This window comes from Gemmatimonadaceae bacterium (assembly GCA_036496605.1).
Lineage (GTDB): Bacteria > Gemmatimonadota > Gemmatimonadetes > Gemmatimonadales > Gemmatimonadaceae > AG2.
On sequence record DASXKV010000004.1, the window covers coordinates 1 to 57,671 of the forward strand.

51 protein-coding genes and 1 pseudogene (1 of these 52 running past the window's edge) are annotated in these 57,671 nt (G+C 64.2%); 27 read left to right on the top strand and 25 right to left on the bottom strand.

The window, feature by feature from the left end; translation table 11 throughout:
- Positions 1-301 precede the first annotated feature (301 nt).
- The 11 genes from VGH98_01795 to VGH98_01845 all read left to right on the top strand — a co-directional run bounded on the left by VGH98_01795 (position 302) and on the right by VGH98_01845 (position 9,032).
- Positions 302-976, top strand: a complete 675-nt coding sequence (locus tag VGH98_01795; protein ID HEY2374683.1) for a hypothetical protein — start codon at positions 302-304, stop codon at positions 974-976.
- 889 nt (positions 977-1,865) lie between these two features.
- Positions 1,866-2,099, top strand: coding sequence for a hypothetical protein (locus VGH98_01800; GenBank protein ID HEY2374684.1), 234 nt, complete (start codon positions 1,866-1,868; stop codon positions 2,097-2,099).
- A 634-nt stretch (positions 2,100-2,733) separates the two neighbouring features.
- Positions 2,734-3,480, top strand: coding sequence for a hypothetical protein (locus VGH98_01805; protein HEY2374685.1), 747 nt, complete (start codon positions 2,734-2,736; stop codon positions 3,478-3,480).
- A 90-nt stretch (positions 3,481-3,570) separates the two neighbouring features.
- Positions 3,571-3,972, top strand: coding sequence for a hypothetical protein (locus VGH98_01810; GenBank protein HEY2374686.1), 402 nt, complete (start codon positions 3,571-3,573; stop codon positions 3,970-3,972).
- A gap of 81 nt (positions 3,973-4,053) precedes the next feature.
- Positions 4,054-4,680, top strand: coding sequence for an N-acetylmuramoyl-L-alanine amidase (locus VGH98_01815; protein ID HEY2374687.1), 627 nt, complete (start codon positions 4,054-4,056; stop codon positions 4,678-4,680).
- Positions 4,667-5,269, top strand: coding sequence for a hypothetical protein (locus tag VGH98_01820; protein HEY2374688.1), 603 nt, complete (start codon positions 4,667-4,669; stop codon positions 5,267-5,269). Before VGH98_01815 ends, VGH98_01820 begins: the two co-directional genes overlap by 14 nt.
- Before the next feature lie 179 nt (positions 5,270-5,448).
- Positions 5,449-6,069, top strand: a complete 621-nt coding sequence (locus tag VGH98_01825; protein ID HEY2374689.1) for a hypothetical protein — start codon at positions 5,449-5,451, stop codon at positions 6,067-6,069.
- Positions 6,066-6,389: a hypothetical protein gene (locus VGH98_01830; GenBank protein HEY2374690.1), complete on the top strand. Its 324-nt coding sequence runs from the start codon at positions 6,066-6,068 to the stop codon at positions 6,387-6,389. The genes VGH98_01825 and VGH98_01830 overlap by 4 nt, the downstream gene beginning before the upstream one ends.
- Positions 6,390-6,443: 54 nt before the next feature.
- The gene (locus VGH98_01835) at positions 6,444-7,127 is read left to right on the top strand and encodes a sigma-70 family RNA polymerase sigma factor (protein HEY2374691.1); all 684 of its coding nucleotides are present in this window, start codon (positions 6,444-6,446) and stop codon (positions 7,125-7,127) included.
- Entirely contained in the window at positions 7,124-8,023 is a 900-nt protein-coding gene (locus VGH98_01840; protein HEY2374692.1) for a FecR domain-containing protein, read from the top strand. Before VGH98_01835 ends, VGH98_01840 begins: the two co-directional genes overlap by 4 nt.
- Positions 8,024-8,030: 7 nt before the next feature.
- On the top strand, positions 8,031-9,032 hold the full coding sequence (locus tag VGH98_01845; GenBank protein HEY2374693.1) for a hypothetical protein: 1,002 nt from the start codon (positions 8,031-8,033) through the stop codon (positions 9,030-9,032).
- Positions 9,033-9,178: 146 nt separating this feature from the next.
- On the opposite strand, the gene VGH98_01850 is transcribed toward VGH98_01845, so the two are convergent.
- A complete protein-coding gene (locus tag VGH98_01850; GenBank protein HEY2374694.1) occupies positions 9,179-9,487 on the bottom strand; it encodes a histidine phosphatase family protein in 309 nt (102 codons plus the stop codon).
- Between the two features lie 283 nt (positions 9,488-9,770).
- On the opposite strand from VGH98_01850, the gene VGH98_01855 reads away from it, so the two are divergent.
- On the top strand, positions 9,771-10,976 hold the full coding sequence (locus VGH98_01855) for a hypothetical protein (GenBank protein HEY2374695.1): 1,206 nt from the start codon (positions 9,771-9,773) through the stop codon (positions 10,974-10,976).
- Positions 10,977-11,125: 149 nt separating this feature from the next.
- On the opposite strand, the gene VGH98_01860 is transcribed toward VGH98_01855, so the two are convergent.
- Entirely contained in the window at positions 11,126-11,407 is a 282-nt protein-coding gene (locus tag VGH98_01860) for a hypothetical protein (GenBank protein ID HEY2374696.1), read from the bottom strand.
- A gap of 422 nt (positions 11,408-11,829) precedes the next feature.
- On the opposite strand from VGH98_01860, the gene VGH98_01865 reads away from it, so the two are divergent.
- Positions 11,830-11,997 (top strand): hypothetical protein, encoded by a 168-nt coding sequence (locus VGH98_01865; protein ID HEY2374697.1) that lies wholly within the window; start codon positions 11,830-11,832, stop codon positions 11,995-11,997.
- Here the strand turns inward: VGH98_01865 and VGH98_01870 are convergent.
- Positions 11,973-12,293, bottom strand: a pseudogene (locus VGH98_01870) (antibiotic biosynthesis monooxygenase). The gene VGH98_01865 and the pseudogene VGH98_01870 sit on opposite strands and share 25 nt — an antisense overlap.
- A 243-nt stretch (positions 12,294-12,536) precedes the next feature.
- Here VGH98_01870 and VGH98_01875 point away from each other — a divergent pair.
- Positions 12,537-13,616, top strand: coding sequence for an alkaline phosphatase family protein (locus VGH98_01875; protein ID HEY2374698.1), 1,080 nt, complete (start codon positions 12,537-12,539; stop codon positions 13,614-13,616).
- A gap of 368 nt (positions 13,617-13,984) precedes the next feature.
- Here the strand turns inward: VGH98_01875 and VGH98_01880 are convergent, their stop codons facing one another.
- The 3 genes from VGH98_01880 to VGH98_01890 all read right to left on the bottom strand — a co-directional run bounded on the left by VGH98_01880 (position 13,985) and on the right by VGH98_01890 (position 17,845).
- Positions 13,985-14,605 (bottom strand): phosphatase PAP2 family protein, encoded by a 621-nt coding sequence (locus VGH98_01880; GenBank protein HEY2374699.1) that lies wholly within the window; start codon positions 14,603-14,605, stop codon positions 13,985-13,987.
- Complete coding sequence (locus VGH98_01885; protein HEY2374700.1) at positions 14,602-14,724, bottom strand: hypothetical protein; 123 nt, start codon at positions 14,722-14,724, stop codon at positions 14,602-14,604. Before VGH98_01885 ends, VGH98_01880 begins: the two co-directional genes overlap by 4 nt.
- A 703-nt stretch (positions 14,725-15,427) precedes the next feature.
- Positions 15,428-17,845 (bottom strand): TonB-dependent receptor, encoded by a 2,418-nt coding sequence (locus VGH98_01890; GenBank protein ID HEY2374701.1) that lies wholly within the window; start codon positions 17,843-17,845, stop codon positions 15,428-15,430.
- Positions 17,846-18,038: 193 nt separating this feature from the next.
- Here VGH98_01890 and lgt point away from each other — a divergent pair, with 193 nt between their 5' ends.
- A complete protein-coding gene (gene lgt, locus VGH98_01895; GenBank protein HEY2374702.1) occupies positions 18,039-18,848 on the top strand; it encodes a prolipoprotein diacylglyceryl transferase in 810 nt (269 codons plus the stop codon).
- Between the two features lie 14 nt (positions 18,849-18,862).
- On the opposite strand, the gene VGH98_01900 is transcribed toward lgt, so the two are convergent.
- A complete protein-coding gene (locus VGH98_01900; GenBank protein ID HEY2374703.1) occupies positions 18,863-19,642 on the bottom strand; it encodes a LytTR family DNA-binding domain-containing protein in 780 nt (259 codons plus the stop codon).
- Positions 19,639-21,543, bottom strand: a complete 1,905-nt coding sequence (locus VGH98_01905) for a histidine kinase (protein HEY2374704.1) — start codon at positions 21,541-21,543, stop codon at positions 19,639-19,641. The genes VGH98_01900 and VGH98_01905 overlap by 4 nt, the downstream gene beginning before the upstream one ends.
- Positions 21,544-21,802: 259 nt before the next feature.
- Here VGH98_01905 and VGH98_01910 point away from each other — a divergent pair, with 259 nt between their 5' ends.
- Both VGH98_01910 and VGH98_01915 read left to right on the top strand, forming a co-directional pair.
- Positions 21,803-22,684 carry a hypothetical protein gene (locus tag VGH98_01910; protein HEY2374705.1) on the top strand — a complete coding sequence of 294 codons (882 nt, stop codon included), beginning with the start codon at positions 21,803-21,805 and terminating at the stop codon, positions 22,682-22,684.
- 2 nt (positions 22,685-22,686) lie between these two features.
- Positions 22,687-23,712 carry a hypothetical protein gene (locus VGH98_01915; GenBank protein ID HEY2374706.1) on the top strand — a complete coding sequence of 342 codons (1,026 nt, stop codon included), beginning with the start codon at positions 22,687-22,689 and terminating at the stop codon, positions 23,710-23,712.
- Between the two features lie 71 nt (positions 23,713-23,783).
- Here VGH98_01915 and VGH98_01920 read toward each other — a convergent pair whose 3' ends face one another.
- The 7 genes from VGH98_01920 to VGH98_01950 form a co-directional block, all read right to left on the bottom strand.
- Entirely contained in the window at positions 23,784-24,152 is a 369-nt protein-coding gene (locus VGH98_01920; protein ID HEY2374707.1) for a hypothetical protein, read from the bottom strand.
- A gap of 52 nt (positions 24,153-24,204) precedes the next feature.
- Positions 24,205-25,512: an aminotransferase class V-fold PLP-dependent enzyme gene (locus VGH98_01925; protein ID HEY2374708.1), complete on the bottom strand. Its 1,308-nt coding sequence runs from the start codon at positions 25,510-25,512 to the stop codon at positions 24,205-24,207.
- A gap of 87 nt (positions 25,513-25,599) precedes the next feature.
- Complete coding sequence (locus VGH98_01930; GenBank protein HEY2374709.1) at positions 25,600-25,920, bottom strand: metal-sensitive transcriptional regulator; 321 nt, start codon at positions 25,918-25,920, stop codon at positions 25,600-25,602.
- Positions 25,913-28,147, bottom strand: coding sequence for a heavy metal translocating P-type ATPase (locus tag VGH98_01935; GenBank protein ID HEY2374710.1), 2,235 nt, complete (start codon positions 28,145-28,147; stop codon positions 25,913-25,915). The genes VGH98_01930 and VGH98_01935 overlap by 8 nt, the downstream gene beginning before the upstream one ends.
- A gap of 361 nt (positions 28,148-28,508) precedes the next feature.
- The gene (locus VGH98_01940; GenBank protein HEY2374711.1) at positions 28,509-29,561 is read right to left on the bottom strand and encodes a serine/threonine-protein kinase; all 1,053 of its coding nucleotides are present in this window, start codon (positions 29,559-29,561) and stop codon (positions 28,509-28,511) included.
- A gap of 240 nt (positions 29,562-29,801) precedes the next feature.
- Positions 29,802-31,019 (bottom strand): NAD(P)/FAD-dependent oxidoreductase, encoded by a 1,218-nt coding sequence (locus tag VGH98_01945; GenBank protein HEY2374712.1) that lies wholly within the window; start codon positions 31,017-31,019, stop codon positions 29,802-29,804.
- Between the two features lie 84 nt (positions 31,020-31,103).
- Positions 31,104-32,717 carry an L-lactate permease gene (locus VGH98_01950; GenBank protein ID HEY2374713.1) on the bottom strand — a complete coding sequence of 538 codons (1,614 nt, stop codon included), beginning with the start codon at positions 32,715-32,717 and terminating at the stop codon, positions 31,104-31,106.
- Positions 32,718-33,104: 387 nt separating this feature from the next.
- Between VGH98_01950 and VGH98_01955 the strand changes: the two genes are divergently transcribed.
- The 3 genes from VGH98_01955 to VGH98_01965 all read left to right on the top strand — a co-directional run bounded on the left by VGH98_01955 (position 33,105) and on the right by VGH98_01965 (position 35,416).
- Positions 33,105-34,043, top strand: a complete 939-nt coding sequence (locus VGH98_01955) for a hypothetical protein (GenBank protein HEY2374714.1) — start codon at positions 33,105-33,107, stop codon at positions 34,041-34,043.
- A 4-nt stretch (positions 34,044-34,047) separates the two neighbouring features.
- A complete protein-coding gene (locus tag VGH98_01960; GenBank protein HEY2374715.1) occupies positions 34,048-34,260 on the top strand; it encodes a rhodanese-like domain-containing protein in 213 nt (70 codons plus the stop codon).
- Positions 34,261-34,507: 247 nt separating this feature from the next.
- Positions 34,508-35,416 carry a hypothetical protein gene (locus VGH98_01965; protein ID HEY2374716.1) on the top strand — a complete coding sequence of 303 codons (909 nt, stop codon included), beginning with the start codon at positions 34,508-34,510 and terminating at the stop codon, positions 35,414-35,416.
- Here the strand turns inward: VGH98_01965 and VGH98_01970 are convergent.
- Positions 35,405-36,298 carry a helix-turn-helix domain-containing protein gene (locus VGH98_01970; protein HEY2374717.1) on the bottom strand — a complete coding sequence of 298 codons (894 nt, stop codon included), beginning with the start codon at positions 36,296-36,298 and terminating at the stop codon, positions 35,405-35,407. The two genes, VGH98_01965 and VGH98_01970, sit on opposite strands and share 12 nt — an antisense overlap.
- Positions 36,299-36,661: 363 nt before the next feature.
- A complete protein-coding gene (locus tag VGH98_01975; protein HEY2374718.1) occupies positions 36,662-37,846 on the bottom strand; it encodes a hypothetical protein in 1,185 nt (394 codons plus the stop codon).
- A 312-nt stretch (positions 37,847-38,158) separates the two neighbouring features.
- Between VGH98_01975 and VGH98_01980 the strand changes: the two genes are divergently transcribed.
- Positions 38,159-38,596 (top strand): response regulator, encoded by a 438-nt coding sequence (locus tag VGH98_01980; protein HEY2374719.1) that lies wholly within the window; start codon positions 38,159-38,161, stop codon positions 38,594-38,596.
- A gap of 80 nt (positions 38,597-38,676) precedes the next feature.
- Positions 38,677-39,129 (top strand): response regulator, encoded by a 453-nt coding sequence (locus tag VGH98_01985; protein HEY2374720.1) that lies wholly within the window; start codon positions 38,677-38,679, stop codon positions 39,127-39,129.
- 54 nt (positions 39,130-39,183) lie between these two features.
- Here the strand turns inward: VGH98_01985 and VGH98_01990 are convergent, their stop codons facing one another.
- On the bottom strand, positions 39,184-39,954 hold the full coding sequence (locus VGH98_01990; protein HEY2374721.1) for a gamma-glutamyl-gamma-aminobutyrate hydrolase family protein: 771 nt from the start codon (positions 39,952-39,954) through the stop codon (positions 39,184-39,186).
- A 206-nt stretch (positions 39,955-40,160) separates the two neighbouring features.
- Positions 40,161-41,363: a carboxylate-amine ligase gene (locus VGH98_01995; GenBank protein ID HEY2374722.1), complete on the bottom strand. Its 1,203-nt coding sequence runs from the start codon at positions 41,361-41,363 to the stop codon at positions 40,161-40,163.
- Positions 41,364-41,479: 116 nt separating this feature from the next.
- On the opposite strand from VGH98_01995, the gene VGH98_02000 reads away from it, so the two are divergent.
- Positions 41,480-41,875: a four helix bundle protein gene (locus VGH98_02000; GenBank protein HEY2374723.1), complete on the top strand. Its 396-nt coding sequence runs from the start codon at positions 41,480-41,482 to the stop codon at positions 41,873-41,875.
- Between the two features lie 73 nt (positions 41,876-41,948).
- On the opposite strand, the gene VGH98_02005 is transcribed toward VGH98_02000, so the two are convergent.
- From VGH98_02005 to VGH98_02020, 4 genes are all read right to left on the bottom strand, one after another.
- Complete coding sequence (locus VGH98_02005) at positions 41,949-43,307, bottom strand: hypothetical protein (GenBank protein HEY2374724.1); 1,359 nt, start codon at positions 43,305-43,307, stop codon at positions 41,949-41,951.
- A gap of 14 nt (positions 43,308-43,321) precedes the next feature.
- Positions 43,322-44,359: a hypothetical protein gene (locus VGH98_02010; GenBank protein ID HEY2374725.1), complete on the bottom strand. Its 1,038-nt coding sequence runs from the start codon at positions 44,357-44,359 to the stop codon at positions 43,322-43,324.
- Between the two features lie 123 nt (positions 44,360-44,482).
- Entirely contained in the window at positions 44,483-45,202 is a 720-nt protein-coding gene (locus VGH98_02015) for an alpha/beta hydrolase-fold protein (GenBank protein ID HEY2374726.1), read from the bottom strand.
- A gap of 304 nt (positions 45,203-45,506) precedes the next feature.
- The gene (locus VGH98_02020) at positions 45,507-46,298 is read right to left on the bottom strand and encodes an alpha/beta hydrolase-fold protein (protein ID HEY2374727.1); all 792 of its coding nucleotides are present in this window, start codon (positions 46,296-46,298) and stop codon (positions 45,507-45,509) included.
- Between the two features lie 271 nt (positions 46,299-46,569).
- Between VGH98_02020 and VGH98_02025 the strand changes: the two genes are divergently transcribed.
- Genes VGH98_02025 through VGH98_02035 form a run of 3 tightly spaced genes read left to right on the top strand, consistent with a single transcriptional unit; the run spans position 46,570 to position 52,873 of the window.
- Entirely contained in the window at positions 46,570-48,150 is a 1,581-nt protein-coding gene (locus tag VGH98_02025) for a TolC family protein (GenBank protein ID HEY2374728.1), read from the top strand.
- A complete protein-coding gene (locus tag VGH98_02030) occupies positions 48,147-49,742 on the top strand; it encodes an efflux RND transporter periplasmic adaptor subunit (protein ID HEY2374729.1) in 1,596 nt (531 codons plus the stop codon). Before VGH98_02025 ends, VGH98_02030 begins: the two co-directional genes overlap by 4 nt.
- A complete protein-coding gene (locus tag VGH98_02035) occupies positions 49,739-52,873 on the top strand; it encodes an efflux RND transporter permease subunit (protein HEY2374730.1) in 3,135 nt (1,044 codons plus the stop codon). The genes VGH98_02030 and VGH98_02035 overlap by 4 nt, the downstream gene beginning before the upstream one ends.
- Positions 52,874-52,995: 122 nt before the next feature.
- Here VGH98_02035 and VGH98_02040 read toward each other — a convergent pair whose 3' ends face one another.
- On the bottom strand, positions 52,996-53,799 hold the full coding sequence (locus tag VGH98_02040; GenBank protein HEY2374731.1) for a hypothetical protein: 804 nt from the start codon (positions 53,797-53,799) through the stop codon (positions 52,996-52,998).
- Between the two features lie 85 nt (positions 53,800-53,884).
- Between VGH98_02040 and VGH98_02045 the strand changes: the two genes are divergently transcribed.
- Positions 53,885-57,112 carry a hypothetical protein gene (locus VGH98_02045; GenBank protein ID HEY2374732.1) on the top strand — a complete coding sequence of 1,076 codons (3,228 nt, stop codon included), beginning with the start codon at positions 53,885-53,887 and terminating at the stop codon, positions 57,110-57,112.
- Positions 57,113-57,289: 177 nt separating this feature from the next.
- Here the strand turns inward: VGH98_02045 and VGH98_02050 are convergent, their stop codons facing one another.
- Positions 57,290-57,671 carry the 3' portion of a DUF393 domain-containing protein gene (locus tag VGH98_02050; protein HEY2374733.1) on the bottom strand. The gene runs 89 nt beyond the window's last position, so the window shows 382 of its 471 coding nt (coding positions 90-471); its start codon lies beyond the right edge, outside the window — the gene reads right to left on this strand; the stop codon is at positions 57,290-57,292.

The following is a 57,671-nucleotide window of genomic DNA, read 5'->3' on the forward strand; positions in this document are numbered from 1 at the left end:
CCCGAGGCGGTCCGCGGAGTGTGCGCGGCGAAGGCCGGACGACACGCCGAAGCCCTCGCCCTCCGCGACTCCGTGCTCACCCATCCGCTCGCCGACCCGTTGTCCTGGCCCATGATCGTCGCCCGCGGCATCGCGCTAAGAATCCATTAACCGAGTCTGCGCCGAGTGATCTCGCGCACCGCCGGTTCGTCCAGAACCGGCGGATTTTATTTGCTGCCCGCCCGGCGCCGTCCGCGCCGTCGGGCAGAACGCCCTACCTTGGCGCACCCTCTTCGCGCCCCTTCCGACAACCCCACTCGTTATGCGATTCCGACAGAGCTCGCTTCTCATCGCGATCGCGCCGGTCCTCCTCGTCGCCGCCGGCGCTGGCGCGCAAGTCAAATCCTCCGACACCACGACCAAGACCTCGGAGCTCGAGCGACACGTCCAGGCCGAGCGGCGCGGCGGCGGCCTTCGCGTCGGTCAGTGGCACGTCAACGGACAGCAGTTCCCCACCGGAGCGACGGTTTCGACGATCCCGAATTTCGAGGGATACTACCGCACCGGACTCGATCTGCACCTCGTCCTCGAGAATTCCGTCGGCGTCTGGCGCCAGCACCAGGTCAACGCCTCCGGCGGCGGACTCCTCGGCGGCGGCTCGGCGTCCGCGGCCGACGACTACGTCATTCCGCAGTACACGTCGCTGGTCTTCTATCCCTTCACCACGCCTAACGACCGTCTCGAGCCGTTCCTCCGCGGCGGACTCGGCTTCGCGCTCGGCGTCGACGATCCGCAGAGTGGCGGCGGGATCTCCATGCCGCCGGGGTTCGGTGCGACGGGTGGTCTTGGACTGGAGTGGCGCGCCACCGAGGCGCTGGGGCTCTCGATCTCGGGCCGCTTCCAGTGGATCCGCTTCTTCCAGGACTTCGCTGGACTCCAGACCTATCAGGGTCCGACGCTCGAAGCGGGTATCACCTATCGCTTCCAGTATCGCTGATTGGTCGACGCGACTGCTGCGCGTCATGCTCCTTGCCCGGCTTCGCGGTCGGCCTAGATGAACGGGCGCCGTCCGGCCTTATTCTCGCGCTGAACGAGTGCAATTTGCGCGTCGCCCTGGCGTTCGCTGCCCTTTGGATACAGCATCGCGCCCATTCGGCCCGTCGCGTATTCACCGCATGACGGGCAGTCGCAGTCAAATTCTCGCCAGTTCGCGGGGTACTCGTGCACTCTCCGCGCGATTTGGGCGGTTTCGAAGACCAGCGAGCGGCTGGTCCGGTCCTCCCAGACGGCCCACGCTTCGCCGGCAATCGCAAAGCGGCGCTCCGCCCTACGCCTTCGAGGCTTTCCGTCATCGTCGCGGCGCCGCTCCGGCATCGGCTCTCCCTGGACTGCGGTTGGTGGTTGGTGTTGCTGTTTGGTACTTGGAGAGACATTCCGCCCACATATAGACACCTATCTATTTGGGACTTGACAAGACCTCGTTATGCAAAGAGCACGAATTTGGTGCGTCAAGATCACAAATCATGCTAATCTTTTCGGTGAACCTCCGGCACGGTCAACGGGCGGCACGTCCCGCCTGACATAGTTGGCACCAGCGCCGCAAGATCAAGCGTGATGAGCAGTTGCGCATTGCCGGCGAACGCCTGCCGATGGTCGCTAAGTCGCCTGCGATCGCACGTGTTCTTGCTGCATCATGAGGCCGCGCGTGTCGACAGGCTCGCACCGCGCGACTGAATACCCCTTGACAGAAAACCCTATATAGGTAGAAGCGCGAAGAATTTTTCTTGTGAGTCGCGGCGGTCTCACTCTAATGCTCCTTCGATCGCCCGCCTCCCGCTCGAACGCGGCGCGACATCCGTTAACATTCCCGACGTACGCCAGGCGCGATGCGCGGACAACCGATGGTGGCGGTCATTCCGCTCGCACTCATGCGTCGTCCGCCTGCCGGTATGCGGCTTCTCCTCGCCGGAACACACATTTCGCTCGCCGTTCCGCAGAATCACTTCGACGTGAACGTCGTTCCGCGCAATTCCCGGTCGGTCCCCAAGCACGGAACTACGATCGGCCGATCTGAAAGTCTGTTCGGCATGAACGAAAACCTGTTCCGCGCGAACGGATAGCTGCGCTGGATCTGGCTCAAACCTGTTCCGCTGACACGCAGAGTCGATCGTCTCGAACGCAGGCGTTGTCCGCTGCAAGGCGTGGTCGTGCCGCTCACAGGCGACGCCGTGCCCCTTCCGCGCTCACGGCGATCTCAGACCATCGAACGCGGGCTGGTCATCGCGGACTGCCGTCCGATCACACGATCTTCGCGACCGACTACCGCTTCGCACCTTCCGGCGGCCGTGCGCGCTTGACGCTTCCTCGCGCCGCACGCGCTGACGATTCAAACGAGCCGTTCGCGCGCCGGCAACTCGGCTTCAGTGACTTCTCACGGCCCACCGACCGCCGAGCAACACGCGCCACGGACGTAGCGACCACATCCGTTAACACGGTATGCATCCACCGATGACTGCTCCGCACGTGCCGCTGACCACGACGTTCGTACCGATCACTTCTCACCCGGAGACGGTAATGATTCGAACTCTTTCACAAAGCGCGCGACCACCTCCGCTCGTTGTACGGAACCCACCACGAGCAGGTCAATCACGTTCTGCAGCAGATCGATTGCCATCGGCCACCGCAACGGACGCGCGCGGTGGCCCCCTTCGTTATGCGTCGCTCAACGCAGTACCTCGCAACGGGAGAAATGTTATGCGATCAAAACAAAATGCTGTCCAGGCAGCGCTGCTCCGCGCTCAACGCTTTGCCACGGAGAACGCGGCGCAGCTCATGAGCAGCGTCGATCTGACCGTCGCACGCCAGCGGCTCGACGATGTCATCGCGAGCTTCGCGACGCACGCGGTCGATCAGGATGCCAACAGCCGGAGCGCCAAAGGTGAGACCGAGAAGCAGCATCAACTGCGCATCAAGCTCCGCACCGAGCAGATGCAGCCGATCGCGGATGTCGCTCGCCGCAATCTCCGCACGGCGCCGGAATTCAAGGAGCTCCAGATGCCCCCGCGTACGGCCAAGGGCGGTGCGTTCTTCGCAAGCGCCCAGGCAATGCTCAATGCCGCCTCGATTCACAAGGATGCACTCCTCGAGCGTGGTTTGCCGTCCGACTTCCTCGAGCAGTTTCAGAGCTCGCTCACGAAGCTCCAAACGTCGATGAGCGACCGGGATAAGAGCCGGACGGTGCGCAAGGGTGCGACGAAGGGGCTCGCGTTTCAGGAGCAGGAAGGCCGGAACGTGCTGAGGGTGCTCGATGCGTCGGTGCGTCGCGCGCTCAGCGGAAACGCCGCGCTCCTCGAGACGTGGCAGAGCGCTCGCACGATTCAGGGCGGTAAGGTCGCACCGGCGACCACGTCGGCGGCGGAGCAACCGACGCAACCCACAGCCACCGCGGCGCCGGCGAGCACCGCGACGGCCACGGTAACGCCGCCGCCCGCGGCAGCCTAACGAAGTGGTAGTGGGCAGAGGGTGGAGGGCAGAGCGTGGCCGCCACACTCTGCCCTCTGCTCTCTACGACACCCTTCACCTGAGGAGCACATGGACACCTATATATGGAAGGGAGCCGTGCGCAGAGTCGCCGATGGCGCGCTCGCGGTGCTGATCGCCATCATCACACCACTCCTCGAGAAGAATCCGGCCAAGGCGCTGGCCGCGCCCGGCAGTGCCTTCGTGTTCTCGATGTCGCGACTCATCGTCCTCGCCTTCGCCGCCGCCATGCTGCGGCAGTTGTGGCACACAGGAGTCAGCGGCTGGCCCGACGCGACGCTGGCCATCGCCATCGTGCTCGCCCTCCCGCTCCTCGGCGCGCTCGACCGCGCCAGCCCGGAACAGGTACTCGCGTTAGGCAGCGCACTCATTGGCCGCTTCGGTATCGGCGAAGCACGACTCGCCGGCTGGAGCGACAACGGTGAGCCGAACCGCTTTGACAATCACCGCTAGCGCTACGGGCTAGGGAATAGGGGCTAGGGGCTAGGCCCTTCCCTAGCCCCTAAACCCTAGCCCCTCACCAGGAGACATCCCATGTCCCTCATCATTCGAGGCCTGCACGTGGACCGGCGTGTCCACTCGCACGTCCTCCAGGAACCGCTCGCGGCACCCCGCGGCGGCGTGATGTTGCATTACGATGACTCGTCCGACGACGAGTCGTCGCTCGCCTGGTTCCGCGATCCGCGCTGCAGCAACGGCTACACCTGGCTCGTGCTCGATGATGCGCGAGTGATCGAGCTCGCCGACCCCGCGTTCCGCACGCCGCACGCGGGGCCCTGCCTCACGCCGCGCGCGAACAGCATCTACTACGGTGTCGCGGCGGCAACGAATGGCATCGTGCCGGCGACGAGCGTACAAGTGAATGGAATCGTCGAGTTGTGTATCGCTCTTTTTCGGTACCACCACTGGTCGGAGAGCGACGTGCGACGGCGGATTGTCGGTCACGATGCGCAGGCGATCTGGACGCTGGAGCAGACGCGTCATGCCGGCATTCCCGACGGCAAGGGTCGTCTGCTGTGGGGCAAGCTGGGCCGAAAGGTCGACCCGACGGGCCAGCGGCACGACGGTCGCAAGATCCTCGACGTCGACGAGGTGCGTACCGCCGTGCGGTTGCAGCTCCTCCGCGACGCCAGGCTGGAGGTGTGCCATGCTGCTGCCTAACGGCATACCGATGCGCGTCACGCGCTTGCTGTTCGTCATGGTGGCACTCGCCGCCGGGGTGGTCCTGGCGCTTCGCTCGTCAGGCGCGAAGCCAGGCGCAGTGCAAGCCGCCGATGGACGCCTCGAGGCAGCGCAGCTCGAGCGACAGGCCGTAGCAGCGCGCGCCGAAGTGGTCACGGCGCGCGCTGCCGAGGCACGGTCGGCAACGAGGCCCGCGATCGCGCACATGGAATCGCTTCACGCGCGTGTGAAAGTCGAACACTCCGGACTGCTCAGTGTGAACGACGGAGGCGCAGCGGAAGCGACGCTCGTGCCAGTGCCGCCGCTCGTCACCGAGCGCATGCAAGCCGATTCCGTCGCGATCAATGCGCTGTCCGTGGCTATGACGGAGGACGTTCGTGCGGCCGCCGCCCAGGAGGAGCGGCTCGTCGCCGAAGCGAAGGTCCGCGACGCGGCGGGCCTGACGATCGCAGCGCTCGAGCATGAGCGGCGACCGAGGTGTGGCCGGCGCTGCGGCATGGTGCTCGGCGCGGCAAGCGTTATCGCGTTAGGCATCGCCGTCGATCAGACCCGGCGGTTGTTCCGTTAGGGGGCCGGGGTTCGACAACCCTTATTTGCCGCAAAGGCGGCGGGAGGCACCTATGGTAGGCGCCGTCTCACGAATTCGTGAGGCGGCGCCGGCCCAAATATCAGATTTTGCAATTCCGGTGTCTTTATATGCGTTACGCAACGAGACGGACGCTCACCCTTGCCCGGAGCTCGCGTCATATGCTGCGCCAAATGCCACATCTCCTGCTGTCGACGGCAACGGCTCTCGCCTCGTGGGAGCTTCACCGGAACGCGCAGGACCCCGACGTCGACCGCTCGATCAGCGAGCCCGCGCGAAGCGAGGCCAGTCTCGCCTTCGTGCACTTCGCCGGCTTCTGGTCGCACTACGCTCCAGACTTCGGCTGTTCTTCATGGACCCTGCCCGAGTGCAAACGCGTCGAGAACATAGCCGACTTCGCCGAGGAACAGGGCGGAATCGTCGCGAGCCCTTTGGCCGGCGACGTCTTCCTCCTTGCCTCGGCCCGTGGCGATCGCCACGTCCTCGCCGGGATCATCTCGGTCGTTGAGCAGGTGTCATCGATGTTGAATGGAAGTCTCACCTTTATTTGCACCACCATCGAAGGGGAGCTCGGCGCAACCGGTGATGATGGCGCTGCGCCTTGCGTCCCAACCGCACGTGTCGTAAGGCGGCGACTGTCCGCCGCGTTCGGCGATTGCTTCATCCGGTGGTGCGACCTCGCCGCGCGGACGTCGCGGCCCGCGGTGGAGTACATGGAGCCGAAGAACCTGGTCACCATCGATCGAGCCTCCACGGCGAATTCTGGCCGGAGAGCCGCATGACATGCGGCGCGATTTCGCGTATGCCGCTTTGCTCGTTGGCGCGGCTCGCCATCGAGGATCGCTGCGCGCCACGGATACTCGATCGGGTCATGCGAGAGGTCGAGCCGTATCTCGAGCTATCCGCTGCGCGCATCGCCGCCGATTTCCCGGCCGCGGCCCCCGACATGGTACAGGAGGCTCGCATCACTCTCTGGGAGGTGGACCTCGGTCGCTTTGCTCGGGACGATGGGCTCTATCTCATGGGCGTCCTTCGCGCCCGGATGATCCACGTCTACTACACCGAATTGTCCGGCGGCCTGACGCATGACGCCTCTTGCTAGGCGAATGAGCTCACCACACCGTAGTTATGCATTGTCCGGTTCATGGTCCAGCCAATGACCGACACCCGCTCGCGCACCAAGTCGCTGCTTGGGCTTCCAGTGTCCCCCCCGCCGCTGAATGGCGGGGGCGTGTCCGAGCCTCTCGTCACGGCGCAGGAGGGTTACGCCCGCAGGGCGGCACGAGAAAAGGAGTTCGTCGAACGCGTTGTGATCCACTCGGAGCGGCTTCTCGCATACGCCCGGTGGGAGTTGCAATCAGAAGCAGACGCCGAGGAAACAGTACAGGATGTGATGGACCAGGCATGGAAGATCGACGTCGTCGCGAAGTGCGGCGGTGACGATCGCCGTATAAAAGCGTACATGCTGACGGCTATTAGAAACCGCGTGAAGAACGAATTCCGTCGTCGCGATCGCGCGCGCGCGCTCGAGATCAAGGTTACCGCTTTTCAGCGTTCGAGAACGAACGACACGGTGCCGCCGTTGGAAGACGCTGCGGAGCGCGAACTCAACGAGGCGAGGGACCACGCACTCGAGGAGCTCTCCTGGCGTCACCAGGAAGCGTACACGCTCGTGTGCATAGACGACGTAGAGCTTGAGGTGGCGGCGCTATCGCTCGGGATGAGTGTCCCTGCGCTTCGCGTGTACCTCATGGAAGCCACTCGACACGTCCGGAATAGGCTCGCGCCCAACTACGCGCCTAACGCCGCTGGCCGTCGGGTGAAGGAGGACACGCCATGAAACGGCCCGAGGATTCGACACGCGACGTCTCGATCGGGGCACCATATGACCCCGAGCTCGAGGCCGAGGCGCTCGCCAAATTGAATGACCCCGACTTCGCCGAGGACCTGCTCATCATCGACTATCTCGTTGGCGAGCTGTCTCCGGAAGATCGGGCACGCTTCGAGGATCGAATGCGCTCGGACTCGGAGTTCCGCGCCCGCGCCGAGTCGCTCATGATGGTATGGAATATTCCACGCCGCGGAGCGATCTCTCGGAAGCCGAGCCTCGTCACGCACGCGGTCGCGAAGCGCACCTGGGAGAAGCTCAAAGAGCGGATCGAGCTCGAAGAGCAAGGCATCCGCACCCCGACACTAAAGGAGAGGCGCGCGAGGTGGCGGCGCCGTCGCCAGATATTCATCGCCACGATCGGCGGTTTGCTCACTATGGCGGTCGGCGTGTGGCTTCGCCCGCAGTGGGTCCCCTCGCCGAGCGCATACGTGCACGCCGATGCGCCACGAGATGCGGAGAGTTCCGCGCGGCTGCCTGACGAGACCCAGGTGACGCTCGCCCCCGGTTCACACCTCAGCTACCTAGATTGGTTCACGCCTCACGATGAGCGCGAGGTCACTCTCAACGGCGAAGGCACATTCATCGTCGCTCGCGGCGCTCGTGAGGCGATGACGATTCGAGGTGCCGGTGTCGAAGTCAGCGCGTCCAACGCACGGTTCACGATCCACGCGTACGACACCGAGCCCATCGCCTATGTGATCGTGCACGAGGGACGCGCCGAGGTGCGGGCGCGCACCGTCTACGGTACGAGCGAGTCGCTGACGCTCAGCGCCGGCGAAGGCGCGCGCGTCGGTCCGCAGCTGGCGATCATACGCGGGGATGCTCCGATCCCAATTCACCGGTGAGGATCACATGAGCTCAGTGCCCTACTTGTCGATCCTCGCGGCGGTCGTCGTGAGCGGCACATTAGTACCGGCGCGCGCCATCGCGCAGGATACCGGCATCGTTGCCTGGCCACGCGAGCTCGCGTCGCGGGCACCTGCGCTTGCCGATGGCATCGCGCGCGAGTTCGGCCAGCGGCCCCGCATGATCAGGTTCGGTGGACGGGATACGATCGAGATCCTCTTCTGGAATCCCAGGATCTGGCAGGACGACATGGAGTCGAAGGTCCTTCCAGAGAAGTCGATACCGTTCGTTCGTGAGGCAACGAAGAGAATCGCCGCGTACGCGTGGACCACGTTCGGACGCGATGCGGGTATCACGTCCATCCGCGTCACATTCGTACGTGTCGTACACGACAGCAAGTACCTGAACCCCAACCGCGAGGTGCCCGCGCAAGAGGCGTCTGGACTCTTCTCTCGCCAGATGCTGGAGACAGGACAGCTGCCGGTGTTGGCGACCGTTCTGCGTGAGGGCGGTGCGTGGTCCCCAGCCTACCAGAAGTGGCTCGACTCACTCAGGAAGGCGAGGGACACGACAGCGCAGCGTTCCATCGCGCAGGATGCCTTCGTCCGCGGCCCACGCCCACTCGTGCCACGAGGGTTTGCGCTCGTCGACAGTATCGAACGCGACTTCGGCGAGCGTCCACGCGAGCTCGCGTTCACCGGAAAAGATACGATCGACGTCACCTTCTGGAATCCGGCGTTCTGGCGCAACGACATGAAGTCGAAGGAATTCCCCCAGGCGTCGCTCCCGCTCGTTCGTAAGACAGCAGAGCACGTCGGTGGATTCGTCTGGACCAGCTATGGTAGGGACGCGGGCATCGACGTCATCCGCGTCACGTTCGTTCGTATGCGCAGAGTGGGCACTCCGCGGTTCACGGGCGACGTACCCGCTCAGGAAGTGACTGGACAACTCACTCGCAGGCAGCTCGAGACCGGGCCGCCGCAGCTGGTGACGATGATTGAGCGTTGACGTGCCGATCCGTGCGCCGCACGACATCCAGCTACGGCTACTTCACCATCGATCCGCACGCGGCCGGCGCCGCCGACGGCTCGCCGTATCGGGCGTGAATCTCGCGCGACGGACCGCTCGCCGGCACGGTGACGATAAACAAATCGTCATACGAGCTGTCGCAGATCGGCGTCGGCAGCGGCGCGCCTAACGCGGCGACGATCGCGGGGACGGTGTTGCTGTGCCCGACGACGAGCGCCCGCGGCCGCGCGAATGACCTCGGGCGTGATCTTGAGCGCCTCCGCTGCCGGCAGAGCAGTCTCGCGCGTCCGCGCGAACTGCGTCGTGATGATCGCGGTCACGCCCGCGTCACGCGCGATCGCCATCAACGCCTGCGCCCGCGCCTCACCTGCCTCCGTGAGCGGCGGATCCTCCGCCGGCGCCGCAAGCACGAGCAACACCAGGGCTTTCAGCACTCTCCCTCCGTCCTGTTCGTCCGCACGCGAGTGAACGAGGCTCGCCGAGACCAAGGCGAAAATTCCGCCTTAATTTGCCTTGGCAATTATCCCAAATTAAGAGCACCAGGATTTTTTGCCGTGCCGCTCCATTCATGTGTCACACCAAGCCATTTCTCCCTCGCCACACGCCCTTCTCGACGCGCCCTTTTCGACGCGCCCTATTCGACGCGCCCTTCTCGACGCGCCCCTCTCGACGCGCCCTTCTCGACGCGCCCCTCTCGACCGCTCACAAACTTCTCGAATGCGACCACGACTTCTCATCCTTCCACTCGCCTTGGCGGTCGCCGCCTGCAACAGCGATAAAGCCACCAGCCCGAATGGACTCACAATCGCCCCTCGTAACGCCATCGCGGCCGGAGACAACTTCACCTGCGTCCTCAACCCCCAAGGCGCCGCCCAGTGCTGGGGCGCGAATCAGGTCGGTCAGCTTGGAGGCGGCGCGATTGCCTCGAGCGGAGGGCTCACCCTCGTCTCGGGTGGCCATCGCTTCACGCAGATCGCCGCCACGATATCGACGGCGTGCGCCGTGGCCGACGATGGTTCGGCCTGGTGCTGGGGCGCCAATCACGGCGCGTTAGGCAACGGCTCTGTCGACTCCAGCGCCGTCCCCGTTCCCGTCTTCGGCGGACTTCATTTCCAGCTCCTGGCCGGCGCCGGCACCGCGTTCTGTGGACTGACCACCGCCGGCAGTGTCTACTGCTGGGGTTTGAACGATTTCGGGCAGCTCGGCAATGGTACCAGGTCGTCCACCGTTGCTCCGGTCGCGGTGAGCGGCGGTCAGACGTTCACGGGGTTGACCGCGGCTCTCTGGGCGGCGTGTGGGATCACCTCGTCCGGGTCGGCGTTCTGCTGGGGCGCCAACTCGCTGGGCCAGCTCGGAATCGGGAGCCAAGGTCCGTCGGTCACAACGCCGACTGCCGTCCTTGGTGGTCTCTCCTTCAGTGACATGAAGCTTGGCAGCGCGACGTCGTGCGGCATCGCCGCCGGTGCGACCTACTGCTGGGGGACGAACTTTTCCGGCTCACTTGGAATCACTGACACGAGCACGCGAGCATTACAGCCGACGCCGATCTCGGGCGGTCAGACATTCACGAGCGTCTTCCCGGGCGGCGGTAACAACATCTTCACTCCCGTCTGCGCCCTTACGAGTGCCGGTGCCGCGTACTGCTGGGGTGCGAACCACAACGCGCAACTCGGCACCACCGCGACGACGGCTACCTGTCCTTATGGCACCGGCCAGACCGTCGCCTGCAGCAGCACCCCGCTCGCCGTCACCGGCGGCCTCGCGTTCCAGGCGTTGGCGGTCGGTGCGGAGCACGTCTGCGGCATCACGACCACTGGCCAGGTCGCGTGCTGGGGCCTGAACGATCGCGGCCAGCTCGGTGGCGGCACCGCGGCGGCGACTTCAAGCAGCCCGGTGATCGTGCCTGGCGTGAATGTGCCGTGATGGCGAGATCCAGATGCGAGACGTGAGTCATGAGCTCCGGCCTTTTCGAAGTCGCACTCACGCAACGCCTCACGGAGTAGGCCGGATCTCACCACTCACCTCTCGAGCCTCGAGCTCGCGCGTTTCCCGCGAAATTCCCCTGCCGCGTTCTATCGCGCGTCGCCCTCTGCCTCGCGAGCCGTCTGTCGCGACGTCGTCACCAACTTCGCCTCCACGAATTGACGCTCCAGCAATGCCTCATCGATCGCGTGATGCTGGTCCCGGTTGAAGGAGTAGATGCGTCGTTCACGCGGGATGGTCAGATCGAAGACGCGGAAGTCGGCGAGCGGTGTGCCTAACGGCAAGAGCTGAAACTCGCCGTGATGGACGTTGCCGTCCTGCACGAGCCACTCCCGTCCGTCGTCGTCGAAGAAGAGCAGCCGTATGCGCACCCAGCACCTACCCGTCGCCGTAGCGAATCTCCGAGTGAGTCGATTGGTCTCCGCGTGGCTCGCCTGATCACTCGTGTTACCCGTCGTCGTCGACCGGATTTGCCTCGAGTGTCATGGCGTGAGCTGTCTTCAATACCCAACGATGCGCGACGCATTGCAAGTAAAAAAAGAGTCTGGACGCGTGTGGCTGAACGCAGGCCGCCGTGCCGGGCGGTCGAGGCGGACAAGGCGTCCGAAATATTCACCAATCGTGACTGCTCGGTCGTGCTGCAGCGGTTTACACAACCACAGACACACCGCGAGCCAGACGCACGTTGCCTAACGTTGGGTTACGCGCGGGAGACTCGACGAATCTTCTCCAGGGCATTGCTGGAGGATGCATCCAATTCCAGATCACGCGCGAGGGATAACGAGCAATGAAGATGAGCGCCGTTCTCGGCCGACTCCGTTATTCTGTCGCGAACGTCCTCGCGATCATCGGCGCCGGCGCACTTATCGGCGCTCTCGCGACGCTGATCGTTTCGAATGAATCCCTCCTCAATCGGCTGCTACTTTCGGCGTCACGTTATTCCTCCTGCGCCAATTCCTGATCCTGCAACGCCATCCATGGCGTGAACAGCTTCGGTTCGCCCTTTCCGATCATCTCTTTCATCTTCGCGTTCGGCGTTCCCAGCACTTCGCCCGTAACGGAGGCGGTGGCAATGAGCGGCGTCATCAAATGGCTGATGTTGGAAAAGTGCTCGATGGCAGCGTCGGCGTCGCGGTAGCGCTCGAACACAATTGCCTCGCTTTCATCCTCGTTGAAGAAGATTTCGTACTGGAGTGTGCCACTGTCCTTGGTCCGCACGATCTCCATGGCCTCTTCCGTCAGGCGCTTCCATTCCTCGACCTTGCCGGGTCAACGCTGCAATGTCTTGATGCGAGCGATCGATGCGCATTGCGAGCCGGCGAAATTGACCGGCGCTCGCATCGTCGAAGGGCCTCGCTTGGCGTTTGGCGCACAGCGCAGTAGATAAATGGGCATGGGTCTGTTCTCACCGTACGCGGCACGCTATCGATCAACTTTCCCTTCTCGCGTTCCAACTCATGCGACTGCACCTTGCCGCCCGGCGCCGCGAGCGGCATCGGCATGAGGTTTGTCGTTTTGACGGTCCTCGGGCTGGCGCTCCTGGCCACGCCGGACCTTCCGCGCGCCGAGGCAATGCGGCCGAAGATCGGGCACGTGTTCGTCATCGTTCTCGAGAACACGGGGTACGCGCGAACCTTCGGTGACAGCACGGAGGCGCCGTACCTGGCCGATACGCTTGCCCGGCGCGGCCTGCTTCTACGGCGGTATTACGGGACGGCGCACAACAGCCTGCCGAATTACATCGCGATGATCAGCGGGATCACGCCGACGCCGGAGACGCAGGCCGACTGCCCGGTGTTCAGCGAATTCGTGGCGACGGGGCGCGGGCGGGATGGGCAGCCAATCGGCCGCGGGTGCGTGTACCCGGCATCCGTGCGCACGGTGGGCGATCAGCTGGATGCGAAGGGGCTGCGCTGGCGGGCCTATATGGAAGACATGGGAAACGACCCGCGTCGCGAGCCGGCGCGGTGTGCGCACCCGATCATCGGACAGGTCGATTCCACGTCGCGCGCAACGCCCGCGGACCAGTACGCGACGAAGCACAACCCGTTCATGTATTTTCACTCGATCATCGACGATCGCGCGCGGTGTGCGCGAGCCGTGGTTCCGCTGTCGCTGCTCGAGGCGGACCTGGTCTCGGGGATCGATGCGCCGAGATTCTCGTTCATCGTGCCGAATCTCTGCAACGACGGGCATGACTGGACGTGTGCGAGCGGAGAGGTGGGCGGTCTCGCCGCGGCGGACGCGTTTCTGCAACGCCTCGTGCCGAGCATTCTGGCTTCGCCGGCGTTCAGCGATGATGGTTTGCTCATCATTACCTTCGACGAGGCGATGCCGCCGGATGCCGCGGCATGTTGCGGGCCGCGATCCGGTCCCAACACGACGTCAGCCGGCGGGGATGGTCCCGGTGGCGGTCGCGTTGGAGCAGTGGTGCTTTCTCCGGCGATCTCCGGGGGACGCACGAGCGATGTCCCCTACGATCACTACTCGCTGCTGCGGACGGTGGAGGACATTTTTGGGCTTGCGCATTTAGGGTATGCGGGTCGCGCGGACGTAAAAGCCATCGACCTGAGGCGGTGACGACGTGAGCCGATCACCGGCGCAAAGTGATACCAAACGACGCGAAGTCCCAGACGACGCGAAGTCCCAGACGGCGCTGAGTTCCGAACGGCGCTGAGTTCCGAACGGCGCTGAGTTCCGCACGGCGGTGAGTGCCGCGAGGAGCGCGAGTCAGCAGTTGCGGCGCACGCCACTGGCCGCCTCATGAATCGCACGTATGCGTGAGCATTTTCGCATTCCGTCGCCCTTTGGGACTTCGCGTCGTTTGGGACTTCGCGCCGTCTGGGACTTCGCGCCGTCTGGTATCACTTTGCGAGACCGTAAATGCCCAGCGCCGCCCCAGCTTTGAGAGCCGATCGCCCCCATACCCAGGCCGGCAAAGATCGCGATCAGGATGATCGCATCATTCCTTCCCACCGATCCCACAGCGCTGTCGCGACGAGCGAACCAACAATCCCCGCCAGTACGACATCACTGAGGAAGTGCGCGCGCGCGAGAACGCGCGTGATGGCGCAACCCGCTGCCACCGCGAACCAGAGCCACCGCGCTCGCGGGTACAGGTGCGAGAGCATCGCGAGCGCGCCGAAGGCGACGATGGCGTGGCTGCTGGGAAACGCCAATCCTCCACTCGACAGTGGATGCTGCGACCAGCTACGGAAGACGTACGCGCCCGCCTGCGTCTCCGGCCGCTCACGGCGAAGCAGCACCTTCAGTATTTCGCCCACCAGACCCGCGAGCGTCGCGGAGGTGAGTGGCAAGAGACCGCGCCACCGTCGCCATCGATTATCGGTCGCGTCGCGCTGATGAAGGTCACAAAGAATGAGCGCCAACGAAACAATCGCCCATGTCGGCAGAAAGCCGGCAATGCGCAACATGCGACCGAGATCGCCGTCGTAGATTGTCTTTCGCACGAGATGACGATACGCCCAGCCGTCCAGCACGAGCGACGCGGCGAAGACCACGATCATCAGGGTGACGCGGATCAGCGATCTCCGCGTCAGTATCCTCATCGGCTGCTGACGTGCGTGCTCGCCGGCGAATGCGCGCGCTGGCTGCGTGGGTGGACCTCGTCGCACATCTCCAGCGCCGCCGCGGCAAGGCAGGCGACGACGATGAGCAAGGTCGTCATGGTCGCACGAGATGAATTACTTCGCACGCTCCATCTTCGCCCCCGCCGCACCGGCCCGCCAGCCCCGCTCGTTCCGAGCCCTGACTCGGGCTCCAGAGTCTCATTTGCACTCAGGCGTCTGAAGCAGTCGCATCGTGACCATCGTCATGCTGTCGCGGCGATGGTTCGTCGTGCCTAACGCCTCCGGAGTGAAGCCTCGCCTCCGCTTGATCAGCAAGTGCGCTGTCCGTCTTTTCAGAGTCGAGGCTCATATTGCTTCCGCACCAACCCACCCAGGCGGCATTTGCGAGCTTTACGTCATACTAAGTAGGTGGACAAAAGTCTTGCTACAAATTGCTTCGCTGCATTGGGAGGCCGTCGGCCGCTGAAACCGCTGACATTGCCCTGATACCGCTGACGGGCTCCGTGTCGACAGACAGCTCCACTCCTCAGTGATGTTTTGAATGTGTGAATGTATCGGGAGTTTCCATGACCGTTGGAAGCTTCCCGAGGCATCTGAACAAGAAACCAGCTACTGCTTGGTGCATGGAGCCGTCGTTGCTGAGGAGCAAGTCAGTGGTCTCAGCGCCCTGTCAGTGGTCTCAGCGGCTTCTCTCTCTTTCAGCCGTGCCCGGATGATTGCGGATCTCGACTGAGCGCGTGCTCACAGCGCTTTTGATCATCGAAACTCAGTCAGTTTGTAGCAGAACCTTTGTCTATCTACTTAGAGGCCGACGTTCACCCGAAGCTGGATGTTGCGTGGCCGGCCAACCGAAGCACCGCTGAAAAACGCGCCTTTCAGCAGGTACTTCTTGTCGAAGACATTCTCGATGTAGAGCTCGGGCCTGACGACCGAGCTCCCCGCTACGAGCGAGTATCCCGCGCTGAAATTGAAGATCGTGCTCGCCGGCACGTGGATGCCACGGTTGAAGTCGAACAGGCCCGTGCCGTAGCTACAGTCGCAGGAGGCCGGATCGACGCCATTCGTCAGGCCGCTGCCGTAAATGCCCGTTCCGCTGAAGTACAGTTGACTGAACGAGTATGTCCCGCTGGCAACAAGCGATAGTCGCTGATCGTGATCGAGGTCGAAGGTCCCTGACGGCGGTGTCACGGGAAAGAAGCCGCCTGTGATCGCCCCTGAACCGTATGCGTGGTTCAGTGCGGCATTCACATACGCTGAAAACGGTCCCTGCGGTCGGTATTCGATGACGCTCTCGATGCCCGTGATCTTCACCCGCTCAATGTTCACGGACGTCACGATTGCCGACCCGGGCACGGTGTTGTCGTCAATGCCCGGCTTCGAGTCTTTGTAATAGGCGGACAGCTTGAAATTCATTCCCGCCGGCAGCCGCTGAACGAGCCCGAGCTCGTAGAAGTTGTCACGCTCGGGGAGGGTCGGTGATGTCGCGGTGTCTCCCTGCGCTACGCTCGTAATGGCACGCAGATCTTCGACGTTCGTCGGCATGAACAGTCGGCCGTAATACGCATACAGTGTCGTCGACGGCGAGGGGAAGAAGTTGAGACGAATGCGTGGACTCACCTGGCTCTGTGTGCCGGCAAAGGGAGCATTGTGCGCGTCGTAGCGCACACCCGTGCGGAGCTCGAACTGCTCGATGGGTGAATACGCCGTTTGTGCGTAGACGCCCGCGTCCCAACCTTTGAGCCCAGATCTCGAAGAGGGCCCGTTGTTTCCATTCGCGTCGGTCGTGACGAAATCCTCGTGACCATTCGTCGTCGACGTTTGTGTTCCGACCTTGAACTCGAGGTCGTGACCTGGATGCGTCGTGTAATCGAGCTTGAGGCCGAACGTGTTGAATTGCCGATTCTCGGCCACGTTGTATTGGTTGGGATCGGGATAGAAGACAAACTGCGGCGTATCGTGCGCACCCGGCACGTAGTCGAGCGTTCCATGACGATAGAAGAGCCCGGCGAAGAGATCAGCGTTATTTGATTGGCTTTGCGACGTCGATCCGAACTGATGTCGCCAGCCCAGGTTCGCAAAGCTGTTGACGTCGGTCTGGTGGTCATCGAGCAACGTGTTCCCGCTCGTGTCGTATGGCACCTGGAAGCGCGTGCGGGACGAGCTCAGGTCCAGGCTCAACGCGTCGTGTGTGCTTGGCGTGAACTGGATCTTGCCGAAGCCGAAATAATCGGTGCCCTGGTTGTGAAAATTCTCAATCTTGTCACTGGATGGATCGAGTATCACCGGCTCGACGCGCATGTCGCTGAACTGCCGAGCGCCCGAGACATAGAACCCCCAGGGCCCGGTGTTCGTGCTCATGCTCAACGATTGGCCGTTGAACCCACGATCGCCCGCCGTGCTCGAGCCGTAAGTTCCCAAGTACGTGCCCAGATCGCTATGAAAGCCGCCGGCGGGAATCTTCGTCGTGACGTTCACGATCGCCGCGTTCTTGTTGCCGTACTCGGCGTCCCAGCCGCCCGTCTGAAAGTTGATCTGGTTGACGATCTCCGGGTCGAAGAGCTCGTTGAGACTTCCTGAAATTCCGGAGGGGACCGGAACGCCGTCCACGTAGTACGTGTACTCGGCGTGTTGGCCGCGGATGTGGACTTCCCCCGTCGGCGCGCGCGCCGCGCCCGCGATACTCAGCTGCAGGATCTGCGACGTCGTGTTCGTGGGAGCGCCGTGATATTCGTTCTGTTGAAATACCTGGTTACCCGTACGCGTATCGACCGCGATCGGAACCGAGGCCGTGACCCTGACCGTGGACAGGTTCACCGCCGCGGGCACGAGATGGAAGTCGACGTTCGTGACGTCGCCGCCGCTTGCCGGCACGGTCACGGTGCGAGCGAGCGGTCGAAAACCAATCATGCGCGCCGACACGACGTAGCTGCCGGCGCCCAGGTTGTGCACGGTGTAGCGGCCGAACCCGTCAGTTTGAGTGTTGACGATGAGGTTTCCGCTCTGGCTGACGCTCACTTCCGCCGATTGCAATGGCTGTCCGCTGGTGCTGTCGCTAATCGTACCGGTGATGTCACCGGCGGCCAGCGGTCGTTCGTGAGGAAGTGCAGATGCAGATGCTCTGAGCGCGGCGCCGAACACGAATGCGAGGACCAACACGATCGTCGAGTAACGCGTTGAATGCGTGGCGTGGTTGCGGCCCACTTCGGATTCAGTAAACATGATTGCGTGTTTGTGCGGGTTCCGTGGAACGACTATGAGACCGTCGTCACCGACGCGTCACGGAGAGGTGGGGCGCGCCACGTCGGCTCCCGTGCAGGTTACGCGGCCTGTGGACACCGTGCATCGACTTTCCTATGAATGGTTTTGCCAACGACACGAGTGGGCCATGCGACTGCATGAACGCGATTGACCGATGGTGACGACTCCTTTCCCACACATCTCACCCGTCGTCATTCAGATCGGGCCGCTCGCGGTGCGTTGGTATGGACTGATGTACGCGGCGGGCTATACGGTCGGCTTCTTTCTCGCGCGTCGTCGCATCCGCACGGGACGCACGTCGCTAACAACGAGCGCGCTCGATTCGCTGATCGGCTATCTGGTTATCGGCATGCTCATCGGCGCGCGACTGACCTACGTGCTGATCTACGACTTCAGCGAGTACGCCGCTCACCCGCTGGAGATCTTCGCGCTCTGGCGCGGTGGGCTTTCATTTCACGGCGCCATTGCTGGGATGGTCGTGGCCTGCGCGTTGTTCGCGCATCGGCGCAAGATCGCGTTGCTCGAAATCACCGATCTGGTCGCCGTGTGCGGCGCGCCGGGGCTCTTCTTCGGACGGTTAGGCAACTTCATCAACGCGGAGCTCTATGGCCGACCGGCGAATCTGCCATGGGCGATGGTCTTTCCAACCGATCCACTCGCCGTGCCGCGCCACCCATCGCAGCTGTATGAAGCGTTCGGCGAAGGTGCAGTGCTCGGCTTGTTCCTCTGGTGGATCGATGGCGTGGCCAGGAAGCATGGTGTGTATCGCGCCGGCTTCGACACGTCGGTCTTTCTGATCGCCTACGGAGTCATTCGCTTCCTCATCGAGTTCACCCGGCAACCCGACGTCCAACTCGGGTTCGTGCTCGGACCGTTCAGCATGGGCCAACTGCTCTGCGCGCTCATGATCGTGGTCGGCCTGGTGCTGCTCACGATGACTCGACGGCGGCCCGTCGCCGCCTAACGGTGACGTGATTCCTACAGGCGGAACAACTGCTCACGGAGCACGCGCGAACGCAGGCGGCTCACCTGGTGCAGTTGACCATTGTCGAGGAGAAGCGTGTACGTGCCGCCCGGCATCGGTGTGACGCGCTGAATCGACGTCACGCCCACGATCGTTCCGCGAGACACACGAACAAACTGCGCCGGATCGAGGCGCGCTTCGAGGTCCTTGAGCCGATACGTAATCGTGAAACGCTCGTTGGCGCGCGTTTGTAAGTGCAGCAGCTCGCCGTCGGCGACGATCGACACGATCTGATCGACCGGAACGAGGAAGATGTCTTCCTTCTTTCGGACGGGAATGCGGCGCAGGAGCGTCGTTGGCGCGTGCGCGGCGTAATCGCTGGCGGCCGCGCGGACGCGATCCGCGTCCGCCGGATTGCTCTCCGCTCGCTCGAGACGTTCGTGGGCGCGATTGATCGCTTGGCGCAATCGAGCGGCTTCGACCGGCTTGAGCAAGTAGTCAACCGCATTCATCTCGAAGGCGCGTACCGCGTATTCGTCGTACGCCGTGACGAACGCGATGAGCGGCAAGCGATCGCGGCGCACCAGCCGCGCGACCCCGAGGCCGTCGACTTCCGGCATCTGCAGATCGAGCAGCGCGAGGTCCGGATGGAGGCGTTCGATCAGCTCGATCGCTTCCGCTCCATTCGCCGCCTCGCCGACGACCTCGACGTCGTCGTAGTGGCGCAACAACGATGTCAGGAAGGAGCGTGCAGGGCGCTCGTCGTCAGCGACGACGACGCGGAGAATCGTCATGACGCGTTCACGACTGCCGGCCGCCAGTTCACGTTCAGGCGGAGCTCGACGAGCGTTCCGCCACCATCTGCACCCGTTATGCGCAAGCGGCCCGAATCGCCGTAATAGCGAAGCAACCGGCTCTCGACGTTTTCCAGTCCCACGCCGCGGCGGTACATTCGCGAACGTGGCTCGCTCCTCATCCCCGCGCCGTTGTCGTGCACACTGAGGCACAGCGCCTCGCCACCGCCCGGCAGCTCCTCGATGCGCGCGCGAATCGAGATCGTGCCACCGCCTCGCAGCGGCGAGATACCGTGCTTGACGGCGTTCTCGACGATCGGCTGCAGAATGAGCGGCGGCACGAGAAGCTCGCCGAGTGCATCCGGAACATCGCGCGCGAGGCGGAGACGTTCCTCGAATCGCGTCTGTTCGATCGCGAGATAGGCGTCGACGAGTTGGAGCTCCTCACGCAGCGTCACGAAATCACTGGTACGGCGGAGAACGGCACGCAGCAACGACGTGAGCTGATAGAGTGTTTCGATCGCGCGCGACGGCGAGGTCGTGATCAGATGGCCGACCGTCGTGAGGGCATTGAAGAGGAAGTGGGGGTTGAGTTGTGCGCGCAGCGCGCGCAGCTCGGCTTCCGTCGCGAGGCGGCGCATGTCTTGCTCTCGCAGATCGCGCTCGAAGCGCTCCTCGCTCACCCGGAGCTCGTCGATGCGACGGCCGACGAGCATCGCGGCCGTGTCGAGGAGGGCGATGTCGTCGGACATCAAGCGCCGGCCGGCACCGAGCGATGCCACCTCGAGGACGTAGCCAGGCGCGTCGTTCGTTGGCACGAGCACCTGCGCGCCGCGCGGGCCAGTCGCTGTTGCCACGGTGCCGGCGTGCAGCCCCTCTGCCTTCTCCGGCGCCTCACGCCAGCCCACGGTGCCCGCAACGAGCGCCGATGCGATCTGCCGACAGACGTCGTCGAGTGCCTCGTTAGGTGCCGACGCCGCTGACAGTGAGCGCGCGATTGCCCGACGCACGGCGCGATAATCCACGCGGTGGAGCATGACGCGATCCACGAAGCGATCGGTCGAACGGCGCAACACGGGATACAGCAGGGCCGTGGCGATCCAGACGGTCAACAACACGCCCGGCACGCCGATGCGCAGCTCATCAGGATCCCGGTCGATCAGCGGCGCAACCAGCGTCACGTACGCGGACATGACGACAGCGACGAGCGCCAATACCGACAACGCGCGCTTGAGAAAGAGATCGGCGAGCGCGAACCGATAGTCCTGATAAAGAATCACGAGCACCAGCGGGAGCGATGCGTGGTGGCCGATGAGCTCCACCACCCACGAATCGTTCGCCGCCGAGTGGCGGCTCAAATGGAGCGCTGATACGGCGAAGGCCGCCAGCGCCACGGCCGTCAGGGCACGCGACGACTCGCGACGGCGCCGCGCCGAGACCGCGAAAAACAGAATGACGAGCGCGTACCCGAGCGTCAGGAGGAGCAAGCCATTCGAGGACAGCGCGTCGTGCCTAACGACAGAGACGATCTGGAGCACGCCGCCGAGCGCGCTCAGGCCGTACGCGAAGAGCGCCAGCGGCCGGGGGCCGGGCCGTCGCTGTGGCGACCGTGTCGCCGCGTCGACGACGACGGCCGGCAGGAAGCCGAGCGCCGCGTACGCGAGCGCCGAATACCAGGGACTCAACTCGCCCAGGCCAAAGTCATGCGCGCCGAACACGACGAGCGCGCCGGCGTTCCAGATCAAGCCAAGGATGGCAGCGAGCAGTGGAATGCCGCCGGGCGCGAGCGCCACGCCACGCCGCGCGCCGCGCCAGATCATCACCGCGAGCATGCCATACAACGCAATGCCCGTGGCAAATCCGACGAGATGAACGAGCGCGACTAGATCTTGAGCATTCATTAGTGTGACCCTATCACGACACCGTGTGTCGTATGCTGAGTGTATGCGAACACTCGTCGATTGCAATTCGACTCGCGCAGACGGGAGCGGAGAACCGATGAATGGATTGAAATTGCCAACGACTGGCTCACGACGGTCTGCGAGCGTCATTTCGACGGGCCTCGCGCTCTGCTTCGCGGCGACCGTACCCCACGTCGCAGTCGCTCAAACCGAATTCTACAACCTAGATTCGAACAGGCCACTTCGTGTCGAGGACGCGTTGCCGACGCCACGCCGTTCGTTGGACATCCAGCTCGCACCGCTGCGTCTCGATGAGCTCAGCGGAGGAACCCGCCGCTGGCGGTCCGATCCCAAGCTCTCGTATGGGATCGCACCGCAGACGGAGCTCGAGGTCCGGGCACCAGTGCTGCTCGTCCAGCCTCGGGGAGGGCAAGCTGCACTCGGTCTCACAAGCTTGGGAGTCGGAGTACTGCACGCGTTCAATACCGAGACGGCTTTCCTCCCCGCGTTGGCACTCTCGGGAGAGGTGCTGATCCCGATAGGGATGCTGGCGCCACCGAACGGCTCGTACGCGATTAAGGCTTTACTCACCAAGACGCTGTCGGTCGCGCGCGTGAGCGTCAACGCGTCATATGGGACGTACAGCGTCGCGCCCGCGGCTGCCACATCGGCGCAATGCCGATTAGCGCCCCCGGGCGCGCCGGGCTGCAACGGGCAGCCGTCCGTTCCTGATGTGCCGTGTTCGCGTGTGCCAGTGGCGACGTCGATGCTCGGCGACGCAGCGCGCATGTTCAGCGAGTCGGCGGCCGGCGCGCCGCTGTACTCTACCGCATGCCTAACGTCTAGCGCCGCCGCACCGTCGTCGCCGCCATCGCTCGGCGAGCGATGGTTCGCGGGTGCCGCCATCGATCACACCTTCGCGCTCGCGTCGACGCTGGTCGCTGCCGACGTGTTCGCCGAGCGATTCGTCGGCTTGTCGGCGCTCGTTGATTGGACGGCGGAGCTCGGACTGCGTCGCCAGTGGTCGCCGCGACTCGTGCTGGATCCCGGCGTGGCGAGACACTTCGCCGGTGCGTTTCCCTCGACCGCGGTCACCCTCGGCGCGACACTCGCCGTCGCCATCGACCGCCACGGGGCCTAACGATGCAATCCGGACGCCGCATCGACCAACGGGCGCTGCGATTGGGCGCGCTCTTGCTGGGTGCATCGAGCGCCGCCTGTGGCTCGTTCGCGCGGGTCCCCGAGCAGACGTACCTCGGTGCGTCGTACAACTGGACCTACCGCGATCACTTTCCGCACTCCGATCGCCTGTTCAACGCCTTCGACTACGGCCACGCGACGCTGTACGAGCATCTGCTGCGTGACGAGGGCAGACCTGTGGAGGCCGCGCACGACATCGACGGCCGCGAATTCACATACATCACGACACAACTCCTCGTGCACCCGCCAGACCTGCCGCTCGAGGAGCACGCCATCGGCCCCACCTACACGACACTCGTCCCCGAGCTCGCGGCGGTTTTCGATTGGACGCACATGCTGCATCGCCAGCTGTACGACGTGCTCGCCGATGCACGACTCGATAGCGCGGGCCGCGATGCGCGCGTTGCGCAGCTGCTGCGATACTACAAGAGCCGTCACGACCTTGCGTTGAGCAGTCACGCCAAGAGTATGGAGCTGATGGAGGGCGCGTTCTACTCTTTCGTGTTTCGTCAACAGGAGCCGAAGTTCAATGGGCTCTTATGGTCGTACCATTGGTACCAGATGGCCGTCTACGATGCACTGCTCGCGGCGAATGACGCGACCGGTCAGCACCAGAATGTCGATGCGGTGACAGCGCGCTTCTGGCAGCTGATCGCTGACGCGCCGTCGCACATGCCCACGACGATGCCGCTGACGGCTGCCGTCGCGCCGCGATTCGCGTCCCGTTATCCGGAGGCGGCGATCATCTTCGACAATCTCCACTCGCTCCACGACGTCGTCGCCGACATTCTTGCCTCGCCAAAGGTCGCGTCGCGGGAAAAGCGTCCCGAGATACTGCGCGCGCTCGCGGCGTTCAGGGATTCCACGACCGAGGTCGTGTCACTGAATGACTGGCGCTCGATGGCGCTCGAAATGGGAGTCGACAGAATGGGAGGCGTCGCGCCAACGCCGGCCGCGAAGCCGCGTTGACGTGACTAACCGAGGTAGAGGGTAGAGGGTGGCCGGCCACTCTCGACCCTCTACCATCTACCCTCTACTCGTTAGCTGATCCACGTCCCCAGCGCGATACCGAGGAGACTGATCAGCAAACCACCGGCGGCGAGTGCTCCGACTCCCGCCGCGACGGCGCGGCCGATGTGGAGAGAGCGGTACGCACCGAACGATGCTGCCGACGCACTTTGCCGCTCGCGCAGCTCGCGATCGGTGATTCCCCACGCGCCGAAGGCGAGAAAGCACAGCGCTGCACTCGCGACGATGTGCCAACCACTCGGGCGCCAGATGACCGCGACGATTGTGACGACGAGTCCTACGCCGACATCGAAAGCCAGACGTCCGTCGGAAGCATTCCGCGCGCGACCACTCAAGAACTGGACGAGGTTGGGCTCGGAACGCGGAGGTGAGTCCACCACGTCGGAACTCCTCTACCCTCTACCCTCTACCCTCTACCCTCTACCCTCTGCCTCATGCAATCCCTCGCCGAATCGCCTGCTCCATCCGATCCGCGAAGAGATCCACCTCATCCAGCGTCGTGTACACGTTAGGCGTCACCCGGAGCCCACTGAATTCCGGATGGATCAACGGCGTCGTCACGATGTGATGCTTCGCCAGCAGCCACCCCTGCAGCTTCCCGATATCCATCCCCTCGACGGCGACAACGCCAATCGCCCCGCTCTCGTTAGGCCCGATCGGTGTCAGCATCTTCACCCGATCGCTCGCCGCCAACAGGCGCTTCGCCCAGCGATCGCGCAGCATCCGTAGCCGCGCGATTTTGCGGTCGGCGCCGATCGCGCGATGGAACGCCAGCGCCACCGCGATCGCGTTGTGATTCGCCGCCGGATGCGTCCCGATCTCCTCGTACTTTCGAATGTCACTCGTCTGCTCGGCCGCCGCGGCCATCATTGGCCAGAGCGACGGAATCTTGTCGCGCCGCACATATAAGAATCCCGTCCCGATCGGCGCCATCAGCCACTTGTGGAGACTCGTCCCGTAGTAGTCGCACGCGAGGTCGTCGCGCGTGAACGGGAAGTGCGCGTACGCGTGCGCTCCGTCGACGAACACCGCGATCCCCTTCGGCCGCGCCAGGTCGACGAGGCGACGCACGGGCGCGATGTATCCCGTCATGAAGCTGATGTGCATGACCTCGATGACGCGTGTCCGCGGCGTGATCGCTTCGGCCATACGCGCGACGTACTCGTCGGCGCTCTTGGGTGGCGTGTCCTGCCTAACGCTTTTGACGACGATGCCGTCGCGCCGCTCGCGCTGCCGCCAGGTCGTCTGCATCCGCGGATAGTTCTGCGTCGTGATGATCACCTCGTCGCCGCGCTTGAGGTCCAGCCCCAGGATCATTGTCTCGTTCGACTCCGAGGCGTTGCGCGTGATCGCCATCTCTTCCTGGTCACAGCCGAAGTCGCGCGCGAGCTCGCGCCGCACGCTCTCGATGCGGGGTTCGAGCACACTCCACATGTGCTCGACTGGCAGCTCGTTCGAGAAGCGCAGATCGCGGATCATCTGCTCGAGCACGTGCGTCGGCGCGGGACTGCAACCGCCGTTGTTCAGATTGACCATCGTCCGATCGAGATCGAACGCGCGCTGGATCTCCGCCCAGTACGCCTCGTCCTCCGCCACGGCGCCAGCCGGCTTACGCTCCGCGACGGTCTCCGCTCGCGCCAATCTCCGGAACGCATCCCCGCGCATCGCGGGCAGCCTAACGAACGGCAACGCCATGCCGGCGACGAGCGCGCGGCCAATGAACTCGCGACGGTCTGTCATGATCGACCCTCTGAGGCGGTGGCAGAGGGTTAAGATGCGAATATTGGATGCCGGGCGCTAGCGAGGTCCGATTCGCTAGCGAATGAATTATTCCCCCAATCTCATCAGCTCGACGAGCTCGTCGTACATCTCCGCCGCCTCGGCGTCAGTCCCACGGATCGCCGCCGTCGCGCAGTGCTTGAGATGGTTCCGCAGCAGCTCGCGACCGACGCTCCGTAGCGCCTCCTGTACCGACGAGATCTGCATGAGGATGTCCGCGCAGTAGCGGTCCTCGTCTACCATCTTCTGAATTCCACGCACCTGACCCTCGATGCGGCGAAGACGCTTCTGATTCTTCTCCTTGATGGCCGGATCGACCGCGACCGCCTTGCGGCCGGCATCGCAGCCGCACGATGCAGCATCATCCATGACGAAATCTCCGCAGACGCAAGCTGTTCGAGACGACGCTCACCGAACTGAGCGCCATCGCCGCGCTCGCGATCACTGGACTCAGTAGCACGCCGAAGAACGGGTACAGCACACCCGCCGCGATCGGGATGCCGACGACGTTGTAGACGAACGCCCAGAAAAGATTCTGCCGCATCGTCCGCATCGTTCGCCGCGCGAGCGCAATGCCGTCGGCGACCGCCGTTAGGTCCGGACGCAACACCGTGACGTCGCTCGCGTCGATCGCGATGTCGGTGCCGCTGCCTAACGCGAACCCGACGTCGGCCTGCGCGAGCGCGGGCGCGTCGTTGATCCCGTCACCGACCATCGCGACGACGTGCCCCTCGTCCTGCAGCCGCCGCACCTCGTCGACCTTGCCCTCCGGCAGCACCTCGGCCACGACGAAGTCGATATCCGTCTCACGAGCAATCGCGTCGGCCGTCGGCCGGTTGTCGCCGGTGAGGAGGACGACGTCGAGTCCCATCTGCCCCAGCGCGCGAATCGCGGCGACCGACGTCGCGCGAATCGGGTCCGCGACCGCCATGAGCCCGAGCAACTTGTCGTCCGCGGCGACGTAGACGACGGACTTGGCGTCCGCGGCAACTCGCGCGGCGTCGGCGCTCAGGGCTCTCACATCCACACCGTACGCTTGCATCAGCAGCTCGTTGCCCGCGACGACGATCGCATCGCCCACGCGTCCTTCGACGCCGCGGCCCGGATCGGAGATCACTTCGAACTCGCTCGCCGGCGCCGACGACTCGACGCCGTGCTCGCGCGCGTACCTGACGATGGCCGTTGCCAGCGGATGCTCGGAGAGTCGCTCCACCGGCGCGACGAGCCGCAGCATGTCGTTCTGCCTAACGCCGCTGCACGTCACGACGTCGGTCACCGCCGGCCGGCCTTCGGTGACCGTGCCCGTCTTGTCGAGCACCACTGTGTCGATCGCGCCCGCGCGCTCGAGCGCCTCGCCGCCCTTGATGAGGAGTCCGAGCTCCGCGCCCTTCCCCGTGGCGACCATGACCGCCGTCGGCACGGCGAGCCCCATCGCGCACGGGCAGGCGATGATCAGCACCGCGATGCTCGCGGCGAACGCGTGGACCGCCGCCGTCGCCGTAGCATGACCAACGACGAGCCATACGATAAATGTCACGATCGCGATCGCGATCACCGTTGGAACGAACACGCCGCTGACGCGGTCCGCGAGTCGCTGGATCGGCGCTCGGCTCCCCTGCGCCTGACGCATGAGCGTGACGATCCGGGCGAGCGCGCTTTCCTCGCCGAGTGTGGTCGCGGTTGCGTGGAGTGCACCGGAACCGTTGATCGTGCCGCCGACGATGCGGTCGCCCGCGTGCTTGAGCACCGGCCGCGATTCGCCGGTGAGCATCGACTCATCGACGCTGCTTTCGCCGCTCGCGATCACTCCGTCGACGGGAACACGCTCACCAGGTCGAACGAGAAACACGTCCCCGCGATGGACCTGCTCGATTGGAAGCTCGAGCTCCTGTCCGCCCCGAACGACGCGCGCCGTCTTCGGCTGCAGCGACACGAGCCCGCGCAGCGCCGCCGACGTCCGTTGCTTCGCGCGCGCCTCGATCCAGTTGCCGACGAGGATGAGCGCGATGATGAGGACGACCGCCTCGTAGTAGAGGTTCGGCTGGAGCCCGCGGTCGGTGAAGACGTTAGGCGCCACCGTCGCGACAAGGGAATAGAGATAAGCCGAGCCCGTGCCGACGGCGATGAGCGTATTCATATCGGAGCCGCCGTGCCGCGCCGCGGACCACGCACGAACGTAGAACTGTCGTCCCGCCCAGATCATGATCGCGGTCGTGAGCACGAGCATGAGATACGGCTGCATCACCAGCATCGCCGCGATGCCGACGACGAGGCTGACCCCTGCTTTCCACGCCAGCCGTCGCTCCTCGGCCGCGACCCCGCGCTCGCGCTCTTCTTCCTGGGCGAACGCGAGCGACCACGCCGACTCGTTAGGTGTGGTCGGCACGGAGGCGTCGTAGCCGGTCTCGCGTATCGCTTCGACCAGTGTTTCTGGCGAGGTGGTCGCCGGATCGAAGTCGACGGTCGCGTTGTGGAGGAGGAGGTTGACGCTGGCCTCCTCGACACCCGGCGCTTTTGCGAGGGCACGCTGGACCCGCGCCTGGCAGGCGGCGCAGGTCATTCCGATGACGGGGATGTTGATCCTGGCGGTAGACATATCTCTTTGTATGCTAGTATACCCCCCTACCCTATGCAACCCGATCGCGTCTGCGGCATCCGGGACCGACGCAAGCCACAGACGGGACAGCTGTTACCTGCTTTTGACACGGACAAGGCCGGACACGGCCAGACAAAGCCGGACAAAAGAAGAAGAGCGTTGAACGATCTTTTCAAAGGATCGCCAACGCTCTTTTGTTCTTGTCCGGCCGTGTCCGGTTTTGTCCGGCCGTGTCCGTGTTAACCCGTTAGATGCCTGCCCTAATCAGGAGCCATCCATGGTCTGCGGGCTCGGCTGCGACAGTTCCCGGTCTGAGAGCCCGGAGTCCGAGAGCTCGGAGTCCGAGAGCTCGACGCGCAGATCAGGCCTTGAACACCGCCCGCATCGCCGCCGCGAACAGCCCCAGTTCGGCAATCAGCTTGGCCCCAATCACACTCACGCCTAACGCCGCAACGCGCTTCCCGCTCGGCGTCCGCCGAAGCCATCCACGCCGCACCGACTCCGCGATCGCCGTGGCCAGGTCGCGACCATTACGCCAGCGACCATCGCGATCTTTCTCCAAGCACCTCTCGATCGCCGCGATGAGTAGCGGATGCTCACGCAGCGCCGACGGTACCACCTCGGCTAGCGGCCGATGTGCCTCGGCGACGTGCTTCGCCGCGAGCGCTTCGAACGTCGGCGCGTCGAAGGGCAGCTCGCCGGTGACCATGTAGTAGCCGAGCACACCTAACGAGTACAGATCGCTGCGTCCGTCGATGTCGAGCTCGCCCGCTGCCTGCTCCGGCGACATGTAGTGCGGCGTCCCGAACGCGCGTGAGGCTTCCGAGCGCACCGGATCGAGCGAGCGCTGCAGCGCGACGCCGAAATCGGTGAGCATCGGCCGTCCGGTGCTGCGCTCGATGATGATGTTCTCCGCCTTGAGATCGCGATGGACGACGCCTTCGCGGTGCGCGTAGTCGAGTGCGAGTGCGAGGTCGTGCAGGATGCTGCGCGCTTCTTCCGTCGGGATTCGCTGCTCCCTGCGCAGCCGCTCGGCGAGCGACTCGCCGTGGACGTATTTCATCACGATGTAGACGAAGTGCGCCGCTTCACCGAATGTGTGCACCGGGACGATGTTCGCGTGGCTGAGCCGCGCCGTCATCCGTGCCTCACGACGGAATCGCTCGCGATGTTCGTCCGACGAAGCGAACTCTTCGCGTAACACCTTGATCGCGACGAGACGGTGCAGCGCGATGTCGCGCGCGAGGAAAACGATGCCCATGCCGCCGCGGCCGATCTCTCGCACGACCTGATACTGCGAGCCGATATGCGTCGCGATCTGCTCCCGCTCCCACGTCATCGGCGGCGCACCAAAGCTCCCACCGATGATGGGAAGCTCCTGCGTATCGGCGTATGGGTCGACGAAGCTGATCACTGTGGTTGTTGGTGGTTCGTGACTGGTGGCTGCTGGTGCTTGGTTGTTCGTGTTGGGTTGTTGGTGCTTGGTCGTTCGTCTTCACCAACCACCAATCACCAACTACCAACCACCAACATCGACCAACCACTATTACTGACAACGACGCAAGCGAAATGGTTGTACTGGCCAGTCGCGTGCCGCACGACCGTCGTACGGATGTCGTTGGTCGAAAGTTACTTACCGACGTGTCAGCGTTTGTTAAGGTATCTGCGAGTGTTCGGTAATGGGAAACGGCGACCGAATACGGGCAGCCACGCGCTGCCCCACCATCGGCGCATCGCGCGCAATATTGAACAGTCCTCCCGTCGCGTCGTAGTTGTGACCGACGAAATACAGACCCTCGTGGTCGGCACTCGTGACGCGGTCGTGACGCAGCGCGAATCCCTTCGCGTCGACGCGGATCAGTTGCCCGAGTGGAGCGAGCGCAGGCGCAAACCCCGTCGCGAGAATCACGACGTCGAACGACACCTCGGCTGGTGTCTTCCCGTCGGCGAACGCGGCGCCACGCGCGGTGAGTCGCTCGACTCCGCCGCGCACTTCGATGAGGCCGTCACGAATCGCGTCGACCAGGTTGAAGCCGATGAGTGGAATGGCGTCGAGCGGACCGTACGCGGGACGCGGCAGCACCGGCGGCCCACGTCTCTTCTCGACGATCTTTCCAACGAGACGCACGACCGCTTCGCGTGCGACGCGCGGCAGCTTCCGGATGTAGAACGCGAGGTACTGAATCGGAAGTCCCAATATCTCACGCGGGACGACGTTCGCGCCCGAGCGCACCGCGATGGTGACGCGCGGCTTCTTTCCATTGTGGTTCGCCGCGCGCGCGAGCTCGCTCGCAATCTCACCTCCCGAGTTGCCGACGCCGACGACGAGGATGCGATTGTCGACGTATTCGTCCGGACGACGATAGTCGACCGAATGAATGAGTTGTCCGCCTGCGCGCGTGAACGCGTCGCCGCCGGCGATGTCCGGCTTGCGCGGATTGGCCATGATTCCAGTTGCGACGATCAGATCGCGGCACGAAATCGTTGCGTCTCCGTTCGGCGTCGCCGCGCGAACGAGCCAGCGATCCTCGCCGCCCGTTAGGCGCTCGACCCGGCGCACGTTCCAGCCGGTCCGCACGGGCAACTCGAATCGTTTGGCGTAGTCGCTCAGGTAGCGCACGAACTCGGCGCGCGAGACGAACAGCGGCGCCGAGCGCAGGAGCCGCATCCCCGGCAGCCCCGACATGTGCTTCCCGGTGTGCAGCGTTAGGCTGTCGTAGCTGTTCGCCCAGCTATGCGCGACGCTATCGCCCCGCTCGAGTACGACATGCTCGACACCGCGCACCTTGAGCTCGCGCGACGTCGCGAGCCCCGCCGGGCCAGCGCCGATGATGATCGCCTCGAAGCGCTCGTCCGCGTTCTTCTCTGGCACTGACACCTGCCTAGCAGAGTATCTGAGATCTCGACAGCCCGGTTCCGTGGCGCATGATAGCCGCGCAAGGAACCGCAACTCCCGCTATCCCCTCACGAGCATTCCCGTAAAAACATACTGCTGCAGCAACACGAGCAGTCCCACCAGCGTCGCCAGCGCGAGGCTGTGAAAGAACACGTAACGCAAGATCCGCCACTCGTGGCCGAACCAGCGCGTCGCGGTGCTCGCGACAACGATGCTCTGCGCGTCGATCATCTTGCCCATGACGCCACCCGAGCTGTTCGCCGCGGCCATCAGGATCGGATTGAGCCCCAGCCGCTGTGCGGTCACCTTCTGCAGGCTTCCGAAAAGCACATTCGACGCCGTGTCCGAGCCCGTGAGCGCTACCCCGAGCCAGCCGAGGAGCGTACCGAAGAATGGATAAAGGACGCCGGCGTGAGCGAAGGCTAATCCCAGGATCGCGTCCTCGCCGGAATAGCGCGTCGTGTAGCCGAGCGCGAGCATCGCCGCGATGGTGAGCAGCGAATGCCTGACGAGAACGAGCGTGCGGCCGTAATGGCGCAGTAGCTCGAGCGGCCGATAGCGCAGCGCGAAGCCGGAGATGATCGCCGAGATGAGGATTGCCGTCCCGCTGGCGGACAGCCAGTTGAAGGTGAAGACCGCCGGCTCCGCGGTTGGCCGAAGGACGACCGGCGGCATGCGCTGGACCAGCTTGTCGAGTCCGGGGATCGCGATCTTCGGAGCGGAGATCGCGTCGAGCAACGCCTTGACGTTAGGCAGCCCCCACACGAATACGATCACCGAGAGCAGGATCCACGGGAGCCATGGCGAGATACCTGACGCAGCTGCCGGCGCGGGCGACGGCTTGGTGTCGCTGCGTTCCATCTTGCCGCCCCGCCATACGCGAAGGAACGCCGTCAGACAGATCATCGATGAGATGGCCGCGATGATGTCCACGAGCCAAGGGCCGTGGAAGTTCGAGACGAGAAATTGCGGCACGGCGAAGGTGATCCCGGCGACGAGGAGTGCGGGCCAGATCTCGATCGTGCGACGAAAGCCCGCGTACGCCCAGATCAACCAGAACGGCACGATGAGGGAGAAGATCGGGAGCTGTCGCCCGACCATTGCGCTCAAGGTCCGCGCGTCGATCGACGTCACGCCTTGAAGCGCAATGATCGGTGTGCCGAGCGCGCCGAAGGCGACCGGTGCCGTGTTCGCGATCAACGAGAGCGCCGAGGCTTCGAGCGCGGGAAATCCGAGTCCGATGAGAATCGCGCCGGTGACCGCGACCGGCGTCCCGAACCCCGCCGCGCCCTCGAAGAACGCGCCGAAACAGAACGCGATGAGTAAAAGCTGAAGCCGCCGGTCGCCGGTGATGGCGACGACTCGAGCCTGGAGCGGCACGAACAGCTGCCGTTCATTGGCGAGATTGTAGAGGAAAATGACGTTGAGGATGATCCAGCCGATGGGCAGGAAGCCGTAGGCGGCGCCGAGGAGTGCCGCTTTCCCGGCCATCGCCGGCGGCATGCCGATGGGACCAACCGCGACGAGGAGCGCCGCGCCTAACGCGAGCAGCGCGGCAATGTGCGCGCGAACGCGCCGCGCGGCGAGAAGGCCCAGCAGCATGAGCAGCGGCAACGCGGCCAGGAGCGTCGAGAGCGTAGCGCTGCCTAACGGCCGGTAGTTTTGGGGCCACATGAGGGGAGAAGCTGGAGGGGCTAGGGCCCAGGGACTAGGGGTTAGGGGTTAGGGGTTAGGGGTTAGGGGTTAGGGGTTAGGGGTTAGGGGTTAGGGGTTAGGGGTTAGGGGTTAGGGCACTATGCCGTTCAGTGCCATCTCGCTTCTGAAGCTCTCGAGCCACCATGCCTAACGGCGTAGGAAGCAATGGCAGTGTCGTCATGGTGCCCCGGAGCGACCCCGCTCCCGCCGTCGCCGCGCACGGAGGCCGCCCCTAGACCCTAGCCCCTAGCCCCTAGCCCCTAGCCCCTAGACCCTAGACCCTAGACCCTAGACCCTAGCCCCTAGACCCTAGACCCTAGACCCTAGACCCTAGACCCTAGCCCGTAGCCCCACTATGAATCCGCCATGCTTCGCGGCCTCATCACGCTATCTCTCGCGCTCTGCATCGCCCATGCGGCGATCGCACAGCAGGACTCCGCTCGACCGCGACGGAAGCCCGCGCGAGACTCGGCCGCGAACGACTCCACGCCGTCGTGGCCTACCCCGCCCACGCCACTGACCGGCTCAATTCTGCCAGCGCGCCGCATCGTCGCCTTCTACGGCAATCCCCTCACGCGCCGAATGGGCATACTCGGCGCGAAGCCCGTCGACTCCATGCTCGCGCGCCTCGATCGCGAAGTCGCCGCCTGGGCGGCCGCGGATACCACAACGCCCGTGCAGCCGGCGCTGCATCTGATCGCGGTGGTCGCGCAAGGAACGCCCGGCAAAGACGGCAAGTACCGCCAGCGCGCGGACACCGCCCTCATCGAGCGCGTCTATGGATGGGCGCGGAGTCGGGGCGCGCTCCTCTTTCTCGACGTCCAGCTCGGCCGGAGCACGCTCGAGGAAGAGCTTCCCCGGCTCATGCCATTTCTCAAACGGCCCGATGTGCATCTCGGACTCGATCCCGAGTTCGCAATGGGGACGAAGGGCACGCCCGGTACGCGCATCGGCACGCTCGACGCGCGCGACGTCAACGAGGCCATCGATGTGCTCGCCGATCTCGTGACGACCGACTCGCTACCGCCGAAGATCCTCGTCGTCCATCGATTCACCCGCGACATGCTCACGCACTACCAGCGCATCCGAGTCGATCCGCGCGTCCAGATCGTCATCGACATGGATGGCTGGGGACCGCCGTGGATGAAGCGCGAATCCTATCGGCGTTACGTCGCGCGATACCCGGTCGAGTTCACGGGATTCAAGTTGTTCTACCATAATGACACGAAAGCCGGAGATCGTCTGATGACCCCGGCCCAGGTTCTCGCGCTCTTTCCGCGACCAGTCTACATCCAGTATCAGTGAGCCGATGGCCGACACGATCACGCGCGAAGAGCTCTCCGAGAAGATTCAACGCGGCGACCAGTTTCATCTGTTTGAGGTGCTGCCGCGCATGTACTGGCGCAAGCATCACCTGCCCGGAGCGCGAAGCCTGCCGCTCGAAGAAGTGGAGTCGGCGATTCCAACGCTCGTGCCCGACAAGCACGCCGAGATCGTCGTCTACTGCTGGAACTTCACGTGACCCACATCGTCTCGAGCCGCCCGTGCTTTGGCGGCCATGGGCTACGACAACGTGCGCGACTTCTCGCAGGGGAAGGAAGACTGGATTCGCGCAGGGCTGCCGCTGACGAAGGACTGACGCGTTTCGTAACACTGTGTTTACGCGCAGCCATTTTGTCGCCGCCGTGAAACGGCGCTTACCCGTCATGAAACGGCATCCTGTGGATCGTCAGAATAGCATCGACGTTGTGAATTGAATGAGGTGTGGAATGCTTCCCCGAATAGTCGTCGTAGGACGGAGAGATGATGCGCTTGGTCGCGCGCTCATCACGCGCACGAGCGAACCGCCCTTCGTCCTCGAGTTTCATCCCGGTGGAGATTCGCTCGTGGACAACTTGCGCGATGAGTGTCCGTCTCTCGTCGTCCTCGGTCTGCGCGGCCGCCGCGGCACTGCCGTCGGTGCGTTGGTTCGTCGCATCAAGGCGTGGTGCCCGCAGCTGCCCATTGTCGTCGCCTGTCTCGACGAGAGCGCTCCGGGTCGCGAGATACTGCACGCCGCGCGAGCAGGCGCCGAGCACTTCGCGTTCAGACACAGCGACGACTTCCCGGCCGTTCTGCGCTCGCTGGTCGCGACGCACACGGAGCCCTCGGCGACAGCCGAAACGGAGATCGACGACATCGGACGTGCGCGCGCCCGCGCCGAGCGCCGCGCGCCGCGTCGCAATCGTTATGCAGAGCGCGCACCGTCGGCCGTGTTGGGGATGTTGCCGGCATCGGTGTCGCCGCTGCTGCGCCGAATCATTCACGCGTGCGTCGTCGCCATTCCGCCGGAAACCGTCGACGAGTTGGCCGCGCGCATCGCGCAGCCCAAACGCTCGCTCGCGCGCGAAGTCGCTCGGCGCGGATGGCCGGCGCCCCACGTGCTGCTCAAGTGGGGACGTCTCTTTCGCGGGGCGGCCGCCGGCATCACCGCGCGCCTCGAGGGCACGACGTGGGACGAAGCGCAGTGGGTAATCGCCGTCGAAGCCGGTTACGGCAGCGTGAGAACGGCGAGTCGCGCGTTTCGTGCGCGCGCCAGCGTCGGGCTACGAGAGGTCTGGCGTGACGGAGCAGCAGCGCTACTGCCGGCGTTTCTGACCGCGGTCGGTTATTCGCCGCCGCATCAATTAGCCAGCTAACGGCTCCTCGCCGTGTGGCCGTTCTTCCTGCCGGCCGAAGGCGTCTTCGCGCAGAAACGCTTCGATGACTACTTTGAGGCCTCCACCCGTGCGCACTTCGAGCGAACGGAGACCTGTATAGCGTTTCATCAAGTTCCGAAGCGGAGACGCCGAGTCGAGCCCGAACGCCGCCGCGACGTGCTCGAGCGCGCGTCCCTCGGCTTCGAGCAAGTACGCGACGACCATCAACCGTAGCCAATTGAGCAGCGCGCCTGGCGACGGCAACCCGTTCGTTCGGCATTGCTTCACCAGCGTCTTCACGTTCATGCCGAGCACTTGCGCGAGCGCGCGCGAGCTGAAGTCCGGCCACGCGTATTGCAGGCATGTCTCGACGATCGGCAGCGCGTCGCCCGTGAGATGGGTGCCTAACGCGTCGAGCACCTGGCGGGCGGCGGAGGTTTGTGATGCGCGCGCGAGCGTCTGGCGGAAGGCGGTGCTGCTGTCGTCGACGCCGCGGAATACCAGTTCGTGCACGCCGGCATTCACGAGCGCGACAATCTCGCTCGAGAAGCGGTGCGCGGGCTGACAGAAGCCGATCAGTGCAACGCCTGGATACTCCGCCCTGAGACGCGCGAGTGTCGGCGCGACGGGAACGCGACGTATGTCGAACGGCTCGGCGATGACGGCGGAGACGCGCGGCACCGAGCGAGCGACAAGGTTCTCGAGTGCGGAAGCCGTATCGACGTGCTCGAGAATGGCGCGGCCCCGAACGGCATCCTGAAGTCGCGCTCGTTCGAGTCGTCCGAGAACGAGTGCGGCGACGCGCGCCTGCAGACCTGCGCCGGGAATTTCTGTAGCGGAGGTCTCGCCGGGGCGTCGATGTGGGAGGTTGCCGGCAGCCATCGGGCCCAAGGGTAACACCATGAAACGCTAGGCGCACGGGTGAAACGGCGAGGCGCCAGCGCCGGCGCTACTTCTACCGCTGCAGGACGAGCTAGTGCTCCAACTGCTACTCCGAGTTCCCTCCTCGGTCTCCCTCCCCCAGCCCGGAGCTCTTCGATGTCACGCCGCCTTGCTGCTATTCGCCTTCTTATTGCCGTGGCCGCCGTTTCCGCTTTGGCCGCATGCGCTTCGCCGACAGCTCCGACGACGTCTTCGAGTTTGCGCGCGCCGGGCGTCAACCACGATGTAGGTAGCGACTCCAGCTGCCGCAGCGGCTACATCATCGGCCAGGGTGATCACTGCTAAGGACTTACTTCTCGAACGTTACGCCGGCGCTCCGACGAGCTCGGCACCCTCGAGCTCGTCGACAGCGGCGATGATGGCGGTGGTCGAAGAGGCGACTGCCAAGGGCTTCGCCGGCGCGACCAAGGTGGGATTCTCGAGACGGTAAGAGAGCTGATGGAACCCGTGAGCAGCAGCGAGCAGCTCGCCCCGGCTTGCCGCGTCACTTGCACGTCCTTCCTCGCCGACGTGAGCCAAGGCTTCGCTCATTTCGACCAGTGCCGATGCACTTGGGAAGGGCAGTGATTCGCCGTTGTGCAGGCTCGTCACGAGTCCATCCAGCCGCTCAGCGAAATTCTTGATAAGTGCGCGCGCCGCCTGACGAGGGAGTGCGAGAGCAGCGGCACATGCCGCGCCGCCTAACGCCGGTAAGGCGTGGCGAGAGATCAGATTGCGTACGAGGACCGCCGCGAAGCCACGCAGTGCGGCTTGGGGATGGCCCGCGTCGAGCAAGAGCTGCGCAAGGTTGTTCAACGCCTCGACTTCTTGCAGTGGCGTTGCCGCATTCTTGTAAGCCTGCCACGCGTGCGTAGCGGCCGTGTCGTAATCGCTTGCCGCCGCCGCCGCCATCATGAGCTGGCCGTGCGAGATACTCTGGGATTCAGGCGCTGCCCCATCCAAGTCAAGGACGGCACAGAACAGACGGCGAGACTCGGGGAAATCGCCGCGCAACTGCGCGAGAATACCAATACCTGCCCATGCGCGCCCGGTGAGCTCCGGTAAGCCGCACTCGGCTCCGAGACGCTCCACTTCCTGATAGTATCGAACGGCAGCCGGCATCTCACCGATATGTCGGGCAAGTCGCCCGAGGACTGCGATGACGCGACCTCGAAGCAGGACCTCGCTCTCCGGCACCATCAGCAAGAGAGTCGACTGAACGCTGTGCGCGAGACGGAAGAACGCCTGATCTTCCATCTCGGATGCGAGCGTCGTGATTGCTTCGACGAGGGCGGTTGCAGAGATCGCCGAGTCCCTGAAAGTCACCACGCCGTGCTGCGCCAGAAGCCCAGACAGCAACCGATCGCGCTCCGGACCGCGCGTCATCGCCGCTCGTTCGAGGCGGGTCCCCGACTCGAGCCAGCTGGCAGCAACGCCGTCGTCAAGCTCGACCCCGTCTGAAACGGCGTCGCGCCTGAATGCCTCGACCGACGGAAGTGGAGCGAGCATCGTCATTATCTCCTAAGGGAAAGACGACCACCGCACAGCACGTGGAACGGGCCGGAGCCACTTCGTTAGTGATCCCGGTCTGGTACGCGATCAAGCTGCGGCTCAGCTAAAAGACACACAAGGGACTTTATGTCCCACCGCGAACGTCGTGGCCCACGGCGGTGCCGAGTGGTTCTGCATGAAACGGTGGATCGTTTGAAAACAGGTTATCGTGAGGTGCGACAATACGACGTGTACGCGGGTGCCGCGACGACTGCGGTTCCTGCTTCTCGGTGTCACACTCCCTACCTCCCCTTTCTACCCCTCGGCGACATGGCCGATAGACGTCCTCGCATCCTGCTCGTCGAAGACGAAGCAACGATCGTGGTTGCCCTCGGGCGACTCCTCGATCGTTGGGGCTTCGACACGCTGGCCGCCCGGACTGTCGCCGAAGCGCGTGCGCTGCTCGGCGATGTTTCTGTTGACATTGTCGTCATCGACTTCCGTCTACCCGACGTCCGGGGCGATGACTTCCTCGTTTGGCTCCAACACGAATATCCCGACCTCGCGAAACGTTCGCTCTTCATCACCGGCGACTACGGTGAGCAGGCGCTCGACGCGATCGACGCAACCGGACGGCCGTACCTCCTCAAGCCGTTCGAGCTCGGCATCTTCGTGAACGAGCTGCGAGCGCTCATCGACCCGCTCGAAGGGCCCAGAACCAACGGTCGCGGCGCCGTTCAGTCTCGTAGCGACATCTCTGCGGCGTGATGGACTGAGCAGTGGTCGCGGAGCCATCGTCCCCCGCCGGGACTGACAAGGGCTCAGGACGAGTCAACCGACAACTGTTGATGCGGCCAACCGCGGACGGACCACACGCGGTCCGCCTGCTCGTCGTCGACGACGAACCGTCGATCTGTCAGGCGCTCGCCCTGCTCTTCGGCTGGCACGGCCTCGAGGTCACGACGGCCCTGTCAGCTGCCGAGGCGAACCAGGTCATATCGGAATCGCAGTTCGATGTGCTGCTCATCGATCTCCGCCTGCGCGACGCTCGCGGCGACGCGGTCTTTCGCGCCGCGATCGAACGCGACCCCGCTTTTCGCGATCGCACGCTCTTCATGACGGGCGACATCACCACGGAAGCAGAGCGAATCATCGCCTCGACGAACTGCCCTTACCTACGGAAGCCGTTCGACGTGACGCTCGCGGTGCAGGCCATCGCCGCCCTCGTCGGCATCGCGTATCAGCCGCCGGACGCGGAAGCGGCAGAGGGCAGACGGCAGAGGGCAGAGGGCAACGAGTAGAAGGTTGAGGGCGGAGGGCAGAGGGTGCACCCTCTACCCGCAACCCTCTACCCTCTACCCTCTACCCACAACCCTCTGCGCTAATGCCGCTTCTACGAAGCTCTCGAACAGCCGCCGCGCGGGCGCGCTATTGTCGACGAGTGCCTCGGGATGCCATTGCACCGCTACGAGGTAGGAGCCGTTCGCGCTTTCGATCCCTTCGACGAGGCCATCCGGCGCCACGGCGGTCGCGACGAGGTGCTCGCCGAGCCGGCGGACGCCCTGATGGTGCATGCTGTTCACCTTGAGCGCGCCCGCGCCGAAGATCTCCGCGAGCTTCGTGTGCTCCGCGACGTTGACGTCGTGCGCGAGATAGTCGCGTGCATAACGACCCGCGAACGGGAAGTAATCATGCTTGATGGCGCTCGGCATCTGCTCGGCGAGGTCCTGATACAGCGTGCCACCCGCCGCGAGATTCACAAGTTGTAAACCGCGGCAGACGCCGAGGACCGGTTTCCCGTCGAGGAGGGCCCAGCGAACGAGCATAAGCTCGACCTCGTCGCGCGCCGGATCGGTCTTGTCGCAGCGCTCGTGCGGCTCCTCGTTGTAATTGGCGGGATCGATGTCGGCCCCTCCGGGCAGGAAGATCCCGTCGAGCGCGTCATAGATGCCACGCATCGTTTCCGGCTCGTCGCCGACGAGCGGAATCATCCACGGCAGCGCACCGGCACTGGTGAGCGCTCGGATATATCGCTGGCTCATCACCCAGGACGCGGGGATGTCAGCGGGCACTCCGCCGATGCTCTGCAGATTTTGCGTCGGAACGCCGATGATGGGACGGGACAAGACCGGTAGAGGGTAGAGGGTTGCTGGGCTGAGGGCTGAGGGCTGAGGGCTGAGGGCTGAGGGCTGAGGGCTGAGGGCTGAGGGCTGAGGGCTGAGGGCTGAGGGCTGAGCAATTGATATCTGCGCACTAGACGCGCCACGCTCTGCCCTCTACCCACAGCCCTCTGCCATCTGCCCTCTACCCCTCTACCCTCTACCCTCCACCGTCACGCTCTGTGCTCGACGCTCTGACTTGTCATTCTCCCTTGCGTCACCGCCGGCGGCGCATGATGGGGAACACGAACGTCAGCCAGCGCTTGCGCGCTCGGAATTCCCTCGGCGGTCTCGGCGATTAATTGATCGACGACCGCTTTGAGATCTCCGGTGCGCTCGAAGGTCGCCAATTGTCTGTCGGCGCTCGTGCCGTCGCGCATAATCCGGAATGCGTACTCGACCTCCTGCCTGCTTCCGAGCTCGTCGACGACGTCGTCGACGAACCACGCGAGCATTTCCGTGATCAGCTCACGCGCGGGAAGCTCCTGCTCCTTGCCGAAGTCGATCAGCTTGCCGTCGAGACCGAAGCGCACGGCGCGCCACTTGTTCTCTTCGATGTACGTAGCCGGATAGACGCGGAAGGTCAGGTTGTCGCGGCGGAGTTTCCAGACCTTCGCGACGATCGCCTGCAGAATCGCGGCGATGCAGACCGCCTCGTCGATGCGCGTGCACACGTCGCAGACGCGAAACTCGAGCGTCGGATACGTGTGATGGGGACGCACGTCCCACCAGATCTTCGAGCCGTCGGGGATGCTGTGGGTGCGAACGAGCGCGTCGAGTATTTCCTCAAATTCGGCGTGTGATCGGAGGATCGGCGGAACGCCGGTGCGTGGAAAGTTCTTGAAGATGATGCTTCGGTACGACTTGAGTCCCGTCTTGCGTCCTTGCCAGAACGGAGAGCTCGTCGAGAGACACAGCACGTGTGGCAGCAGGTACCGCGCGACGTTCATCGCGTCGATCATGAAGTCACGATCTTCGATGCCGACGTGGACGTGCATGCCGAAGATGAGCAGTTGCTGCGCGAGGTCCTGGAGGTCCTGCTTCACACCCATGTAGCGCTCGAGCGGCGTGATCTCCTGCGTCATCCAGTTCGAGAAGGGATGTGTCCCGGCTGCGGCGACGCGCAGTCCGCCCCGCGCCGCGAGCTCGATGACCGCGCCGCGGAGTCGCACAAGCTCGGCGCGGAGATCGGCCGGGCTGCGACACACCTTGCTCCCCACCTCCACCATCGATTGGTGGAGCTCCGGCTTCACCTCTTCCAGAACGAGATGGTCGCCATTCAGGATCTCGGTGATGTACGAGCGAAGCTCGCGCGTCTGAGGATCGATGATCTGATACTCTTCTTCGATTCCCAGTGTGAGCGACGGCGACTTCATGAGGGGCGGGGGTTAGGGGTTAGGGGCTAGAGAGTAGGGGCTAGGGTGCAAGCGGTTGATTGGCACCGCAAGGGTTTGATCATGCTACCCGATGCCCTCTGTGCCATGCTCGTGCCATGCCCAGCACAATCATCAGAAGTTATCGTGATCTGATCGTCTGGCAGCGATCGATGGACTTGATCGACCTGGTCGACGACATCGTTCTTGGCTTCACGCCCTATCAGCGATTCTGGCTCGGCGGACAAATGCACCGCGCTGCGCTTTCGATTGCTTGCAACATCGCCGAAGGACATGGCTCAGACTACCGACGAGTTTACCTGCGTCAGCTCTCCGATGCGAAGGGCTCATGTACCGAGGTAGAAACTCAGACTCTCGTCACGGCGCGACGTCGCTTCGCGCCGGAAGAGCGAACGAACCGTAGCCTTGAGCTCTGCGACGAAATCGGCAAGATGCTTCGAGCGCTCAGTGGAAAAGTGCGCGTGGCTCCCCAGCCCCTAACCCCTATCCCCTAATCCCTATCCCCTAATCCCTATCCCCTAACCCCTAGCCCCTATCCCCTAGCCCCTAGCCCCAATCCCCTAGCCCTTAGCCCCTTCTCTCGACGACGAACGTTGGCGTTTGGCTTCCCCCGCCCGCCGTGACGTTCAACAACGCAGCCGTAGAGAGTCTGCTCAAGCAGCCGTCGATGTACGAGCCGTACGCGGCATACGGGGCCGTGTCGACCATGCGATCGACGACGTGCACCTTGCCCTCGACGTAGCTCGGGTACGGCTCGCTCGGCAGTGCGACGCGCTGTTGAACGATGTACGGCTCCTCGAGCGCGACCTCAATTGATTTGTCCCACGCGCTCTGATCGACTTCCCAGCCGAGGACGATGCCCTTGCCGCCGTATTCGTCGTTAGGCTTGAGCACCAGGTTCTCGCGATTGCGCGAGATGAAGGGTAAGAGATCGTGAGCGTCCTCCGATCCCGGAGCAATTGTCTTTCGGTCCTCGACGACGCGCGTCCATGGAATGTGCGCTTCGATCGCCTCGCGCTCCTCGGCGCCGAACAGCGAGGCGTTGCGCTCGTCACTCAACACCGCGAGACTCGCCTTCTTGTGGAGGATCTTGCACCGCAGCGGGTTCACCATGCAGACCGCCCGCTCGCGCACCGCGTTGAGCACGGGATTGTCGATCCCCTGGCGCTCGACCAGCTCGGTGATGAGCACTCGCTTATACACGAGATCCACCGGCGCTCCGTCGGCGACGAGTCGTCCGGCCGTGTACTGCATCTCACGCGGGTCGGCAATGACGCAGTCGATTCCCTGCCGGACGAAGTAGTCTTGAAAAAGCACGAACTCGTTGCGGGTGGGCACCTCCGCCCAATCGACGATGGCAATGCGCGGTAGCGTGCGCCGTCCCGACCACTGCTGATACGCATCCAGCACCGCGTGCAGTACGTTGTGCCGCGCGGGCAACGGACGCAGATCCCAGTCTTTCAGGAATTCCCGCACAATCGGCAGCCCGTAAAACGCTTCCGTGAGCACGTCATTGTACGCGCCGCCTGCGGGCGTCTCGGCGTTGTACTCGGTGAAGCGGAGCCCACCACTCTCGCCGACGAAAAAGGCATCGAGGCGCGAGACGGGACTCGGATCGCGGAAGCCGGGATCGTGCTGGATGAGCGCGCACTCCCAGTCCGCGAGCTTGAACTGCGCGAGGACCCGTTCGTTCTCGAGCGCGGCGCAGTACGCCGTGTGGAAGGCGTTGAGCACGAGCGCCGCGCGCCGTTGCAGGAATCGATACTGCGCCGCCGAGAGGAAGCGGGGACGCAAGACCGTACAGAGCGGGCGATCGCCGAAGTACAGGCCACGGCGACGCAGCTGCTCGTCGAGCCGCCACTGCGATTCGCCGGCGAGCTCGTCGTCGAGCAGCTCGTGGTATCGGTCGATCGCGTCGCGGAGCATGACTGCCTAACGCCTCAGCCTCGGAACCGCGGCTCGACGTCGGCGGGCGCGGGCATGTCGAGCGTCGGCTCGATTGCGATCGTGCGCGGCGTCTCGATGTCGGAGCGCACCGGCATGTCGCCGATCTCGCGGCGGCCAAGGAGGAAGTCGCCGCGACGGAGATCCAGCCGCGACCTCGGTTCCTTCGCCAGCCGGATGGCCATGTCCGCCATGTGCCTCACCGTCCACTCGAAGTAGTGCGGCGTGAGCGAGTAGAGATCCATGTCGGGCGCGGGATTCATGAAGTCGATCGCGTACGGCACGCCGTCCTTGATCGCCCACTCGAGCGAGCACATGTCGTAGCCGAGCGCGCGCATGAGGGTGAGCGAATCATCGACGACGCGACGGCCCAGCTCGGGAGAGAGGTGGGAATGCTCGACGAGGTAGCGCCGTCCACGCGGGTCGTACTTCATCGGCAGCACCTCGCGCCTGCCTAACGCGAGGCAGCGCACGAAGTGCTCCCACTCGATGAACTCCTGCACGACCATCGTCAGCTGCCCCGACGCGTTGTAGTGCGTGAGCATCTCGTCGAGCGAGCGGCAGACGTAGACGTCGCGCCACCCGCCGCCGTGCGCGTCCTTGAGAATGCACGGCAGGCCGACATACTCGACGATTCCGTGCCAGTCGAGCGGATACTGCAGGTTACGCAAACTCTCATCGTGCTTGATGCCCGAAGTGTATTCCTTGTTGGGCAACGCGACGGTGCGCGGGCTCGCAATCCCGAGCGCCGTCGCGAGCGATGCGTCGAAGAGCTTGTCGTCGGACGCCCACATGAATGGGTTGTTGACGACGACCGCTCCCTGCAACACGGCGTGCTTCAGGAAGGTTCGATAATACGGAACCTCGTGCGAGATGCGGTCGATGATCACCGCGTAATCGACCAGCTCGTCCATCGACGTGCCGCCGAGCTTCACGTATTCGGCGACGACGCCTTCACCGCGCCGATTGATTTCTTCGATGAACGCCGGCGGAAAGGACCACTCGCGGCCGACAACGAGACCGATCTTCAGCATAAACCGTTGTTGGTGATTGGTTGGTTGGTGGTTGGTAGTTGGTAGTTGGTAGTTGGTAGTTGGTGGTTGATAGTTGGTGACTTCGATGCACCAACAACCAGCAACCAATGACCAACCACCTACTCAGTCGTGTCCGCCGATGTACTTCGTGATCATCTCCCGCCAGTACGGCCAATCATGCACCCATCCATCCCAGATCCGTAAGGCATGCCAGATATTCTTCGACCAGAGAATGTTCGAGAAGTATTCATTGTTGCCGAGCATCGGGTCATCGCGACCGATCACGATGACGATGTCCAGTCGCCGCAAGGCATCGAGGCGCTGCCGATCACTCTCGTTCTGCAAAAAGTCGGCGGGATTGTTGAAGTACACATTCTCATCCGAGTAGCCGTCGGTCATGTCGCGGATGTCGTACATCCCGCTCAACCCGATCACTCTTCCAACCCGCTCGGGATAGCGCGTCGCGAAGTTCATGGCATGGTACGCACCGAAGCTCGCGCCGGTCGTGATCAGAAACGGATTTGCATTCTGATACTGCGAGAGCGGCAGCACCTCGTCACGCAGATAGGCGTCGTACTGGGAATGCCGCCACGCGCGCGCGGCAGGATGCATCTGCTTCGCGTACCAACTCTCGCCATCGACGCTGTCGACGCAATAGAGCTGAAGCCAGCCCTGCTCGATGTGATGCGAGAGCGCGCCAATCATTCCGCGGTCCTCCCACTCGTAGAATCGCCCCATCGAGGACGGGAAGACGACCACCCGCGCGCCGGAGTGACCGAAGATCAGCAGCTCCATCTCGCGCCCGAGCGACGGGCTGTACCAGTGGCGATGTTCGCGGTGCATGGAAGAGATAGTAGGTGCTAGGTGCCTAGGTGCTAGGTGCCTAGGTGCTAGGTCCGCGGTGCTGGCCAATGGCTCGAACACCTGGCACCTAGTGGACCGTTCTCGATAGCAGGAGCGGGGTCGCTCCGGCTCGGGATGTGGTGCGCGCGGATAGCAGGAGCGGGGTCCGGAGGGGCAGCTATGGAAATACTGCCATCGTCTCGATCATGCCTAACGGCGTAGGGGCAATGGCAGTATCGTCATAGTGCCCCGGAGCGACTCCGCTCCCGCGATTGCACGCACGGAACACCAACCCACTAGCACCTCACGCCGCTTTCCTGGCCGGATACAAGAACTGCAACACTTCTCCAACGCGCGCGCCCCACGACTGCTCGTTATGCTGCGCGCCTTCGGCTTCGACATACCGAAGATCGTGATCGGTCACCCAGCCCTTCGCCAACAACGCATCGCGCAAAGCGCGCGCGTCCGCCAACACGTCCGGACCCTCGCCGGTGCCCGCGTCCAACCAGATCCGCAGCGGCAATTTCGACGTCAGACCCTGCACCTCTTTCAGGAGGACGCGGTCATCCCACCACACCGATGGCGAGAGGACGGCCAATCTATTGAATACGGTCGGGTACTTGAGCGCGAGATGCATAGTCAAAAGTCCGCCCATCGACGAGCCGCCCAGACCCGTGCTCGCGGCGCTCGGCAGGGTCTTGTACTTCTCGTCGATGAGTGGCTTGATCTCCTCGACGAGCATCCGCCCGTACTGATCGGCGGCGCCGCCGCCCTTGTCGGCCACCTTCGTCGGCGCGTACTCGTCGATGCGGTGCTCGCCCGTGTTGTAGATCGCGACCACGATCAGCGGCTCGATCTGGCCGGACTCGATCAGACCCTGCGCCGTCTCGTCGACGTGCCATTCCTCCCCGAATGACGTGGCCTTGTCGAACACGTTCTGACCATCCTGCAGATAGAGGACGGGATAGCGCCGAGCCGCCCGAGGTTTGTACCCGGGCGGCAGATAGACGAGAAGCGTCCGCTCGTTTGCGAGAAACCGCGAGCGAAATCGCGCGTGCGTCTTGAATTGGCCGGTGAGCGTGTGGTCGGTCGACATGGGCGCGGGGGAAGGTGCAAAGCAGAGACCAATAAGCTAGGGGTTGGTGGATAGTGATTGGTGATTGGTGAATTCGGAGTCCCGCGAGCGGGAGCTCGCGGGACATTCCTTATCGACCAACGACCAGCGACCAACGACCAGCTACCAGCCCCAACCACCAATACCAGCCACCAAGATTTGCTGACTCCGGCTCGCCGCGGTCTCCCTTCTGCATTAGAGAACCCCCTCCTCGCCGGGCACGCCGGCAGGATCCGGTTGCCGCGGCAGAGGAGTGAGTCATACGAAGGCGATTCGAGTTTACGCAGCGCGGTGCATTGGCTGGCTCGGTGGCGTCGGAATCATCGCCGCTGTCGCGTGTGCGCCAGGGACTCCGGGGATCGATGGAGCGCCCGGCGCGCCTCCGCGCCCATCATCGCTCTGGCCGGTGCCATCGTCGGCGCGCACGCCAAAGCCGTCGCCGACGCCGCCGAGTGCTCCCGCTGCGGCCGCGGCACTCGTTCGTGATTCGTCGACGGCTGCTGCCGGCAGCGAGCTGTCGCTCACCGATGTCATGGACCTCGCTCTGCGTAACAGTCCGCAAACACGACAATCGTGGGCGCTCGCGCGTGCCAGCGCCGAGGATTACGGCGCCAGTCGCGGCTCTCTGTTCCCGACGATAAACGCCGGCGTCAATCTCACCCAGAGCAACAGCACACTGGGAACGACGAACGGCACGTCATTCACCAATACACAACTCGACAGCACCGGCAACGTTTCCTCGCGCTCCCTCGGTGGACTTTCGCGCACGCAGCTCACTCCGACCATCTCGCTCTCGTACCTCGTTCTCGATCTCGGCGGACGAGCGGGCACGATCGAATCGGCGAAGCAGCGCGCGATCGCGGCCGATCTCGGCCACAACGCGACGGTGCAGAACGTCGTGCTCCAGGTGGAATCGACACTGTTCTCCTTTCTCGCGACGCGCGCGATGCGTAACGCGCAGATCACGGCCGTTCAGGAAGCCCAGAGTGACACCGCTGCCTCGGAAGAACGAATGCGCGTCGGCGTCGCGACCCTCGAGGAGGTTCTACAAACGCGAACGGCGCTCGCGCAGTCTCAGTTCCAGCTGGCGACGCTCGAGGGCAACCTGCTTTCTGCCCGCGGCAATCTCGCGGCAGCGATGGGACTCGCCGCGAACGCGCGATTCGAGATTCCGAACATCGGCGAGCGCGAGCAGATCTGTGAGGTCGCGGCGTCGGTCGACACGCTGATCAACCGCGCGATTGCCTCCCGGCCGGAGATCGCCGAGGCGCGCGCGCAAGCCGCGTCTCTCGCCGCGCAGGTTCGCGTCGCACGTTCGGCGGGCTATCCCGCCCTCACGCTATCGTCCACCGCGAGTTATGCAAACTCGAACACCGTCAACGCAACGGGACGCAATCTCTCGATGGTGCTCGGTTTGCAAATTCCAATCTTCAACGGATTCTCACGTCAGTACGACGTGCGCTCCGCGAAAGCACAGTACGAGGCGGGGCTGGCGCAGGTGACGTCGACGCAGCAACAGGTCACGGTCGAAGTCTTCGCGTCGTACGCGGCCTTGCAGACGTCGACGCAACGCATTCGCGCCGCCGAGGAGCTGCTCGCCAGCGCACAGCAGTCGTCGGACGTTGCCGTCGGCCGGTACCGCGAGGGCGTCGGCACGATCGTCGACGTGCTGCTGGCGCGCACCGCGCTCGCCAATGCGCGCGCCGACGAGATCCAGGCGCGGTGGGAGTGGCACACCGCGCTGGCGCAGCTCGCGCACGACGCCGGCACGCTCGACCTCGCCGGCCGCCCCAATCTTCCCGTCGATTCCTCTCCCTCCGGCATCCGCAGATGACGACGTCGCGATCTCACCGAGGAATTGGCAACCTCATAACCTGGCGCTCGCTCGCGATCGGCGCGATTTGGCTGTTCGCAGCGTGCAAGTCCAACGACACGCCGAAGAAGCCGCCGGCGACACCCGTTCGCGTGGCTGCGGTATCGCGCATCGACGCGCCGGTGAATCTTGCCGCGAGCGGCGTCGTCGAGCCGATGCAGACCGTTGCCGTGACGACGCAAGTCACTGGAGCCCTGCTCGACGTGCTGTTTCGAGAAGGCGAAAGTGTGACGGCGGGTCGGGTTCTGTTCCACATCGATCCGAGACCGCTGCAGGCCGCGCTCGACCAATCACGCGCCACGCTCGCGCGCGACGCGGCACAGGCCGACGCCGGCAAGCGTGACGATGCTCGGTATCAGGCGCTCGCGGCGAAGGGATACGTCAGTCGTTCGCAGGCCGACCAGATCCACGCGACGGCACTCGCACAACAAGCGACGGTCCAGGCCGACCGCGCCGCGGTGCGCGCGGCCGTCGTGAACCTCAGCTACGCGACGATTCGCGCGCCGATTTCAGGACGGACGGGAAGTCTGCTCGTTCGCCGCGGCAACATCGTGTCGCCCGGCAGTGGGCCGCTCATCGTCATCAATCAGATCCGGCCCGTGCTCGTGCGGTTTCCGGTCGCCGACCAGGATTTCCCCTCGGTGCAGCGCGCGCTCGCGGCGCATTCACTCCCGGTGACCGCGACCGCGAACGACAGCACGCAGCCCGGTGAGCGCGGCCAGCTCGCCTTCCTCGACAACGCAATCGATTCGCTCACGGGCACCGTGACGGGCAAGGCGAGCTTTCCCAACGCGGCGAGCCGCCTCTGGCCCGGGGAGTTGATCTTTCTCACGATCCAGCTCGACGTCGAACGGAACGTGCTCGCCGTACCTAACGAGGCCGTCCTCACCGGCCAGCAGGGGAGTTACGTGTACGTCGTCGACGCGCAGAACACGGCGCGTACGAAGAACGTCGTGACCGGGATCGGTGTCGGCGATCTGACGGTGATCACTCAGGGCCTGAGCGCTGCCGACCGCGTCGTCATCGATGGGCAATCGCGGCTCAATCCCGGATCGCGTGTCGCGCTCGTTCGCGAGAGTGGCGATACCGCGGGACGGACGCTCTCCAACGCCGGCAACGGCGGGTCGGGAACGGCGGGCGGTGACATCACTGGCATCGCGGCAACTGGGAACGGCGAGGCGGGCGGCACGCCTAACGGCAGCCAGCCGGCGAGTCGTGTCGGCGGAGCCGGCGCAGCGACTGCAACAGGTGTAACGGGGACAAACGTCGCGGGCGGTGTGAATGGTGGCCGCGGCGCTGCGCCTGCCGTCGCTCCGGCGCCGGGCATGTCCGGCGTGACCGGAACCGCCACTCCGAACGGGAACGCCGCGACGAACGCTGCACCGAACGCCAACGCGACGCGCGCCAACGCGACGAGCGCCAACGCCGCGACGGCGCGCTCTGCGCAGACGGCGACGCCAGCGACTTCGCCTAACGCGGCGACGACACGTACCACGACGACGACGACCACGACCAAGGCTCCGACGCCGCCGCCGGCGCCACCGCGCCCATGAGCTTCTCCGGGCTCTTCATTCGGCGACCGGTCATGACGATCCTGCTCATGGTCGGCATCGCCGCGTTCGGCGTCGTCGCCTATCGCGGTTTGCCGATCAGCGATCTGCCGACGGTCGATTATCCGACGATCAACGTCAACGCGAGCCTGCCCGGCGCCGGGCCGGAAACGATGGCCTCGGCCGTCGCGACTCCGCTCGAGAAGGCATTCTCGACGATCGCCGGCATCGACAACATGACGTCGTCGTCGAGCCTCGGCTCCACGTCGATCACGCTGCAGTTCACTCTCGATCGTGACATCGATGCCGCGGCGCAGGACGTCCAGGCCGCGATCGCCAAGACACTGCGCCAGCTCCCGTTAGGCATCACGCCGCCGTCGTACCAGAAATCCAACCCCGCCGCGGCGCCGATCATTTACTACACGCTCACGTCACCGACCGCGCCGCTCACCCAGCTCGATGAGATCGGCGAGACGCTCATCAGCCAGCGGCTCTCGACCGTGGACGGCGTTGCTCAGGTGGCGGTCTATGGCGCCGCGAAGTACGCCGTGCGTGTGCAGCTCGATCCCACCGCGCTGGCTTACCGCAAGATCGGCATCGACGAGGTCACGACGGCAATCACGTCGCAGAACGTCAATCAGCCGACGGGCGTGCTGTGGGGACCAAGTACCGCCTACACACTCCAGGCGAACGGCCAGCTGAACGATGCGACGCAGTTCCGCGCGATGACGGTGATCTACCGCAACGGCGCCGCGGTGCAGCTCGGTGCGCTCGGCCGAGTGCTGGACGACATCGAGAACAACAAGAGCGCGAGCTGGTACAACGGCCAAAGGTCGATCGTCCTCGCGGTACAGCGTCAACCCGGGTCGAATACCGTCGCCGTCGCGCAACGCGTCGGCGCCGAGCTCGATTCGCTGCGCAGCCGCATCCCGGCGAACGTGCAGGTTCACACGCTGTTCAACCGCTCGGTGGGCATTCAGCAGTCGGTTCACGACGTGAAGTTCACGCTCCTGTTGACGCTGTGTCTCGTCGTGCTGGTGATCTTCCTCTTCCTGCGAAATCTCTGGGCGACGGTGATCCCGAGTCTGGCGCTGCCGATGTCGATCCTCGGCACGTTCCCGGTGATGTACATACTCGGGTACAGCCTCGACAACCTGTCGCTCATGGCGTTGACACTGGCGGTCGGCTTCGTGGTCGACGATGCCATCGTCATGCTCGAGAACATCGTTAGGCACCTGGAGATGGGAAAGGAGCCGATCGAAGCGGCCACGGAGGGCGCGCGCGAAGTCGGCTTCACCATTCTTTCGATGACCGTCTCGCTGACGGCGGTGTTCATCCCCCTGCTCTTCCTCAGCGGAATCATCGGACGGCTCTTCCGCGAGTTTGCGGTGACGATCGCTGTCGCGATTCTCGTCTCGGGTGTCGTGTCGCTGACGTTCACGCCGATGCTGTCGAGCCGCTTTCTGCGGGCCGAGTCGAAGCGCGAGCACGGAAGGTTCTATGCGACCACTGAGCGGGCCTACGATTGGATGCTCGATCAGTACAAGTCGACGCTCGATTGGTCGATGCGTCATCGCGGACTGATGATGGTGTTCTCACTCTGCATCCTCGTCGGGACGGTGATCCTCTTCAAGATGGTTCCGTCGGGATTCATTCCGAACGAGGACACCGGTCAGATCAGCGTCAACACCGAGGCAGCGCAGGGGACGTCGTTCGACGACATGGTGCGGCGGCAGCAAGCGATTGCCGCAATCGTGCAGCGCGACAGCAACGTCGCGAGCTTCATGTCGACCGTCGGCGGCGGCGGTGGTTCGTCGGGATCGAACACGGGACGTCTGTCCGTCATACTCAAGCCACTCGGCAAACGACTCCCGGCCGACCAGGTCGTCGCGGAGCTGCGCGGCAAACTCTCTCGCGTTCCCGGCATCACCGCGTACGCGTCGTTGCCGCCTGCGATTCAGATCGGGGGCCGGCAATCCAAGAGTCAGTATCAATTCGCGATGCAGGGCTCGGACATCGCCACCTTGTATCCGGGCGCGCAGAAGCTCGTGCAGGCAGCGAAGGGAACGTCGCTCTTGCAGGACGTCACGAGCGACCTCCAGCTCAACCAGCCGCAGGTGACGGTGTCGATCGATCGTGTGCGCGCGGCGGCGTTCGGTGTCACGGCACAGCAGATCGAGACTTCGTTGTACGACGCGTACGGGTCGCGGCAGGTGTCGACGATCTATACGCCGAGCAACGAGTACGAGGTCATCATGGAGCTCCTGCCGCAGTATCAGCAGGATGTGCGTGCCCTCGGTTTGCTGTACGTGCGGTCTGCCGCGGGCGCAATCGTGCCGCTCAGTGCAGTCGCGACGTTGAAGAAGTCGATGGGCGCCGCGAGCGTCAACCACTCCGGGCAGCTGCCCTCGGTGACGCTCTCGTTCAACCTCGCGCCGGGCGTATCGTTAGGTGCCGCGACGGCGGAGGTCCAGCGACTGGCGACACAAGCGCTGCCGGCCGGTATCACGACGGCGTTCTCCGGTACGGCGCAGGTGTTCCAGTCCACGCAGGCGGGACTGATGGTGCTCGTCGTCCTCGCCATCTTCGTGATCTACATGATCCTCGGCGTTCTGTACGAGAGTTTCATACACCCGCTGACGATTCTCTCGGGCTTGCCGTTCGCGGCGTTCGGCGCGCTGCTCGCGTTGCTCGTGTTCCATGTCGAATTGAGCGTGTACGCGTTCGTCGGCATCATCCTCCTGATCGGGATCGTGAAGAAGAACGCGATCATGATGGTGGATTTCGCGCTCGAGTTCGAGCGCACGGAGCAGGGATCGGCGGAGCACTCGATCGTCGAGGCGGCGCACGTTCGTTTTCGTCCGATCATGATGACGACGGTTGCCGCGCTCGTCGGGACGCTGCCGATCGCGTTCGCCCGCGGCGCGGGCGCGGAGTCGCGTCAGCCGTTAGGCATCGCGGTCGTCGGCGGCCTCGCGTTCTCGCAGTTCATCACGCTGTACATCACGCCGGTGGTCTATACGTATCTCGATGGCTGGAACAAGCGGGTCGAGGGCAAGCTCTCACGCAAGAGCAAGAAGCAGCAGCGCCCAGCGCCGCCGGGCGAACAGCTCGATCTGGGCGTGGCGAGATGAGTGGAGGGTAGAGGGTTGCGGGTAGAGGGCAGAGAGTTGAGGGTATTCGCAAACTCTCTACTCTCTACTCTCTACCCTCTACCCTCTGCCCTCAACCCTCTGCCCACAACAGCCCTCTGCCCCTACTTCGGCGTCCAGGCCGGATTCGCCCCGAACAGGCCCTGTACGATCCCGATCTGATAAGCGACGACGAGTCCGAACGCGAGGCTGATCAGGCCCGACGCAATGCGTAGGCTGCGCTGCAGGCGACCGAACTGCGCTCCGCTCAGCGCGAACGGGACACTGATCGCCGCCGTGATTACCATCATCCCCGCGATCGTGCCGATGCCGAAGATGAGGAGATACAAAACAGACCAGAGCGGGACCTGAATCGTCGCGAGGACGAGAAGGGCGACGGCCGCGGATCCGGCGAGTCCGTGCACGATGCCGACGACGAGCGGCCGAGCGAGACGATATGGCGTGGCGCGGCCGAGCAGCCGATCGACCCGCCCGAGCGGCGTCGCGTCCTCCGCGTGCGGATGCGCTTCCGGCGTGTGCGCGTGCGGATGCGTATGCACGTAGTCGCCGTGGCTATGCGCGTGGGAATGCACGTGGCCTTCCGCCGCGGCTGAGCGCTCGCGTCGCAACCAACGAAGCGTGCCGCCGAGATTCGCGAGGCCGAGGATGATCAGCATGATCGCGACGGCGAGCTCCATGCCGAGTCCCAGACGTGGCGGTATCACCCACTTGAAGAGGATGATGCCGCTCCCGACGAGCAGAATCGTTAGGGTGTGGCCGACGCCCCACGCCGCGCCAATCAGCGCCGCGCTCCGAACGTTTCGGTGGCCGGCGACGATCGTGGTGACCGCGACGACGTGATCCGGGTCCGTCGCATGGCGCATCCCGAGCATGAAGCCCAAAGCGAGTATGGCGAGGATGCCTGTCATGTCACTCGATCAAACGAACGATTGAAGGAACGTTGATTATACTCCGAATTGGACATCGTTTGTTGAACCTTCTTTAGAGTCATCCATGTTTCGCTCACCTTTCCTCCGGTGGACGTTCACGGCGCCACTCGCCCTGGCTGCCATTTTCATTCCGAAACCCGCGTCGCCGCCGCCGGTCGATCCGTCGTTCTACGCCGGCCTTCAGTGGCGCAACATCGGCCCGTTGCGCGGTGGTCGCATCGCCGCCGTGTCCGGCGCCGTCGGCGAGCCTGGCGTCTTCTACGTCGGTCTGCCGGCCGGTGGTGTTTGGAAAACCACTAGCGCCGGCGAGACGTGGTATCCGGTCTTCGACTCCGTCAAAACGGTCTCATCCATCGGTGCGATCGAGGTAGCACCGTCGGATCCTAACGTGATCTATGCCGGCACGGGCGACATGGTCACCGGCGGCGCGATCAACGAAGGCGACGGTGTGTACAAATCGACGGACGCGGGCCGCACCTGGCAGCACCTCGGTCTCGACGCGACCAAGCAGATCCCCTCGATCCTCGTCGATCCGCGCGACGCGAACCTCGTCATGATCGCCGCGCAGGGCAACATCCACCAGCGGAGCGACAGTCGCGGTGTATTCCGCAGCACCGACGGCGGTCGCACCTGGACGAAGACGCTCTACGTCGACGACGAGACGGGGATCCAGAAGCTCGCGCGGGCGTTCGACAAGCCGAACGTCATCTTCGCGACGACCGTTAGGCACTACGTCGCACCGGGCGCGCCGCCGCGTCGCGGCGCCGAGCCGGATACCGGTCGTACTGGTACGTCGCTCTACAAGTCAGTCGACGAAGGCGTCACCTGGCAGGAGATCACCGGCGGCGGACTGCCGCGCCTGAACGGCCGCACCTCGGTCGCCGTCGCCATGAATACCGACGCACAGCGCGTCTTTCTGATTGCCAACTCCGGTTTCTATAGGTCAGACGATGGTGGCGGGAACTGGCGACAGATTGCAAAAGAAGATGAGCGAATTCGAAACGGTCAGGGCGGTTACAACTGTGGCGTGTACGTCGATCCGAAGAGTCCGGACGTCGTGTACACGATCAACACGTCCAGCTACAAGTCGACCGACGGTGGGAACACCTTCGCCGGCTTCAAGGGCGCACCGGGCGGCGACGATCCGCAACAGATGTGGATCGATCCGACGAACGGTCAGCGCATCCTCCTCGGCCTCGACCAGGGCGGCGTCGTCACCCTCGACGGCGGTATGACGTGGAGCTCCTGGTACAACCAATCGACCGAGCAGGTCTACCACATCTCGGTAGACAACTCGTTCCCGTATTGGGTGTACGCGACGCAGCAGGACGCCGGCGCCATCCGCACGCGCGCGCGCGGCAACTTCGGTGAAATCACTCCCTTCGACTGGAATTCGGTGAGCGGATGGGAGTGGGGGACAATCGTTGCGGATCCGCTCAACACGAATCTCGTCTACGCGAGTGGATCGGGGATCGTGAAGATCACGTATCCGAGCGAGCAGTGGATCAACGTGAGTCCGGCGACCGATCCGAATCTCAAGCTGCGCACCGCGTTCTCACAGCCGATCATCTTCACGCCGTGGAATCAGCACGAGCTCCTTGCGGGCTTCCAGTATCTCATGGCGACGACCGACGGCGGAATGCACTGGCGTAAGATCAGTCCCGATTTGGGAGTTCCGAAGGGCGGCGAGCCAACCCTTGCCGGCCGCGCGGCCACGGACAACAGCACCGGTCGGCAGCCGCCGTTAGGCGGCGCGATCGAAACGATCTCGCCGTCGAGCGTCGCCGCGGGAACGATCTGGGTCGGCACCAGCAACGGTCTCGTCAAGCTCACGCGCGACGAAGGAAAGACCTGGCAGGACGTCACCATTCCCGGTCTGCCGAATCCGACGCGCGCTAATGTCTCGTCGATCGACGCGTCGCATAACGACGCTGGCGAGGCCTACGTCGCGATCGAGTATCACACGACCGGCGATTATGCGCCGTACGTCTACCGCACGCGCGACTTCGGAAAGACGTGGACGAAGATCGTCGACGGGCTCGCGACGGATGCGCCCGCGGGAAGCTTCGCGCGTGTCGTCCGCGCCGATACGAAGAAGGCGGGACTCCTCTTCGCGGGTACCGAGTCGGCCATGTACGTCTCCTTCGACGACGGCGACCACTGGCAATCGCTGATGCTCAACCTGCCGACGACGTCCTACCGCGACATCGCGATTCACGACAACGACCTCGTCGTCGGCACCTACGGCCGCGGCATCTGGGTGCTCGACGAATACACGGTGCTGCGTCAGCTCGGGCCGCAGGTCGCCGGTGAGTCGACGCATCTCTTCAAGCCCGCCGATGCGATCCGCGTTAGGCGAAACGTGAACGCCGACACGCCATTCCCACCCGAAGTACCGCACGCGACCAATCCACCCGATGGCGCGATTATTTACTACTCGCTGGCCTCACGGCCAGCAAATCCGATCTCGCTCGACGTGTTCGATGCCTCCGGCAAGTTCGTCAGGCACATGTCGAGCGTTCCGACTGCGCAGGTGAAGGAGGCGTCGCATCCTCCCGAGCCGAACTTCTGGCTCGCATCGCCCATGGCGCTGTCGGAAGCAACCGGGATCAATCGAGCCAACTGGGATCTCCGGTACGATGCGCCGCCCGCGTTCAGCCACTCGTACGAGATCAACGCCAATCCCGGCTTGACGCCTCCTGCCCCGGAGGGACCGATGGCGCCGCCAGGAGTCTACACGATCAAGCTGACCGTCGACGGAAAGAGCTATACGCAAACGCTCACGGTGCATAACGATCCTCGCTCACCCGCGACGGCGGCGGACGTACGCGCGCAGCACGTGCTATTGCAGAAGATCGACGACGGTCTTCACGAAACGTGGAATGGCTATCAGCAGGTCGCCGCGCTGCGCGCCGCGCTGAAATCAGACGTGCCTGCGAGTGCACCTGCCGAAGTCGCTGCCGCCGTTTCCGCATTCGACGCAAAGCTCGACAGCGTCGGCGGGAATCCCGAGGGCCGCGGCTTTTTCCGGCGTGGCGGCCGGCCGGCCGCAGCGAGCTTCGTCAGCGTCAGCGGCGAGCTGGTTGGTCAGCTCAACGCGCAGGACAACGGCGATCTCGCGCCGACGCCAGGCATGCTCGCGGCGTTCAGCAACGCGTGCATCGACCTCAAGTCGGCCGACGCCTCGTGGCAGAATGTCACGACGCGCGATCTTGCCGCGCTGAATGCGGTGCTGTCGAAGAACGGAATTCGTGAAGTTCAAGCACCGCCTTCCTCTAGCGCGGGCTGCTGAAGGTGGTTGGTCGTTAGTCGTTGGTCGTTGGTCGTTGGTCGTTGGTCGTTAGTCGTTGGTCGTTGGTCGTTGGTCGTTGGTAGATAAGGAATGCCCCGCGAGCGAAGCTCGCGGGATTCCGAATTCACCAATCACCAGTCACCAATCACCAACGTCACCAATCACCAACGTCACCAATCACTCGTCGAACACCACGTCAGGCGGGCGCGTCAGGCAGTGCTCGCCGCAGCCGAGCCGGTAGCGATTGCGCGCAAACCATCGGTACAGCCTGTCCGCGAGGACGCGCACGAAGGGAATCCGGAATACCCACGAGACCCATTGTCCCCTTGGCAGCACGTCGAGTAAACGCTCAATCGCTGCCGCGCCCGACCAGGTCGTACCGTCGAGCGCGACGAGCTGCAACGCCTCACCGAACGCTTCTTTCGGAATCCACGGGAAGCGCGCCATGACGCCAGGCGTCTGCGAGGAGACAATCTCGAGGAGCAGATCGCGGTCCCAGCGGCGGAGCGCCTCCGCGAGCCGCGTGCACACCTTGCACATGCCGTCGTAGACGACGGTG

What these genes read in the sequence shown, in the direction of transcription:
- VGH98_02040 (HEY2374731.1), bottom strand. Translation starts at nt 53,799, where the DNA reads ATGACAGGCATCCTCGCCATACTCGCTTTGGGCTTCATGCTCGGGATG.
- VGH98_01980 (HEY2374719.1), top strand. Translation starts at nt 38,159, where the DNA reads ATGGCCGATAGACGTCCTCGCATCCTGCTCGTCGAAGACGAAGCAACG.
- VGH98_01900 (HEY2374703.1), bottom strand. Translation starts at nt 19,642, where the DNA reads ATGACGATTCTCCGCGTCGTCGTCGCTGACGACGAGCGCCCTGCACGC.
- VGH98_01805 (HEY2374685.1), top strand. Translation starts at nt 2,734, where the DNA reads ATGCGATCAAAACAAAATGCTGTCCAGGCAGCGCTGCTCCGCGCTCAA.
- VGH98_01955 (HEY2374714.1), top strand. Translation starts at nt 33,105, where the DNA reads ATGCTTCGCGGCCTCATCACGCTATCTCTCGCGCTCTGCATCGCCCAT.
- VGH98_01795 (HEY2374683.1), top strand. Translation starts at nt 302, where the DNA reads ATGCGATTCCGACAGAGCTCGCTTCTCATCGCGATCGCGCCGGTCCTC.
- VGH98_01835 (HEY2374691.1), top strand. Translation starts at nt 6,444, where the DNA reads ATGACCGACACCCGCTCGCGCACCAAGTCGCTGCTTGGGCTTCCAGTG.
- VGH98_01960 (HEY2374715.1), top strand. Translation starts at nt 34,048, where the DNA reads ATGGCCGACACGATCACGCGCGAAGAGCTCTCCGAGAAGATTCAACGC.
- VGH98_01915 (HEY2374706.1), top strand. Translation starts at nt 22,687, where the DNA reads ATGCAATCCGGACGCCGCATCGACCAACGGGCGCTGCGATTGGGCGCG.
- VGH98_02045 (HEY2374732.1), top strand. Translation starts at nt 53,885, where the DNA reads ATGTTTCGCTCACCTTTCCTCCGGTGGACGTTCACGGCGCCACTCGCC.
- VGH98_01965 (HEY2374716.1), top strand. Translation starts at nt 34,508, where the DNA reads ATGCTTCCCCGAATAGTCGTCGTAGGACGGAGAGATGATGCGCTTGGT.
- VGH98_01890 (HEY2374701.1), bottom strand. Translation starts at nt 17,845, where the DNA reads ATGTTTACTGAATCCGAAGTGGGCCGCAACCACGCCACGCATTCAACG.
- VGH98_02010 (HEY2374725.1), bottom strand. Translation starts at nt 44,359, where the DNA reads ATGCTGAAGATCGGTCTCGTTGTCGGCCGCGAGTGGTCCTTTCCGCCG.
- VGH98_01825 (HEY2374689.1), top strand. Translation starts at nt 5,449, where the DNA reads ATGCTGCGCCAAATGCCACATCTCCTGCTGTCGACGGCAACGGCTCTC.
- VGH98_01985 (HEY2374720.1), top strand. Translation starts at nt 38,677, where the DNA reads ATGCGGCCAACCGCGGACGGACCACACGCGGTCCGCCTGCTCGTCGTC.
- VGH98_01970 (HEY2374717.1), bottom strand. Translation starts at nt 36,298, where the DNA reads ATGGCTGCCGGCAACCTCCCACATCGACGCCCCGGCGAGACCTCCGCT.
- VGH98_01830 (HEY2374690.1), top strand. Translation starts at nt 6,066, where the DNA reads ATGACATGCGGCGCGATTTCGCGTATGCCGCTTTGCTCGTTGGCGCGG.
- VGH98_02035 (HEY2374730.1), top strand. Translation starts at nt 49,739, where the DNA reads ATGAGCTTCTCCGGGCTCTTCATTCGGCGACCGGTCATGACGATCCTG.
- VGH98_01925 (HEY2374708.1), bottom strand. Translation starts at nt 25,512, where the DNA reads ATGACAGACCGTCGCGAGTTCATTGGCCGCGCGCTCGTCGCCGGCATG.
- VGH98_01815 (HEY2374687.1), top strand. Translation starts at nt 4,054, where the DNA reads ATGTCCCTCATCATTCGAGGCCTGCACGTGGACCGGCGTGTCCACTCG.
- VGH98_02005 (HEY2374724.1), bottom strand. Translation starts at nt 43,307, where the DNA reads ATGCTCCGCGACGCGATCGACCGATACCACGAGCTGCTCGACGACGAG.
- VGH98_01950 (HEY2374713.1), bottom strand. Translation starts at nt 32,717, where the DNA reads ATGTGGCCCCAAAACTACCGGCCGTTAGGCAGCGCTACGCTCTCGACG.
- VGH98_02015 (HEY2374726.1), bottom strand. Translation starts at nt 45,202, where the DNA reads ATGCACCGCGAACATCGCCACTGGTACAGCCCGTCGCTCGGGCGCGAG.
- VGH98_01880 (HEY2374699.1), bottom strand. Translation starts at nt 14,605, where the DNA reads ATGAGGATACTGACGCGGAGATCGCTGATCCGCGTCACCCTGATGATC.
- VGH98_01930 (HEY2374709.1), bottom strand. Translation starts at nt 25,920, where the DNA reads ATGGATGATGCTGCATCGTGCGGCTGCGATGCCGGCCGCAAGGCGGTC.
- VGH98_02020 (HEY2374727.1), bottom strand. Translation starts at nt 46,298, where the DNA reads ATGTCGACCGACCACACGCTCACCGGCCAATTCAAGACGCACGCGCGA.
- VGH98_01935 (HEY2374710.1), bottom strand. Translation starts at nt 28,147, where the DNA reads ATGTCTACCGCCAGGATCAACATCCCCGTCATCGGAATGACCTGCGCC.
- VGH98_01975 (HEY2374718.1), bottom strand. Translation starts at nt 37,846, where the DNA reads ATGCTCGCTCCACTTCCGTCGGTCGAGGCATTCAGGCGCGACGCCGTT.
- VGH98_01840 (HEY2374692.1), top strand. Translation starts at nt 7,124, where the DNA reads ATGAAACGGCCCGAGGATTCGACACGCGACGTCTCGATCGGGGCACCA.
- VGH98_01810 (HEY2374686.1), top strand. Translation starts at nt 3,571, where the DNA reads ATGGACACCTATATATGGAAGGGAGCCGTGCGCAGAGTCGCCGATGGC.
- VGH98_01995 (HEY2374722.1), bottom strand. Translation starts at nt 41,363, where the DNA reads ATGAAGTCGCCGTCGCTCACACTGGGAATCGAAGAAGAGTATCAGATC.
- VGH98_01855 (HEY2374695.1), top strand. Translation starts at nt 9,771, where the DNA reads ATGCGACCACGACTTCTCATCCTTCCACTCGCCTTGGCGGTCGCCGCC.
- VGH98_01820 (HEY2374688.1), top strand. Translation starts at nt 4,667, where the DNA reads ATGCTGCTGCCTAACGGCATACCGATGCGCGTCACGCGCTTGCTGTTC.
- VGH98_02030 (HEY2374729.1), top strand. Translation starts at nt 48,147, where the DNA reads ATGACGACGTCGCGATCTCACCGAGGAATTGGCAACCTCATAACCTGG.
- VGH98_01800 (HEY2374684.1), top strand. Translation starts at nt 1,866, where the DNA reads ATGCGCGGACAACCGATGGTGGCGGTCATTCCGCTCGCACTCATGCGT.
- VGH98_01845 (HEY2374693.1), top strand. Translation starts at nt 8,031, where the DNA reads ATGAGCTCAGTGCCCTACTTGTCGATCCTCGCGGCGGTCGTCGTGAGC.
- lgt (HEY2374702.1), top strand. Translation starts at nt 18,039, where the DNA reads ATGGTGACGACTCCTTTCCCACACATCTCACCCGTCGTCATTCAGATC.
- VGH98_02000 (HEY2374723.1), top strand. Translation starts at nt 41,480, where the DNA reads ATGCCCAGCACAATCATCAGAAGTTATCGTGATCTGATCGTCTGGCAG.
- VGH98_01885 (HEY2374700.1), bottom strand. Translation starts at nt 14,724, where the DNA reads ATGACGACCTTGCTCATCGTCGTCGCCTGCCTTGCCGCGGCGGCGCTG.
- VGH98_01865 (HEY2374697.1), top strand. Translation starts at nt 11,830, where the DNA reads ATGAGCGCCGTTCTCGGCCGACTCCGTTATTCTGTCGCGAACGTCCTC.
- VGH98_01905 (HEY2374704.1), bottom strand. Translation starts at nt 21,543, where the DNA reads ATGAATGCTCAAGATCTAGTCGCGCTCGTTCATCTCGTCGGATTTGCC.
- VGH98_01875 (HEY2374698.1), top strand. Translation starts at nt 12,537, where the DNA reads ATGAGGTTTGTCGTTTTGACGGTCCTCGGGCTGGCGCTCCTGGCCACG.